This window comes from Arthrobacter sp. P1_B4 (assembly GCF_056406555.1).
In genome coordinates this window covers 1-56,761 of the sequence record NZ_JBFTZW010000009.1, presented here as the reverse complement: position 1 = coordinate 56,761, position 56,761 = coordinate 1, and the positions used below count along the sequence as shown (strand labels likewise).

The 56,761-nt window shown below is 67.9% G+C and carries 51 protein-coding genes and 1 pseudogene (1 of these 52 cut by a window edge); 17 read left to right on the top strand and 35 right to left on the bottom strand.

Annotation, left to right across the window (positions count from 1 at the left end; all coding sequences use genetic code 11):
* The 4 genes from AC1D1W_RS06125 to AC1D1W_RS06110 form a co-directional block, all read right to left on the bottom strand.
* Positions 1-712, bottom strand: partial view of a glycosyltransferase gene (locus AC1D1W_RS06125; RefSeq protein ID WP_243180634.1) — the 5' portion only. 1,382 nt of this gene lie to the left of the window's left edge; 712 of the gene's 2,094 nt are visible here — the first part of the coding sequence; it begins with the start codon at positions 710-712; its stop codon lies off the left edge, out of view.
* A gap of 11 nt (positions 713-723) precedes the next feature.
* On the bottom strand, positions 724-1,824 hold the full coding sequence (locus tag AC1D1W_RS06120; RefSeq protein WP_243180635.1) for a hypothetical protein: 1,101 nt from the start codon (positions 1,822-1,824) through the stop codon (positions 724-726).
* Positions 1,825-1,914: 90 nt separating this feature from the next.
* Positions 1,915-2,913 carry a glycosyltransferase family 2 protein gene (locus AC1D1W_RS06115; protein ID WP_476943220.1) on the bottom strand — a complete coding sequence of 333 codons (999 nt, stop codon included), beginning with the start codon at positions 2,911-2,913 and terminating at the stop codon, positions 1,915-1,917.
* Between the two features lies 1 nt (position 2,914).
* Complete coding sequence (locus tag AC1D1W_RS06110; RefSeq protein ID WP_243180637.1) at positions 2,915-3,766, bottom strand: glycosyltransferase family 2 protein; 852 nt, start codon at positions 3,764-3,766, stop codon at positions 2,915-2,917.
* 616 nt (positions 3,767-4,382) lie between these two features.
* Here AC1D1W_RS06110 and AC1D1W_RS06105 point away from each other — a divergent pair.
* Positions 4,383-5,075: a glycoside hydrolase family 16 protein gene (locus AC1D1W_RS06105; protein ID WP_243180638.1), complete on the top strand. Its 693-nt coding sequence runs from the start codon at positions 4,383-4,385 to the stop codon at positions 5,073-5,075.
* A 73-nt stretch (positions 5,076-5,148) separates the two neighbouring features.
* Here AC1D1W_RS06105 and AC1D1W_RS06100 read toward each other — a convergent pair whose 3' ends face one another.
* The gene (locus AC1D1W_RS06100) at positions 5,149-6,057 is read right to left on the bottom strand and encodes a metallophosphoesterase (RefSeq protein ID WP_476943219.1); all 909 of its coding nucleotides are present in this window, start codon (positions 6,055-6,057) and stop codon (positions 5,149-5,151) included.
* 534 nt (positions 6,058-6,591) lie between these two features.
* Here AC1D1W_RS06100 and AC1D1W_RS06095 point away from each other — a divergent pair.
* The 3 genes from AC1D1W_RS06095 to AC1D1W_RS06085 all read left to right on the top strand — a co-directional run bounded on the left by AC1D1W_RS06095 (position 6,592) and on the right by AC1D1W_RS06085 (position 8,242).
* Positions 6,592-7,143, top strand: coding sequence for a YceI family protein (locus tag AC1D1W_RS06095; protein ID WP_028275465.1), 552 nt, complete (start codon positions 6,592-6,594; stop codon positions 7,141-7,143).
* A gap of 142 nt (positions 7,144-7,285) precedes the next feature.
* On the top strand, positions 7,286-7,699 hold the full coding sequence (locus tag AC1D1W_RS06090; protein ID WP_028275466.1) for a YccF domain-containing protein: 414 nt from the start codon (positions 7,286-7,288) through the stop codon (positions 7,697-7,699).
* A 69-nt stretch (positions 7,700-7,768) separates the two neighbouring features.
* Positions 7,769-8,242 carry an SRPBCC family protein gene (locus AC1D1W_RS06085; RefSeq protein WP_243180640.1) on the top strand — a complete coding sequence of 158 codons (474 nt, stop codon included), beginning with the start codon at positions 7,769-7,771 and terminating at the stop codon, positions 8,240-8,242.
* A gap of 34 nt (positions 8,243-8,276) precedes the next feature.
* On the opposite strand, the gene AC1D1W_RS06080 is transcribed toward AC1D1W_RS06085, so the two are convergent.
* From AC1D1W_RS06080 to AC1D1W_RS06045, 8 genes are all read right to left on the bottom strand, one after another.
* Positions 8,277-9,146 (bottom strand): DUF4031 domain-containing protein, encoded by an 870-nt coding sequence (locus AC1D1W_RS06080; RefSeq protein WP_476943218.1) that lies wholly within the window; start codon positions 9,144-9,146, stop codon positions 8,277-8,279.
* A gap of 118 nt (positions 9,147-9,264) precedes the next feature.
* Positions 9,265-10,602, bottom strand: coding sequence for an FAD-binding oxidoreductase (locus AC1D1W_RS06075; protein ID WP_476943217.1), 1,338 nt, complete (start codon positions 10,600-10,602; stop codon positions 9,265-9,267).
* Positions 10,603-10,778: 176 nt separating this feature from the next.
* Complete coding sequence (locus AC1D1W_RS06070; RefSeq protein ID WP_243180643.1) at positions 10,779-11,270, bottom strand: carboxymuconolactone decarboxylase family protein; 492 nt, start codon at positions 11,268-11,270, stop codon at positions 10,779-10,781.
* Positions 11,271-11,868: 598 nt separating this feature from the next.
* Positions 11,869-12,894 (bottom strand): glycerate kinase, encoded by a 1,026-nt coding sequence (locus tag AC1D1W_RS06065; protein WP_476943216.1) that lies wholly within the window; start codon positions 12,892-12,894, stop codon positions 11,869-11,871.
* Between the two features lie 4 nt (positions 12,895-12,898).
* A complete protein-coding gene (gene kce / locus AC1D1W_RS06060) occupies positions 12,899-13,831 on the bottom strand; it encodes a 3,5-dioxohexanoate:acetyl-CoA acetone transferase (protein WP_028275471.1) in 933 nt (310 codons plus the stop codon).
* A 94-nt stretch (positions 13,832-13,925) separates the two neighbouring features.
* Positions 13,926-14,690 (bottom strand): SDR family oxidoreductase, encoded by a 765-nt coding sequence (locus AC1D1W_RS06055; protein WP_476943215.1) that lies wholly within the window; start codon positions 14,688-14,690, stop codon positions 13,926-13,928.
* A gap of 85 nt (positions 14,691-14,775) precedes the next feature.
* Complete coding sequence (locus AC1D1W_RS06050) at positions 14,776-16,095, bottom strand: MFS transporter (protein ID WP_476943214.1); 1,320 nt, start codon at positions 16,093-16,095, stop codon at positions 14,776-14,778.
* A gap of 167 nt (positions 16,096-16,262) precedes the next feature.
* Positions 16,263-17,321, bottom strand: a complete 1,059-nt coding sequence (locus AC1D1W_RS06045) for a LacI family DNA-binding transcriptional regulator (RefSeq protein ID WP_476943213.1) — start codon at positions 17,319-17,321, stop codon at positions 16,263-16,265.
* A gap of 438 nt (positions 17,322-17,759) precedes the next feature.
* Here AC1D1W_RS06045 and clpB point away from each other — a divergent pair, with 438 nt between their 5' ends.
* A complete protein-coding gene (gene clpB / locus AC1D1W_RS06040; protein WP_476943212.1) occupies positions 17,760-20,429 on the top strand; it encodes an ATP-dependent chaperone ClpB in 2,670 nt (889 codons plus the stop codon).
* Positions 20,430-20,445: 16 nt separating this feature from the next.
* Here clpB and AC1D1W_RS06035 read toward each other — a convergent pair whose 3' ends face one another.
* Positions 20,446-21,216 carry a septum formation family protein gene (locus AC1D1W_RS06035; protein ID WP_243180650.1) on the bottom strand — a complete coding sequence of 257 codons (771 nt, stop codon included), beginning with the start codon at positions 21,214-21,216 and terminating at the stop codon, positions 20,446-20,448.
* Between the two features lie 293 nt (positions 21,217-21,509).
* Here AC1D1W_RS06035 and AC1D1W_RS06030 point away from each other — a divergent pair, with 293 nt between their 5' ends.
* Together AC1D1W_RS06030 and AC1D1W_RS06025 are read left to right on the top strand one after the other, a co-directional pair.
* A complete protein-coding gene (locus AC1D1W_RS06030; RefSeq protein ID WP_018774150.1) occupies positions 21,510-21,743 on the top strand; it encodes a DUF3073 domain-containing protein in 234 nt (77 codons plus the stop codon).
* 273 nt (positions 21,744-22,016) lie between these two features.
* Positions 22,017-22,799 (top strand): VOC family protein, encoded by a 783-nt coding sequence (locus AC1D1W_RS06025; RefSeq protein WP_243180651.1) that lies wholly within the window; start codon positions 22,017-22,019, stop codon positions 22,797-22,799.
* A gap of 92 nt (positions 22,800-22,891) precedes the next feature.
* Here the strand turns inward: AC1D1W_RS06025 and purM are convergent, their stop codons facing one another.
* From purM to AC1D1W_RS06010, 3 genes are all read right to left on the bottom strand, one after another.
* Positions 22,892-24,061, bottom strand: coding sequence for a phosphoribosylformylglycinamidine cyclo-ligase (gene purM / locus AC1D1W_RS06020; protein WP_476943211.1), 1,170 nt, complete (start codon positions 24,059-24,061; stop codon positions 22,892-22,894).
* Entirely contained in the window at positions 24,058-25,731 is a 1,674-nt protein-coding gene (purF, locus tag AC1D1W_RS06015; RefSeq protein WP_028275477.1) for an amidophosphoribosyltransferase, read from the bottom strand. The genes purM and purF overlap by 4 nt, the downstream gene beginning before the upstream one ends.
* Positions 25,732-25,795: 64 nt before the next feature.
* Positions 25,796-26,176 (bottom strand): hypothetical protein, encoded by a 381-nt coding sequence (locus AC1D1W_RS06010; protein ID WP_243180653.1) that lies wholly within the window; start codon positions 26,174-26,176, stop codon positions 25,796-25,798.
* An 89-nt stretch (positions 26,177-26,265) separates the two neighbouring features.
* Here AC1D1W_RS06010 and AC1D1W_RS06005 point away from each other — a divergent pair, with 89 nt between their 5' ends.
* A complete protein-coding gene (locus AC1D1W_RS06005; RefSeq protein ID WP_476943210.1) occupies positions 26,266-27,114 on the top strand; it encodes a class I SAM-dependent methyltransferase in 849 nt (282 codons plus the stop codon).
* A gap of 49 nt (positions 27,115-27,163) precedes the next feature.
* Here the strand turns inward: AC1D1W_RS06005 and bcp are convergent, their stop codons facing one another.
* On the bottom strand, positions 27,164-27,643 hold the full coding sequence (gene bcp / locus AC1D1W_RS06000) for a thioredoxin-dependent thiol peroxidase (RefSeq protein ID WP_243180655.1): 480 nt from the start codon (positions 27,641-27,643) through the stop codon (positions 27,164-27,166).
* A 240-nt stretch (positions 27,644-27,883) separates the two neighbouring features.
* Between bcp and AC1D1W_RS05995 the strand changes: the two genes are divergently transcribed.
* Positions 27,884-28,834 (top strand): serine hydrolase, encoded by a 951-nt coding sequence (locus tag AC1D1W_RS05995; RefSeq protein WP_476943209.1) that lies wholly within the window; start codon positions 27,884-27,886, stop codon positions 28,832-28,834.
* A gap of 51 nt (positions 28,835-28,885) precedes the next feature.
* Here AC1D1W_RS05995 and AC1D1W_RS05990 read toward each other — a convergent pair whose 3' ends face one another.
* The 12 genes and pseudogenes from AC1D1W_RS05990 to AC1D1W_RS05935 form a co-directional block, all read right to left on the bottom strand.
* Entirely contained in the window at positions 28,886-29,383 is a 498-nt protein-coding gene (locus tag AC1D1W_RS05990) for a peroxiredoxin (RefSeq protein WP_243180658.1), read from the bottom strand.
* Positions 29,384-29,427: 44 nt separating this feature from the next.
* On the bottom strand, positions 29,428-30,093 hold the full coding sequence (locus tag AC1D1W_RS05985) for a winged helix-turn-helix domain-containing protein (RefSeq protein WP_476943208.1): 666 nt from the start codon (positions 30,091-30,093) through the stop codon (positions 29,428-29,430).
* On the bottom strand, positions 30,090-31,433 hold the full coding sequence (gene allB, locus AC1D1W_RS05980) for an allantoinase AllB (protein ID WP_243180660.1): 1,344 nt from the start codon (positions 31,431-31,433) through the stop codon (positions 30,090-30,092). The genes AC1D1W_RS05985 and allB overlap by 4 nt, the downstream gene beginning before the upstream one ends.
* Positions 31,426-32,640 carry a glycerate kinase gene (locus AC1D1W_RS05975; protein WP_476943207.1) on the bottom strand — a complete coding sequence of 405 codons (1,215 nt, stop codon included), beginning with the start codon at positions 32,638-32,640 and terminating at the stop codon, positions 31,426-31,428. Before AC1D1W_RS05975 ends, allB begins: the two co-directional genes overlap by 8 nt.
* Position 32,641: 1 nt before the next feature.
* On the bottom strand, positions 32,642-34,432 hold the full coding sequence (gcl, locus tag AC1D1W_RS05970; protein ID WP_476943206.1) for a glyoxylate carboligase: 1,791 nt from the start codon (positions 34,430-34,432) through the stop codon (positions 32,642-32,644).
* Positions 34,433-34,592: 160 nt separating this feature from the next.
* Positions 34,593-35,483, bottom strand: a pseudogene (locus tag AC1D1W_RS05965) (2-hydroxy-3-oxopropionate reductase); the annotation flags it as partial.
* A 73-nt stretch (positions 35,484-35,556) separates the two neighbouring features.
* Entirely contained in the window at positions 35,557-36,357 is an 801-nt protein-coding gene (locus AC1D1W_RS05960; RefSeq protein WP_476943205.1) for a hydroxypyruvate isomerase family protein, read from the bottom strand.
* Between the two features lie 282 nt (positions 36,358-36,639).
* Positions 36,640-36,801, bottom strand: a complete 162-nt coding sequence (locus AC1D1W_RS05955) for a glycine zipper domain-containing protein (RefSeq protein WP_162159054.1) — start codon at positions 36,799-36,801, stop codon at positions 36,640-36,642.
* 166 nt (positions 36,802-36,967) lie between these two features.
* Entirely contained in the window at positions 36,968-37,780 is an 813-nt protein-coding gene (locus AC1D1W_RS05950) for a bifunctional allantoicase/(S)-ureidoglycine aminohydrolase (protein WP_028275486.1), read from the bottom strand.
* Entirely contained in the window at positions 37,777-39,063 is a 1,287-nt protein-coding gene (locus AC1D1W_RS05945; RefSeq protein ID WP_243180907.1) for a DUF6986 family protein, read from the bottom strand. Before AC1D1W_RS05945 ends, AC1D1W_RS05950 begins: the two co-directional genes overlap by 4 nt.
* A gap of 66 nt (positions 39,064-39,129) precedes the next feature.
* Positions 39,130-40,728: a malate synthase A gene (gene aceB, locus AC1D1W_RS05940; protein ID WP_476943204.1), complete on the bottom strand. Its 1,599-nt coding sequence runs from the start codon at positions 40,726-40,728 to the stop codon at positions 39,130-39,132.
* A gap of 35 nt (positions 40,729-40,763) precedes the next feature.
* Complete coding sequence (locus AC1D1W_RS05935) at positions 40,764-42,176, bottom strand: NAD-dependent malic enzyme (RefSeq protein ID WP_476943203.1); 1,413 nt, start codon at positions 42,174-42,176, stop codon at positions 40,764-40,766.
* A gap of 206 nt (positions 42,177-42,382) precedes the next feature.
* On the opposite strand from AC1D1W_RS05935, the gene AC1D1W_RS05930 reads away from it, so the two are divergent.
* Positions 42,383-43,138, top strand: coding sequence for an IclR family transcriptional regulator (locus AC1D1W_RS05930; protein ID WP_028275490.1), 756 nt, complete (start codon positions 42,383-42,385; stop codon positions 43,136-43,138).
* 96 nt (positions 43,139-43,234) lie between these two features.
* Here AC1D1W_RS05930 and AC1D1W_RS05925 read toward each other — a convergent pair whose 3' ends face one another.
* Together AC1D1W_RS05925 and pucL are read right to left on the bottom strand one after the other, a co-directional pair.
* Complete coding sequence (locus AC1D1W_RS05925) at positions 43,235-44,752, bottom strand: nucleobase:cation symporter-2 family protein (protein ID WP_476943202.1); 1,518 nt, start codon at positions 44,750-44,752, stop codon at positions 43,235-43,237.
* Positions 44,753-44,860: 108 nt separating this feature from the next.
* Positions 44,861-45,769: a factor-independent urate hydroxylase gene (pucL, locus tag AC1D1W_RS05920; RefSeq protein ID WP_243180668.1), complete on the bottom strand. Its 909-nt coding sequence runs from the start codon at positions 45,767-45,769 to the stop codon at positions 44,861-44,863.
* Positions 45,770-46,151: 382 nt separating this feature from the next.
* On the opposite strand from pucL, the gene AC1D1W_RS05915 reads away from it, so the two are divergent.
* The 6 genes from AC1D1W_RS05915 to AC1D1W_RS05890 all read left to right on the top strand — a co-directional run bounded on the left by AC1D1W_RS05915 (position 46,152) and on the right by AC1D1W_RS05890 (position 53,187).
* Entirely contained in the window at positions 46,152-46,334 is a 183-nt protein-coding gene (locus tag AC1D1W_RS05915) for a hypothetical protein (protein WP_243180669.1), read from the top strand.
* Between the two features lie 284 nt (positions 46,335-46,618).
* Positions 46,619-47,113 (top strand): nucleoside deaminase, encoded by a 495-nt coding sequence (locus tag AC1D1W_RS05910; protein WP_459385715.1) that lies wholly within the window; start codon positions 46,619-46,621, stop codon positions 47,111-47,113.
* Positions 47,114-47,130: 17 nt separating this feature from the next.
* Positions 47,131-48,396: an XdhC family protein gene (locus AC1D1W_RS05905; protein ID WP_476943201.1), complete on the top strand. Its 1,266-nt coding sequence runs from the start codon at positions 47,131-47,133 to the stop codon at positions 48,394-48,396.
* Positions 48,387-49,337, top strand: coding sequence for an FAD binding domain-containing protein (locus AC1D1W_RS05900; protein WP_476943200.1), 951 nt, complete (start codon positions 48,387-48,389; stop codon positions 49,335-49,337). Before AC1D1W_RS05905 ends, AC1D1W_RS05900 begins: the two co-directional genes overlap by 10 nt.
* A 2-nt stretch (positions 49,338-49,339) precedes the next feature.
* Positions 49,340-52,177: a molybdopterin-dependent oxidoreductase gene (locus AC1D1W_RS05895; RefSeq protein WP_476943199.1), complete on the top strand. Its 2,838-nt coding sequence runs from the start codon at positions 49,340-49,342 to the stop codon at positions 52,175-52,177.
* Between the two features lie 26 nt (positions 52,178-52,203).
* Entirely contained in the window at positions 52,204-53,187 is a 984-nt protein-coding gene (locus AC1D1W_RS05890; RefSeq protein WP_476943198.1) for an aldo/keto reductase, read from the top strand.
* Positions 53,188-53,280: 93 nt separating this feature from the next.
* Here AC1D1W_RS05890 and AC1D1W_RS05885 read toward each other — a convergent pair whose 3' ends face one another.
* The gene (locus AC1D1W_RS05885) at positions 53,281-53,805 is read right to left on the bottom strand and encodes a DUF488 domain-containing protein (protein ID WP_476943197.1); all 525 of its coding nucleotides are present in this window, start codon (positions 53,803-53,805) and stop codon (positions 53,281-53,283) included.
* Between the two features lie 91 nt (positions 53,806-53,896).
* Between AC1D1W_RS05885 and AC1D1W_RS05880 the strand changes: the two genes are divergently transcribed.
* A complete protein-coding gene (locus AC1D1W_RS05880; protein ID WP_476943196.1) occupies positions 53,897-54,541 on the top strand; it encodes a uracil-DNA glycosylase in 645 nt (214 codons plus the stop codon).
* A gap of 8 nt (positions 54,542-54,549) precedes the next feature.
* On the opposite strand, the gene nboR is transcribed toward AC1D1W_RS05880, so the two are convergent.
* Both nboR and AC1D1W_RS05870 read right to left on the bottom strand, forming a co-directional pair.
* On the bottom strand, positions 54,550-55,173 hold the full coding sequence (nboR, locus tag AC1D1W_RS05875; protein WP_476943195.1) for a nicotine blue oxidoreductase: 624 nt from the start codon (positions 55,171-55,173) through the stop codon (positions 54,550-54,552).
* A 21-nt stretch (positions 55,174-55,194) separates the two neighbouring features.
* Positions 55,195-56,761: transketolase-like TK C-terminal-containing protein (locus AC1D1W_RS05870; RefSeq protein ID WP_476943194.1), on the bottom strand; the 1,567-nt coding region annotated here is incomplete at its 5' end.

The window sequence follows — 56,761 nt, the reverse complement described above, 5'->3', positions numbered from 1 at the left end:
TGCCGACCCCCCGAACGGTGGCCAGCAGGGGCAGCATCACGAGCCAGCCGGCGCGGCCCGTGTGCTTGCGGACAGTCCGGGCCATCCCGGCCCCGTCCTGGAGCCATTGGTCGCGGGCGTAGTCGAACGTGTCGTCGAACCGGTGCCTGACCACCACGGAGTCGGAGACGCCGAGCTTGAACCCGGCCTGCTCCAGCCGGATTCTCAGCTCCACATCCTCCCCGGAGCGGAAGTCGTCGTCGAACCCGACGTCGAGCAGCACGTCACGGCGCATCAGCGTGGCGCTGACGCCAAACCACTTGCGCACCCGGCTGTGGTTGTGGTGCCAGGCCAGCGCAGCCCCCCAATAGCCGGGGCCGTCGGCTTCGCTGGCCAGCCCGAATTGCAGGCCGTCGTAGCCGCCGGCCTCGAATTCGGTGAGCAGCCGGGACAGGCTCTTCGGCGGCAGGACGACGTCGGCGTCGATCAGGGCGACAACGTCGCCGGTGGCACTGCGGGCGCCGAGCATCCGTGCGGCAGGCAGGCCACGTCCTTCGTCGGAGATGACAGTCGCCCCGCAGTCGCGGGCGATTTCGACAGTGTCATCCGTCGAGCAGCCATCGACCACGATCATCTCGTACGGGTGTTGGCTGCGGATCGACTCCAGGCACTCGCCCAGCCAGGCTGCGGCATTGCGCGCCGGAACAACAACCGACACCTTCAGATCGCTCACGTGGCCTCGCCTCACTCATCCAGTTTTGAACGAACCAGATTCGCGATGAAGTCAGAGGCCTGGTCCGCTGACCAAGCGGCCGGCAGCCGGAGCAGCCAGCAGGGAACGTCCTCCAGGGCACGGCGCACCACGGCCGCCTTCTGGCCAAAATGCTCCTCCAGGGGGACGAGGCTGGTGGCGCCGAGGGCCTCGACGAGGCGCCGCGAGACCATGGGCAGTTCCGAATGGAAGTTGCCGACGACCCGGGACGTCATCCACTCGGCGCTGCGTGCTTCCAGCCGCGCGTCCGCGCCGTCGAATCGCTCGAGGAAGATGGCCAGCTGTGCCGGCGCCGCGGACGAGATCCGCTGCGCCCCAAAAACATGCTCCGGCTGCACCATGCGGTGTTCGGGGGACCAGCGCCGGGTGAACGCGGCTGTTTTCGGATAGCGGACAATGACCGGATGGACCGCCGTGGCCAGATGGGCGACAGGGGTCGTCATCCATCCGGGGGCCAGGGGCTTGCGGGTTCCCCGGAACATGTCCGGGTAGATGGCGCGGTGGTGGGGTTTGATGAACATCGGTTTGGCGTAGCCCATGAGCATTCCGCCGGCGCCCATGAAGGCCCAGTCGTCGGCCATGAACCGCACATCTGGCATGGCCACCAGCTTCGCCACCGTACTGGTCTTTCCAACACCTCCCCAGGCCGGGAGGAGAACCCCGGAGCCGCGGAAGTCCACCACGGCGGCATGGATCATGGCGGTCTCCTCCTGGACACACAGCCGGTCCAGCAGCGGAATCACAGAGGTCAGGAGCTCACCGGCGCCTTCGATCCGGTACCCGTCCTTGGTTTCGATGATCTGGACGCGGTCCGCCGGAATATACAGGGACTCCCCGGTGAACCGGTAGGCATCCTCCGCGTGCGACTGGCTGGAAACCGGCGATATCTTGGCGCCGATGGTGATCCGCCGCGGCGCGGTGGAATTCCCCAGGAACGGGGCGAGCATGTCCCGCAGTTGCGGTTCCCCTGGCGTGCCCGCCTCCACGTCGATGCCCACGATCCCGTGGACATCGAAGGAGGCTCCGGCAGAGGCGCCTATGGGCTGTTTCACGTCGCGCTCAGGTTGGCTCATGATCCAAGCTTTCTGGGGTCGGGTTCCTGCGGTCAGGTGGTTCCGGGTGCGTCTGCACCGGGCGGTCTAAGGGGAAGGGCGCAGCGCGGTTCATTTGACTTCCCGCCACGGCTCTTCCGGCGTCACAACAGCCGCTTTGGCCGGCGACGGCGCCGCAGGCAGCCGGCGGCCGCGCACATAGCCGGTCGCGGTGGCCGCGAGCACGGCGATGATGGCCGCGGCCCGGCCGAGCCCGGCGCKGTCCCCGCCGCCGAGCCAGCCGCGGACTCCGGCGAACACTGCACGAGGCAGGACCTGCCGGACATAGCGCCGCTCGGGACCAAGTGCCCGTTTGTGGCCGACCACCCTGCTGACCTGTGCCTTGGAAATCCCCTCGCCCCAGGACCGGGCCAGCATGTAGCGCACGGTGCCGCGCTCGGCCGGAACGTGGTGGTGCACCAGGGCCGCGGGCTCATAGACCACCCGGGATCCGGGAGCTCCGATCACCGCGCGGATGCACAGTTCGGTCTCTTCGCAGCCCAGCGGGACGGCGTCCTGGCGGCCCAAGGTTGTGTTGAAACCGCCGACCCGTTCCAGGACGCCGGCGCGGAAGGACATGTTCGCGCCAATGACGTTGCGGACCTCGGCGGCGACTTTGGGCATTCCCCGGTACGTGCAGCCGACAATCCAGTCGAGCTCGTTGGCGAAGTAGCCCGGCCGTCCGGCTTCCCAGAGCGGTTCCACCCGGCCGCCGACCGCCAGAACGTCGGGATCGTCGTACATCGCCGCGAGCCGTTCGAGCCAGTCCGGCTCGGCTTCGGCATCGTCATCGAGGAAGGCCACGATCTCGGCCTTGGCGATTCCTGCTCCGGTGTTGCGGGCGCCGGAGAGACCCTTGGGTCCGGCGTTCTCGACAATTACGGCATCCGGGACGGTAAAGATCAGGCGCTTGTACAAGTCCACGTTGTAGTCCACGACGACGATCGTCTGCTTGGGTGGGAAGGTCTGGGTGCGGACAGAGTCCAGGGCGCCGATCAGCCGGTCCCACCGGTCCTCCGAGTAGGAGCAAATGACCACGGATACTTCCGGAAGGCTGGAGTTCTCGGACATCCTATTCGCCTGCCCGTACGCCCAGGACGCTGCTGGGATCGGTGGGAACGTGCGGGAAGACCTCGTTGGGGTACTTGTACTTGACCCGGCGCAGGGCTTCGGGGCGGGCGCCGGCGGTCGGGGCTTCCCAGCTCACGCGCTCACGGGCCAGGGTGCGGAGGACCCGCCAGCCGTCCCGGAAGGTATGCAGGTTTGACTGCCCCGAGATGCGGGACAGTTCGTGGCTGGGCACCTCGGCGATGCGCAGGCCCGCCCTTGAGGCCCGCACAATCAGTTCAGTTTCGATCTCGAACCCGTCCGACTCCAGCTCCAGAATGTCAACGCATTCGCGGCGCAGGGCGATGTAGCCGTAGCAAAGGTCCGAGTAGTCGCTGTGGAGGACAGTGTTGGCGAGCCGGGTGAGCATCTTGTTTCCGCCGCTGCGCAGCCATGTGAGATCGTCTGAGCCGCCGCCCGTCACATAGCGGGAGCCTTTGACGAAGTCGTATTCGTGCTGGAGCGGAGTCACCAGCCAGCCGATCTCCTGGGGATCCATACTGCCGTCGCCGTCGAGCATGACGATGATGTCGCCGGAGGCTGCGGCGAATCCGGCCCGCACGGCGTTGCCTTTGCCAGGGCGGGGCTCTGCCACCACCACGACGTCCAGGCGCAAGGCCCGGGCCACCTCCACTGTGCCGTCCAGGGAACGGCCGTCAACAATTACCACCTCATCCACATAGGAAGGCATACGCCGCAGCACCCACGGCAGGTTCATTGCCTCGTTCAAAGTGGGGATCACCACGCTGACCGAGGGATTTGCCGGCGGGGGCGTCGTTTGGGGGCGCACGTTCGGCTTGAGATTCGGGATGGACACTGGCCTCACCACTCAATGACGTATTCTGCTCGTCGCAACTACAGCGCTTTCCGACTCCTCCGACCGGAAAATAGACCCAATGCTTACGCTGTTCGGTCGTCGACAACTTAGTGATATACCCCAGGGTTAAAGTTTGGTTTCGCCACCTTGCATTAACCTTGGATTAACTGGAACCTTCAACCAAATTTGAGGCAAAACTGTTGATGGGCGGTTGCCTCCATGCGACACTGGCCGGATGCGGACACCCGTTCATTGGGGGCGCGTGCCGGCAGGTCGCCGGCGTCTCCTGACCTTCATGACCATGGCGGTTCCCGCCATGGTCATGGTTCTGGCCCTGGCGGCGTGCGGCACGGATGCAGCTCCACAGGGCGAGCGGCCGCTGTTCACGTCCATTTCGGCGTCGCCGGCGGCTCCGCCGACCGACGCCGGAACAGGAGCCCAGCCCGGGCTCCAATCAGTGGCGCCGACTGAGCCGCCGGCAGGTGGCACCGCCACTGCCGCCCCTGCGACTGGGAGCGCGCCGGCGTCACGGCCTGCCCGGACATCGGCACCGCCTCCGGACCGGACCACTGACACGGCCATGTCGGGGGATCTGCCCGGATGGAGGAACGTCTTTGTGGAGGACTTCTCCGGCGGTGACGTCCCCCTTGGCTCCTTTCCCGGGCCGCTGTACCGGGACCGGTGGAGTGCGGGATACAAAGACGGAACACCGGATACGGACGGACAGGTCAGCGGCGGAAAATCGGGCTACTACCCCTCGAAAGTCCTGAGCGTCAAAAACGGCGTTCTGGACTGGTTCATGCATTCGGAAAACGGTGTCTTCATGGGCGCCGCGCCCACGCCCAAATTTCCGAATGCCAGCAAAAATCCCCCGAGGGCCAACAGCATGCTGTACGGCCGCTACTCAGTCCGGTACAGGGGGGATGCCATGCCTGGCTTCAAGACGGCGTGGCTCCTGTGGCCGGATAGTGGCATCTGGCCGCGGGACGGGGAGATAGATTTTCCCGAAGGCGACCTCGGAGCAATCCTGACGGCAGCTGCCCATTTCATGTCCTTGGATCCAAAGCGTTTTGAACAGTTCTTTTCCAATAAAGTTTCCACGGACTGGCATGTGGCCACGACAGAGTGGACCCCCGGACGCGTTGAGTTCTTCATTGACGGACGATCCATCGGCGCGAGCACGACGGACGTGCCCTCGACGCCCATGCATTTCATCCTGCAGACCGAATCCTGCCTGCCTCTGTGTCCGGCTCCGGAAACCCAGGGCCACGTCTACCTGGACTGGGTCAGCATCTGGGTGCCGGCCTGAGCCGTCTTGGGCGCGTCCGGCGGCCTACCGTCGGATGCGCCGCCGCACTCCTGAGCCGGAATGCCGCAGCAGATTACCGGTGGAGGGTAAAGGAATCCGAGAAGCTGTAGCCGTCGGCGGGAATGAACCGGGCGGCAAGTTCATCCGCCGTCGCCATGACGTCCAAGGTCCCAAAGGCCGGGTCCTGGTTCTTTCCGGATGTGCTGGCGAAGTAGCGCATCTCCGGGTCCTCGGACCGGACGTTGTAGAGTCCGACGCCGCCAACGCCGACGGTGGCGAACACGGTCCCCGAGCCCTGGGCCATGGCGTCATCGGTATCGGCCAGGCATGCGGAGGCGAAGGTCGCGGGAACGAGTTCCGCGCAGCCTCCGCCCGTGGCCAGTTGATGCGTCCGCTGATAGACGTGGTCGTGGCCGGACAGGACCAGGTCCACCTGCTTTTCGATCAGCATATTCGTGAAGTCCTGCCCCGCCTGGCAGTCGTAGTTGCCGACGCTCAGGCACGGGGTATGCATGCCCACCACCGTCCAGGGGATGTTCTGCGATTTGGCCTCGTCGATGGCGTCCGCAGTCCAGCGCCAGCGTTCGCTGTCCCTTGAGTAGTCCAGCGGCTCCCCGCCACGGAAATCGATGCCGGGGGAAACCATGATGAAGCGGACAACCGGATTCTGCTCGGGGACATCGAGGCGCCATTGGACGCCGTATTCGCCCTGGAGGCCGGGCATCCTGTTGGGCAGGCACTGGACATACTTCTCGATGTCGCCATCCCGGCCGTCACTCTCGTGGTTTCCGGTCACCAACTGGTACGGGAAGTTCTCGCCGAGACGGGCGGTGACCATGTCGCAGAACTCCTGTTCGAGCCCGGCCTTGTATGCGAAGTCGCCCAGCGCCAGGTTCAGGTGGGGCTTGAGGCCGGCAACGGCGTCGAGCACTTTCTTGGCGCCCGAGCCTACGCCGATGTCACCTTGGGCGGTGAAGTGCACGGGCTCCCCGGCTGACGGCGCGGCAGACGACGACGGCGGTGCGGTGGATGGCGGTGGGGACGACGGCGCGGGGGACGACGGCGTGCCGGGGCTGGGGCGCGGTGCGGGTTCCGGCGGCCCGGGCTGGCAGGCGAAAAGCAACAGACCCAGGCTCAGCAAGCCAGCGCAGATACCCGCCTTGCCACGTTTCCCCAGGGACCTGGCCACGATTCCTCACATCATTTGGTTGATCAGGACTGTGTGAATAGTTCTGCGAAATTCGGTGATTGCCCGGCATTTATAGGCCAGAGTAACCCGGCCGTGGAGCGAAGGCCAGAGAACGCCTCGGCCCGGACAGCTGGATCCGCCGCCGGAAATCCCGCCGCCGCCGCGCGACGCCGCCGCCCGGCGTGGCCGCTGGCGTGTTGCGTGCCGCGTGTCCCGCGTCAGGGCCGGTGGGACCTAGCCCGGGACGGGCTTCCTCGTTAGCATGCAGAGTGGGGAATACCCCGACCGCCCGCGGGACAGGCCCGCCACCGCTTGAAGGAGACCGTTGTGACTCTGCCCGAAGGTTTGACCCCCGGAGTGTGGACATTGGACATGTCCCACAGCGAAATCGGTTTCAGCGTCCGCCACGCGGGCATCAGCAAGGTCCGCGGCCGGTTCAACGAGGCCTCCGCCGAGGCAAGGGTGCGCGAGTCGCTGGCGGACGCAAGCCTGCACGCCACGGTCAAGACCGCCAGCTTCGATTCGGGCGACGCCAACCGCGACGGCCACGTCCGCGGCCCGGACTTCTTCGACGTTGAGCAGTTCCCCGACATGACTTTTCGGGCCACCGGGATCCGGGGTGAGGGGGAAGACTATGTGCTGACCGGCGAGCTCACAATCCGTGGCGTCACCAAGCCGGTGGAGCTCGAAGTCGAGTACACCGGCGTGGCGGTGGACCCCTTCGGCGCCACCCGGGCCGGATTCAGTGCCGAGGCGGACATCAGCCGGAAGGAATTCGGCCTGACGTGGAACGCCGCCCTTGAAGCGGGCGGCCTGCTGGTCAGCGACAAGGTCAAGATCAACGTTGAGGCCGCCATGGTCAAACAGGCCGATACCTAAGCACCGACGAGGCGGGCCCAACCCGGCCGGGCACCCGTGGACCGGGCTCGTGGAAACCTGTCCGGGGTTGGGCGCGAAAATCAGGGATCTTTCCGGGTAAACCACTGATCCGAATGTCACTCCTACGGGCGAGAATTAATCCATGAAGACACTCCTGAACATCATCTGGCTGCTCTTCGGCGGCCTGTGGCTTGCCTTGGGATATTTCCTGGCCGGCGTCGTCTGCTGCCTGCTGGTCGTCACCATTCCGTGGGGCCTGGCCTCGTTCCGCATCGCGTCCTATGCCTTGTGGCCGTTCGGCCGCATGGTGGTGGACAAGCCCGGCGGCAACGGCATATTCACCCTGGTGGGAAATGTCATCTGGCTGCTTGTGGCCGGGATCTGGATCGCGATCGCACACGTCGTTACGGCCTTCGCCATGGCCATCACGATTATCGGCATTCCGCTGGCGATCGCCAATCTCAAGCTCATACCCATCTCGCTGATGCCGCTCGGGAAACAAATCATCCCGAGCAACACCCCGTATGTGACCGCCTACAGCCCCGGCCGGCGCTAGGCGGCGGCAGCGCAGCCAGCAGGCCGGGGGACTTCACCTGTCAGTTCAAGCAATCCGAGGGAGAGGACCATGAGCCAACCGGCAAACGGCGAAACGGACCTCATGCTGGTCATTGTCCGCGAGTTCAGGGCGCCGATCCACGGCGTGTGGTCGGCTTTGACGGACCCGGACCAGGCTCCGCAGTGGTGGGGTCCGCGCGGCTTCCACGTCCCGCGTGAGAGCGTCGACGCGGACCTCGAAGTCGGCGGCCTGTACCGCGCCTGCATGATCCAGGACAGTACCGGGCAGCAATTCTGGTGGAGTGGGGTGCATACCGATGTCGAGCCGCCGCACCTGTTCATGTTCACCCATGCCTGGGACAAGCCGGACGGCACCCGCGGCTTCGAGACCGAGGTGACGATCCGGTTGGAGGAGATCGACGGCGGCACGCAGATGACCTTCACCCAGGGGCCGTTCGACTCTGCGGAAAGCCGCGACCGCCATGGCGAAGGGTGGCGCGAGTCGTTCGACCGGCTGGCGAATCACCTCAGCGTGGCTGCCTGAGCCGCCGGTCTCCGGTGGGAGGCCGGGGCACCGCTCACGCGAGTTCGCCCTGTAGGTTCCGGCGGGCCGCGTCCAGCCACAGTGTCCGGCCACGGTCGGTGTGGAAGAGCGGATCGAGCTGCAGCAGCTGGCGGACGACGGCGGCGCGGCCGGCGGCGAAGTCGGCGTCGCCGATGTGCGCGAAATCTTCCCTGACGGCGGCGAGGTAGCGGGCGTAGGCCTCCGGTTCCCCGCCGAGGACGGAGAGGTCGGCGTCGCTGAGCAGGGCGCCGTCGTCGTCTCCGGGCTCCGGACAGTGGTCGGCCGTCAGCAGCACCAGGCGCACCACTTCGTCCACCTCGGCGGCCGGGAGACCGGCATGCCGGAGCCGGTCGTCGGCCAGCCGCGCCGACTCTTCCTCGTCCTGGCCTGCCACGCCGCGGTAGACGGCGTCGTGGAACCAGGCGGCCAGCAGCACGGTGCGGGGCGGATCGGCCGGATCGCACAGCACGTCCAGGGCTTCCAGCACCGCCAGCAGATGGGTGCGGCCGTGGTACTTCCGGTGTTCCTCGCCCCAGCGGTCCAGCAGGTCCAGGAAGAGGGCGTCGTGGCCCGCCAACGCCTGGTTCCAGCGGTTCAGGAGCGGAACCCGGAGGGCCTTGCCGCGCCGTCGGGCCGGGATCCGCAACCCGCTGGCGATCAACTTTCGGACGAGGACCCGGCCCTCCACAGGAATGGCGCCGGCCGCCACCAGGGCCTCGTATCGGGACTCGGCGACGTCGTAGTGGTCGCCGTCGAACGCTCGCCTCGGGATGCCGGCGGCTGCGGCGAAGGCGTGCAGTTCCGCCAGCGACGTGTCCGAGACCAGGTGGGAAAAGTGGGTTCCGTGGGCAGGCCAGAGCGGCGGATCGACGTAGACGGCCATGGTGGCAGTCTAGCCCCGACCGCGGACACGCGCGGCCCGGACTGCGGGCACCGGTGCGGCACCGGGCGGCCACCGCCGTCGGGGTCATGCCGCGACGGCGGGGCCACCGCCGTTGTGGTCATGCCGCGACGGCGGGTCGGATGTTCTGGTTGCCGCGGAACACGTTCCCGGGATCAAACTCAAGTTTCACTTCTGCCAGCCGGTTGTAGTTTTCGTCGCCATAGGCCGCGCGGATCCGGGCCTGGCCTTCGTCGCCGATGAAGTTCAGCCAGACGCCCCCGGTCGCGTAGGGGGAGATGTCCTGGCGGAAGCGTTTGACCCATGCCTTCGCGTCCTGCCCGCCCTGCGGGGTGTCGCCCAGGCCGAACGGGTGGCTCACCCAGCTGGCGGTCCGGTTCAGCAGCGGGGTGGCCGCGGCGGCCGGCCCGCTCACCGCCCCGCCCCAATGGGCGATCAGTTGCTGGGAGCTTGGTCCCGGGAGGTTCCGGGCCGAGTCGATGATGACGTCCAGGGCGTCGTCGGAGAGATCGTCGTGATAGTCGGCGCTCCAGTAGTTGTACTTGCCCGGCGGGTCGTCCAGGGAGCACTGGAAGTCTGCGTAGCCGGTATCTTCCACCAGGTCCACAACAGGGCCCAGTTCCCGGTATGCCTTGGCATGTTCTTTGCCTTCCTCGGCATCCCCGGCGAAGACATACACGACGTATACCGCCATCTTGCCCACCATGGCCGCGGGCACGAAGGGTTCCGCCGGTGCAATCCCGTAGATGAGGGTGGCGGACTCTTCGTTGGGAGCCGCGGAGGCCAGGTCCCGGTATCCGCGGCTGAGTTCCGGGGCTGCGTCCCCGGGCCACATCAGCACCCCGGCATGCACGCTTGGCCCCAGCTGATGCAGGCCGAACGTAAAGGAGGTGGCGACGCCGAAGTTCCCGCCGCCGCCGTGAAGGGCCCAGAAGAGTTCGGGATTCTCCTGGGCGCTGGCCGTCACCTGCTCGCCGGTGGCGGTGACCAGATCGACGGAGACGAGGTCGTCGCAGGCGAAGCCGAAGGCGCGCTCAAGCCAGCCGGACCCGCCCCCGAGCGTGAAACCCGCGAGCCCGGTCGTGGAGACCCGCCCGCCCGTGATGGCGAGGCCGTATTCCTGGGTGGCGCGGTCAAACTCGCCGCAGGTGAGGCCCGCGCCCACCGTGGCAGTGCGGGCCTCCGGGTCCACCCGCACGGATTTCATCGGACGAACGTCAATCACGAGGCCGCCGTCGTTCATGGACATGCCGGCTACGGAATGGCCGCCGGCCCGGACGGCGACTTCGAAGCCGTGTGTACGCGCGTACGCCAACGCCTCGGCCACCCCTTCAGGGCCGGCGCACGGGGCAATCACGGCCGGATGGCGGTCGATCATCGCGTTGAAGAGTCTTCGTGTTTCGTCGTATTCCGGGTGACCCGGCCTGACCCACCTCATGGCAGTGCTCCCTCGGTGACCGCAGCTCCGCCCCACTTTTCGAGCTTACGACTGCACGCCAGTTGTGGCTATGGCTCATTGCTTGGCCAGCCGCACACCGCCGGCGCCTTAGCCGCGGACACCTGTCCGCCGACCGGGTGTTCTGGCGTGGGCGGCTGGCGGGAGTGGACGGTGGGTTAGCCGCGGGCGTCGCGGACCGGGTGCTGGCTGACGATGGAAACCCGGTTGAACGCGTTCATCGTAATCGCCAGCCAGCTGACGGCGGAAAATTCTTCGGCAGTCAGGTGCCGCCTGGCCTGTGCGCCTTCGTGGTCGCGGGCATGGGCGTCAGAGATAGTGGTGATTGCCTCGGCCAGCGTCAGGGCTGCGCGTTCCTTTTCGGAGAACAGAGTGGTGTCGCGCCATGCGGGGAGGACGGCCAGGCGCTGGGCCGACTCGCCGTTCTTGACGGCATCGCCCACGTGCATGTCCAGGCAAAAGGCGCAGCCGTTGATCTGCGAAATGCGGACATTGAGCAACTCGATGAGTGTGTCGTCCAGCCCGGCCTCGACGGCGGCTTCCTTGGCTTTCAGGCCCAGCCCGTTGAGTGCGCGCCAGGCAGCGGGGTGAGCCTTGTCAAGGAATATGCTCCGGTGCCCGGGATCCTGCGGTGCCGTCGTGTCATTCATGGATTCCACAATACCGACGGGCCTCGGCACGGCCCGGAGCGGCGTGTGACAATTTTGTCAAACCTGTGACAAGCTTTGGGGGTGGGAGTGTTTGGTCCGGCGGCCGGCTCCTTGGGGGACCCAGCCGCCGGACCGCTCCTTCTGAGCCCGGACTTTCGGGCAGCTACTTCCGAGCCGGGCTACTCCTTCCGAGCCGGTCCAGGTTTCGCGCCACCGAGCTCCGCTAGGCCGGGCTTCACGGAGTTGGTTTGCGCAAGTTGTCGCTGGGGGACATGTCCAGTTTTCAGCCAATCGTGCGGCCGCGGGAGGACATGTCCAGTGGTCACGTCCGGCTGCGGGGGACATGTCCAGTCTTCAGGTCCGGGGATGAGCACAAAGGGCGTATGTCCACTGGCACGGGGCAGCAGAGGGCATGCCCGGTGGTCACACGTGGCGGGGATGGACATGTCCAGTTTTTGGGCAGTTTTGCGGAGCACGGGAGGACATGTCCAGTGGTCACGTCCGGCTGCGGGGGACATGTCCAGTCTCCAGGTCCGGGGATGGGCACAACGGGAGTATGTCCACTGGCGCGGGCCAAGGGAGGACATGTCCCGCGGACTCACAGGTGAGCAGGCGCGGCAGGAGCAGCACCAGCAGCATGGGAAGCCGCCGAAGCCGCACGGGCCAGTTCCGCCCCCGCGGCCTGCATGGCTGCCGGATCTCCGGCCACGATGATGCGGGCAAAGCTGTCGGCGTAGTCGCCGAGGTCCGGATCCACCGATCCCACCACCGCGTACACCGGCGTGGTGCCGGCACGGGCCAGGATGGCACCGATGATCTTCCCCTGGCCGGTCTGGGAATCCAGCCGGCCCTCGCCGACCACCACGGCGCTGCTGGCAGCCAGTTGCGCGTCGAAGCCCAGCAAATCCAGCACATAGTCCGCCCCTGACACCAGGCGGGCGCCGTAACGGGCCCACATTCCGCCGGAGAAGCCACCCGCCGCCCCGGTCCGGTCCACCAGCCGGGGATCGCGGCCGTAGTCCCGGGCGAACTCCGCCGCGAGCAGCTCGAGTTTGTGTGTCAGCAGCTCAACAGCGGCGGGCCCGGCTCCCTTCTGCGGCCCGAACACGCGTGCGGCGTCGGAAAAACGCGTCGTGACATCGCTCAGGATCACCAGCTCGGCGCTGCGGAGCCCGCCGCGTTCCTCGATCGCGGCGATGGCGCCGGCCCCGCCGTCGGTGGTGGCCGAGCCCCCTGCCGCCACCACGATGCGGCGTGCGCCGTGCCGGGCGGCCTCCGCGATCATGACGCCGGTGCCGTACGTGCTCGCCGTCAGCGGGTCCCGGCCGCCGGCGGACGGCAGGTTGAGGCCGCTCGCGACGGCCAGTTCGACGACGGCGGTCCCGGTGGGGGTGAGCCCGACCGCCGCCTCGACGGGTTCGCCCCACGGCCCGACCGTGGTGACAAGGACGGGTCGGGCGTCCAGACCGCGGGCGAGGGCCTCGGTGGTGCCCTCGCCGCCGTCGGCCACGGGCAGCTCGCGGGCCGCCGCGCCGGCCGAGCGGATGCCGGCCGCGATGTGCCCGGCCACCTCGGCCGCCGTGAAGGTACCCTTGAAACTGTCCGGGGCCACCAGGATGCTCATCGGCTCAGAACCCTACGTTTTCCCGGCCCTTGAGCTGCAGCATCTGCCGCGCCTCGTCGGGGGTGGCGACCTCAAAGTTGAGGGCTTCCAGGATGGTGCGGATCCGGGTGACCTGTTCGGCGTTGGACGCGGCGAGCTGGCCAGGACCGATCCACAGGGAATCCTCCAGGCCCACCCGGACGTGGGAGCCCATGGCGGCGCCGATCGTGGCGAGCGGCATCTGGTTCCTGCCGGCGCCCAGGATGGACCACTCGTAGTCCTCGCCGAGCAGGCGGTCCGCCGTGCGGCGCATGTGCATGAGGTCCTCGGGGTGCGCGCCGATGCCGCCGAGCAGGCCGAAGACCGACTGGACGAACAGCGGGCCCCTGGCCAGCCCGCGGCCGTGGAAGTGCGCGAGATTGTTCAGGTGCGAGATGTCGTAGCACTCGAACTCGAAGCGGGTGCCGTTCTGGTTGCCGATGCCCAGGATGGTCTCGATGTCCTGGAAGGTGTTCTTGAAGACGAGGTCGCGGCTCTTTTCGAGCCCTTCGCGCTCCCAGTCGTGGCCGAACTCGGTGAAGCGGTCCAGCATCGGGTAAAGCCCGAAATTCATCGAGCCCATGTTGAGGGAGGCAAGCTCCGGCTTGAACAGCGCCGCCGGCTGCATCCGCTCCTCGACGCTCATGTGCGGCGAGCCGCCCGTGGTGATGTTGATGACGGCGTCGGTGTTGCGCTTGAGCTTGTCCAGGATCGGGGCGAAGTGCTCGGGGTCCTGGGAGGGGCGGCCGTCCCTGGGGTCGCGGGCGTGCATGTGCACAATCGCGGCGCCTGCCTCGGCGGCGCCGATCGCGGCGTCGGCGATCTCGTCGGGGGAGACGGGCAGGTGCGGGGACATGGACGGGGTGTGGATGGCGCCGGTGACGGCGCTGGTGATGATGACCTTGCGGGCAGCAGCCATGGGAATGTCTCCTTGGTGGGCAGGGCGGGGCAGTGTGGGTGCGGGGCGGGCGGCGGCCTCGGGCGGACCGGCTCCCCAGGCAGTTCAGGTCAGGTCAGTAGAGCTTTTCGGTGTTGCCGTCCACCGCCAGAGCCTGGCCGTGGACGTTGCGGGCCATGTCGCTGGCCACGAAGGCGGCCATGTTGGCGATGTCCTCGGCCTCGATCAGCCGGCCCAGCGAGGACTGGTTGTGGTACAGCGCGGACACCTCGTCCGCCGGCAGCTCGAGCATCCGGGCTTTGGCGGCGATGACGGAGTCGATGCGTGGGCCGTTGACGGCGCCGGGGCAGATGGCGTTGACGCGGATGCCGTCCGGGCCAAGTTCGATCGCGAGGGTTTTGGTCAGCCCGACGACGGCCCACTTCGACGCCGAATAGGCGCTGCGGCCGGCCATGCCCAGCCGCCCGGCGGCCGAGGACAGGTTCACGATAGAGGCGCCGCGGCCCTCGCGCAGCAGGGGCAGGGCATGCTTGATGCAGAAGAACTGACCATGGATGTTGACGTCGAAGGTTGCCTTCCACGCCGCGGCGTCGAGGGATTCCAGGGGCCCAGTGGGCCCGGCGATGCCGGCGTTGTTGACGAGGACGTCGAGGCCGCCCATTTCGACCCGGACGGTGTCCATGAGTTCGCGGACCTGGCCCTCGTCCGAGACGTCGCTGACCGCGGCAAGGAGCCCGTTGACGCGGGCCTTGTCGACGGCGTCGGGGTCGATGTCGGTGACGAAGACGGTGGCGCCGAGTTCCCGGAACTTGCTGGCGATGGCCAGGCCGATGCCGTTGGCTCCGGCCGTGACGAGAATGCGCTTGGCGGTGAAATCCATGAGTAGTCCTTGCAGTGAGATGGCTTGCGGACCCGTCCCGAACGCGCGGCGCGGCGCGTCCGGAACGGGCGGTGGGAGCAGTGCGTCAGTGGGCGGCCGGAACAATCGCGGGCTTCTCCGTGCCGCGCTTGAGCAGCAGGGACAGCAGCGCGCCGATGACGCACATGCCCACGATGAACCACAGGCCGGAGAGCTTGGAGCCGGTGGCGTCCTGCATGAAGCCCATGACATAGGGGCCCAGGAAGCCGCCGCAGAGGCCGATGGTGTTGACGAAGGCGATGCCGCCGGCGAGGGCGGCGCCGCTGAGGCGGGTGGCCGGGTAGGTGAAGAGGATCGGCTGCAGGGCGAAGAAATTGAAGGCGGCGAGGCAGAAGCCGATCATGCCCAGCAGCGGCCCGCCGACGGCGCCGAGGGCGAAGCCTGCGACGATGCCGGTCATGGTGCCGGTGACCAGCATCCGGGAGCGGCGGCCGTCGGTGGCGAAGCGGGGGACCAGCAGGGCGCCCGCCGCGGAGAAGATCCACGGGATGGCCGTCAGCAGGCCGATCTGCAGCGGGCTGAGCTTGCCGTACGTGCCGATGATGGAGGGCAGGAAGTAGGACAGGGCGTAGACGGCGATCTGGTGGGTGAAGTAGACGCCGACGACGAGGAGGATCTGCTTGTCCTTCAGGACATCGCGCAGCAGGTGGTTGCCGGAGGCCGCGGCGCCGGCGGTCTCCTCGGCGGCGATGCGGGCCTCGAGATCGGCGGATTCCTCGGCGGTGAGGAACGTCGCCATGCTGGGGCGGTCCGGGAGCTTCTTCCAGACGACGTAGGCGAGGACGCAGGCCGGGAGTCCTTCGACGAGGAACATCCACTGCCAGCCGTGCAGGCCGCCGAGCCCGTCAAAGGTCAGCAGCAGCCCGCCCAGCGGGGCCCCGACAATGTTGGCGATGGAGACGCCGAGCAGGAACATTCCGTTGGCCTTGGCGCGGTCCTTGACCACGAACCACTGCGTCAGGAAGTACATAACGCCCGGGAAGAGTCCGGCCTCGGCCACGCCGAGCAGCATCCGCATGATGTAGAAGGACCATTCGCCCTGGACGAAGGCCATGCCGGCGGAGATGATGCCCCAGGTGATCATGATCCGCATGATCCAGAACCGGGCGCCGACCTTGTGCATGATCAGGTTGGACGGGATTTCGGACAGGGCATAGGTCAGGAAGAACAGCCCGGCGCCGATGCCGTACGCGGTGGCCGAGATGCCGAGGTCGATCTCCAGCCGGTCCTTGGCCATACCGATGTTGGTGCGGTCCAGGAAGGCCATGATGTAGGCGCCGATCAGCAGCGGCATGACGCGGCGTAAGATCACGCCGTTGATTTCCTGTGGTGTGCGCATCTTCTTTGTTGCGGTTACAACTGACATGGGTCGGGGTCCTTGGCTCGTTGGCGGGATAGGTGGTCAGGGAGGGCATGCGGAAAGGGCAAACGGGAGGTAGGCGGCCGCGGCAGTGCGCGCGGCGCGTGGTGCGTCAGGGTCGCGGGAACGGGTGGGGCTGGCCGCGGACGGGCCGGCCCGCGCGTGGCGCGGCCTCAGCTGTCAGGAGGCGTGCAGCCGCACGTCCGCCCGACGTGCAGGCGGTGCCGGCACTCTTTCGAGGTGTAGGTGGCGGACGGGGAATCGATGCGTTTGAGCAGCATGGCGAACGCMTCGTTGGCCATTTCCTGCTGCGGTTGGACAATGCTGGTCAGGTTGATCAGCCCGGAGCGGCTGTGCGGCAGCCCGTCACAGCCGGCGACGGCGACGTCGTCCGGGATGCGAAGGCCGCGCGACAAGGCGTATTCCATGACGCCGATGGCAAGCTCGTCGCTGCCGCACACCACGGCCTGCGGCGGCGTTTCGGCAGAGAAGAGCCGCTCTGCCGCCAGCCGGCCGCCCTCGTTGTTGACCCTGGTGCTGATCTTCCGGTCGCCGCTGATCGTGATGCCCGCCGCGGCGGCTGTGCGGACAAACGCCTGTTCGCGGGCCAGGGAGGCCGTTGAGAACCGGGGGCCGATCACTGTGGCGATTTCGGTGAAGCCGTGGCTGAGCATGTGCTGCATCAGCGTGGTGGCTGCCGCGTCGTCGTCGATCCCGACGAAATCCGAGTCGAGGAAGTCCGCCCTGCGGGACAGGCACACGTAGGGGATGCGGGCCGCCCTCAGCGTGCGGAGCGCGGTGGCGTCGTCCCGGAGCGAGGCGGCCAGGATGATGCCATCGACGTTGCGGTGCGCGAGTGTCGAGGTGACCTGGGCGAGCACCTCCGGATCGTCCTGGGTAGTGGCGACGAACACTTCGTAGCCGGACTCCGCCGCGGCCGTAATGACGCCCTGCGCCCAGCGCGGAAACATCGGATTGATGATGTTCGGCAGGATCAGCCCGATGACCCGGGTCCGCTGCGGGTCGGTTGACTGCGACGGCTTACGGGGCCTGAAGCCGAGCTCGTTCGCCACGTGGATGATGTGGCGCCGGGTCTCGGGCGAGACGCCGCCTTTGCCGTTGAGGACGTAGGAAACCGCAGCCGAGGAAACCCCTGCAGCGCGGGCCACGGCAGCGGCCGAAACCGGCGGTACGGGGCCGTCGACGGTGGCGCTTATGGCGTGTTCGTGCATGTCCGGCCCTCCTTCGCGTCGGTTCGTTTTGCTGTGACCCCAGTTACAGTAAGGAGCCCGCCGATCGTTAAGCAACGTTAAGTCATTCACGCGGGCCGCGCAGGCTAAGGGCCGCCGGGCATGCTCATTGTTCACGCCCGGCTCGAGGGGACATGCCCAATGTTCGTGCCCGAGCCGGGGGGACATGTCCAGCCGTGGGCCCGGGCGCTGGGCATAGTGGCACTATGCCCACTCTTCGGGCGCGGGGGAGGGCATGTCCCGCGGCGGGGTGCGCGGGTGAGGGCATGTCCCGCGGCGGGGGGCGTCCGGGTGGCCGCGGGCGGCCGGCCCTAGACAGGCGTTTCGCTGTCGGCAAACATGGAGCCAGCCTCCCTCATTTCAAAGTTGAGCGATGTAGACTCAACTTTGATATCAGGACCATTCCGGAAGGAGCCCTCGTTGGACGCCAAATTCACCACCAAGAGCCAGGAGGCCCTCGCTGCGGCCGCCATGAACGCCTCGACCGCGGGCAACCCGCAGCTCGAGCCCGCTCACTTGCTCAAGGCCCTCATGGACCAGCGGGAGGGCGTCGCCGTCGCGCTGCTCCGCGCCACCGGCGCCGACCCGGACGCCGTCAGCGTCCAGGCGAGCACCGCCATCAAGGCCCTTCCGTCGACCTCCGGGAGCAGCGTGCAGCAGGCGCAGTTGTCCCGGGCAGGGCTGCAGGCGATCAAGAATGCCCAGAACGAGGCCGAGCGGCTCGGGGACGCCTTTGTTTCCACCGAACACCTGCTGCTGGGCCTTGCCGCCGGGACCGACGGCGTCGGGAAGCTCCTGCGCCAGGCCGGCGCCTCCCACGAGGCGCTGCTGGCCGCCCTCCCGGGCGTCCGCGGCGACCGCAAAGTGGACAACGCGGACCCGGAAAACTCGTTCCAGGCGCTGGAGAAGTACGGCACGGACCTCACGGCGGTCGCCCGCTCGGGCAAGCTGGACCCTGTGATTGGCCGCGATGCCGAGATCCGGCGGATCATCCAGGTCCTGAGCCGCCGCACCAAGAACAACCCCGTCATCATCGGCGAGCCCGGCGTCGGCAAGACCGCCGTCGTCGAGGGTCTCGCCCAGCGGATCGTGGAAGGCGACGTGCCCGAAAGCCTGCGCGGCAAGACGCTGATCGCCCTGGACCTCGCCTCGATGGTGGCCGGGGCGAAGTACCGCGGCGAATTCGAGGAGCGGCTCAAGGCTGTCCTGGAGGAAATCAAGAACTCTGAGGGGCAGATCGTCACGTTCATTGACGAGCTCCACACGGTGGTGGGTGCCGGCGCCACCGGGGACAGCTCCATGGATGCCGGCAACATGCTCAAGCCCATGCTGGCCCGCGGCGAGTTGCGCCTCATCGGTGCGACCACGCTGGACGAGTACCGGGAGAACATCGAGAAGGACCCCGCCCTGGAACGCCGCTTCCAGCAGGTCTTTGTCGGGGAGCCCAGCGTGGAGGACACCATCGGCATTTTGCGCGGCCTCAAGGAGCGCTACGAGGCGCACCACAAAGTTGCCATCGCCGACTCCGCCCTGGTTGCCGCCGCCACGCTCTCCAACCGGTACATCTCCGGCCGGCAGCTGCCGGACAAGGCGATCGACCTCGTGGACGAGGCCGCGTCCCGGCTGCGCATGGAGATCGATTCCTACCCGGAGGAGATTGACCAGCTGCGCCGCTCCGTGGACCGCCTGACCATGGAGGAGTTAGCCCTCGCAAAAGAGAAGGACCCTGCCTCCGTGGAGCGGCTGGCTACACTCCGCGCGGACAAGGCGGACAAGAATGAAGAACTGGCCGCGCTGAACGCCCGCTGGGAAGCCGAGAAGGCCGGCCTCAACAGAGTGGGAGACCTGAAGGCCAAGCTGGACGAACTCCGCTCGGCAGCGCAAAAGGCCCAGCGCGAAAGCGATTGGGAGACCGCGTCGAGGATCGAGTATGGCGATATTCCTGCCCTTGAGCGGGAACTCAATGTGGCCGCCGAAGCGGAGTCGGCCCGGGTGGCCGGCGGCGGGGCCAAGCAGGATCTCATGGTGGCCGAAGAGGTCACCGCCGACGACATCGCCGAGGTGATTTCGGCCTGGACCGGCATCCCCGCGGGGCGCATGCTCCAGGGCGAAAGCCAGAAGCTGCTGAACATGGAGCACGTGCTGGGCGAGCGGCTGATCGGCCAGACGAAAGCCGTCGCCGTGGTCTCCGACGCCGTGCGCCGCGCCCGCGCCGGGATCAGCGACCCCAACCGGCCCACCGGCTCCTTCCTGTTCCTCGGCCCCACCGGCGTCGGCAAGACCGAACTCGCCAAGTCCCTCGCGGACTTCCTGTTCGACGACGAGCGCGCGATGGTGCGGATCGACATGTCCGAATATTCGGAGAAGCACTCCGTCGCCCGGCTCGTCGGGGCGCCTCCCGGGTACGTCGGCTACGAGGAGGGCGGCCAGCTTACCGAGGCCGTGCGGCGGCGCCCGTACTCCGTGCTGCTGCTCGACGAAGTGGAAAAGGCCCACCCGGAGGTCTTCGACATCCTCCTGCAGGTGCTCGACGACGGCCGGCTCACCGACGGGCAGGGCCGCACCGTGGACTTCCGCAACGTGATCCTGGTGCTCACCTCGAACCTGGGAAGCCAGTTCCTCGTGGACCCCAACCTCGACGCCGCGGCCAAGAAGAACGCCGTCATGGCCACGGTCAACGCTTCTTTCAAGCCGGAGTTCCTCAATCGGCTCGACGAAGTGGTGCTGTTCGATCCGCTGAGCGTGGAGGAGCTCTCCCGGATCGTGGAACTGCAGGTCAAGGAGCTGGGCGAGCGGCTCAAGGGCCGCCGGCTGAACCTCGAAGTTACCGAGGGTGCCCGCGCCTGGCTGGCCGTATCCGGCTTCGATCCCGCGTACGGCGCGCGGCCGCTGCGCCGCCTGGTGCAGCGCGAGATCGGCGACCGGCTCGCAAAGGCCATCCTGGCCGGCGAAATCGCCGACGGCGACACCGTCCTGGTGGACACCGCGCCGGACCTGATGGAACTCACCATGGGCGGCCTGGGGGACAGGGAGCTGACCAGCGGCGGGGCGGCCACGGGCACCGGGCTCTCGGTCCGGCGCAAGGAGTAGGCGCCGCCGGGCAAGCCTAGGGCAGCAGGGACTCCTTGATGACGTTTCCACCGTTCGCCGCGGCGTAGCAGTCGACCCGCCGGTCGCCCATCTCCCAGCTGCGCGGGCTCGGGTAGGCCAGCTTGTAGCTCAGGTCGTAGTCGCCGGCCTTTGCCGTGAGCGGAGCCGCCTTGCAGGCATCGCGGGCCTTCTGCTTGAGCTGGTCCCGGCCGGGGTACGAGTCATCTGGCCCGTATTTTTCCACCGCGACCAGCTGCGCCGAGTGGCCGGTGGCGCAATCCACGACGGTGGACTGTTGCGCATCCGGGTCGAAGTCCTTGAAGCAGTCCCGCAGCTGGAAGTCCAGGGGGCTGACGCCTTCCAGCGGCAACGCCCCGCGGCTGGCGGGGGCGGACGCCGACGAAGCGGCGGGGGCCGGGCTGTCGTTGTCCGCGGAGGCCTGGCCGCTGCCGGCAATTGCGGCCACAGCCCACCAGACCAGAAGCGCAAGCACCACGAGGACCGCCGCGGCCACGCCGAGCCGCTTTGGCCCCTGCCGGCGGATCCGGCGGACCAGGGGACGTGCCCGCCGTGAGAGAGCCTTCTTGGTGCGTGAGAGCGCTTTCCTGGCGCCGGCGAACGCGGTGCCGGCAAGGGCCGGGCGCGCGGGCTTCGCCGCTGCGGGTGCCGCCGCAGGATTCGTGGGCCGCGCACGGTCGGCTGTAATGACGGGCAGGGCGGACGTCGGCGGCCTCGAGGGCGGCGGCGGGATAGTCCCGGCGTCGTTCCTTGGATTCTCTTCGGTCACTGAGAAATTCACCACTTCCGTGCGTCTTTGCCGGGGCTGGAGGCCCGGCGTAGCGGCCCTTTTCTGGGCGCACATCACGAAACTCTATCGAAGATGCGCGGCACCGCGCATGCGCCAGCGGCTGCGGCCACCGTTGCGGGAGGCGCCACACTGTCCACAGGGGGCGGGCCGGCGAGCAGTTGGCGCCGAAAGCATGTAATCTAGGTGTACGACAAATTGACCAAACATTCCGGGGCCTCACCGATCGCCAAAAGGTGACCACCTCCGGTCCAAGTACAAAAGGGGGTCACGCCATGGGGCGCGGCCGTCAAAAGGCAAAAGCTACCAAGCAGGCTCGGGACATCAAGTACTACTCCCCGAACACTGACTATTCGGCCCTTCAGCGCGAGCTCACGGGCCCGGGAAGTCGTGCCACGAGCCACTTCGCGGATGACCCGGTTGAACCGGATTATTCAGCGTATGTGGATAAGTACGCGGACGATGTGGAAGACGACGACGACGAGGTTGATTCCCGTCGCATAGGTTAGTCGACGCTTCCTTCCGGCAGTTTTCTCCGGGGGATCCATCCGGCACCGCGATGCCAGCCAAAGATTTTCGGGCCGCCGGCCACACCTGTAACAGGCGTGGCCGGCGGCCTTTCTTGTGCCCGCAGCCGTCCGTATCCGGGCCGGCCGGCTGGCCCGCGCTGCGCCGCGGATGAGCGCGGATGAGCCGGCGCAGTTGTCACCGGCGGGGCGCCGGGCTAGGTTGTTCGTGCCGGATTTTCCCGGACGCCACACCGATGCCCCGGAAGGACTGCCATGACCATGCGCAAAGGATTCGCCGAGGGCGAGCTCTGCTGGACGGACCTCCAGACCCCCGACGTGGAGACGGCGAAGGTCTTTTACTCGGAGGTTTTCGGCTGGCGGTTTGAAGACCTGCCCACTCCGGACGGACGCAGCTACGCGAAAGCCTTCCTGGGCGACGACCTGGTTACCGTGCTCGCTCCGCAGAACCCACGGCAGGAAGCCGCGGCCGAACCGGGCCGGTGGAACGTGTACTTCGCGGTCGACGACGCGCGGGACCTGGCCACCGAGCTGGCCCATTCCCCCGGGCACCTTGAATTCGGCCCCGAGGAGATCGGTGACACCGGCGTCATGGTCTTCTTCGCCCCGCCCGGCGGCGGAACCACCGGGGCCTGGCAGGCCGGCAGCCACATCGGAGCCGGCCGGAGCCAGGAGGCGGGCACCTTGGCCTGGGCCGAACTGCTCACGCCGGAACCGCAGGCCGCCGTCGGCTTCTTCCAACAGCTCTTCGGGCACGACGTCACCGAATACCCCCAGGACGACGGCGGCACCTACTCCACGCTCATGGTGGGCGGCGCCGAGGTGGCCGGCATCGCCCGGGTCCCCGGCGACGCGCAGGACACGCTCGAGCCGGGGTGGCAGGTCTACTTCGGCGTCTCCGACGTCGCAGCGGCGGTGCAGGCTGCGGTGGCCGCGGGCGGAGTCGTGCTGATCGAACCGGACGAGATCGAGGAAGCCGGCACCATCGCCACCCTCAAGGATCCGCAGGGCGGCGTCTTCAGCCTGCTGGAGGTTTAGGGCCGCGGCTTAAACGGATCGAGTGCTCCCCACGGGCCGTTCTGAGCGTTCAAAACGGCAGCTGGGGAGCACTCGACATGGGTCGGGCCCGTTTAGGCGTAGGCGTTGACCAGCCTGACGGCGCCGCCGTCGACGCCCTTGGCGCCCTGGACGTAATCCGGGCCGGTTTTGAGGACCGCATCCGAGTTCTGCTCGACGGTGCCCATGATCCAGGACGGCAGGCCGCGGTCGTTGAGCCGGTTCACGGCGGCGTCGGCCGCTTCCGGCGAAACAATGGCGACCATGCCCACGCCCAGGTTCAGGGTGCGCTCGAGGTCGGCCAGCGGGACGTTGCCGAGCTCGGAAACCAGCTTGAAGATGGCCGGGAGCTCCCAGGTGGAGCGGTCGACGGTGGCCAGCAGGCCCTGCGGGAGGACGCGGGCGAGGTTGGCTGCGAGGCCGCCGCCGGTCACGTGGCTGAAGCCGTGGACGGCCTTGCCGGCCGCGGAGCCGTTCACCGGGAAGGTGCGGGCGAGGTCCAGGCAGTCCGCGGCGTAGACGCGGGTGGGCTCGAGGAGCTCCTCGCCCAGGGTGCGGCCGAGCTCGGAGACCTGGCGGTCCAGGGCCCAGCCGGCGTGGTTGATGACGCGGCGGACCAAGGAGTAGCCGTTGGAGTGCAGGCCGGAGGAGGCCATGCCGATCACCACGTCGCCGGCGCGGACGCGGTCCGGGCCGAGCAACTGGTCGGCCTCGACGACGCCGGTGGCGGCACCGGCGACGTCGTACTCGTGTTCACCGAGCAGGCCGGGGTGTTCGGCGGTTTCGCCGCCCACCAGGGCGGTGCCGGCGACGGAGCAGGCGGCCGCGATGCCGCGGACGATGTCGGCGATGCGCTCCGGGACCACCTTGCCGCAGGCGATGTAGTCAGTCATGTACAGCGGTTCTGCGCCCACGACGACGATGTCGTCCACCACCATGCCGACGAGGTCGTAGCCGATGGTGTCGTGGATGTCCATGGCCTGGGCGATTGCCACCTTGGTGCCGACGCCGTCGGTGGAGGTGGCCAGCAGCGGGCGCTTGTAGGTCAGCAGCCGGGAGACGTCGTAGAGGCCCGCGAACCCGCCGACGCCGCCGATCACCGAGGCGTTGTGGGTTGCCTTGACGGCGTCCTTCATGAGTTCGACGGCGCGGTCTCCCGCTTCGACGTCGACGCCGGCGGAGGCGTAGGTGATGCCGGCGTTCTGGGCGGCGTTCATGTCAGCGGCCGGGGAGGCGGAAGTCATACTGGCTCTTTCTTGTCGGCTGTGGTGACGCGGTCGGCATCGGTGAGCAGTTCTTCGAATTCTGAGTCCGGCCCCGGATCGCAGCCGGTGGCGCCGGCCTTCTCGGCCGGATCGTCGGAGATCGACGTGCCGGGTTCGGCGTCGGACGCTGCGGAGGCCGCGGGCGCCGCGCCGGAAGCAGCCGTGGCGGGCGGGAGGCCGCCGAGGTCGGTGCGCTCGAGCAGGTTCTTGCCGAGCTTGTCCGCGCCGGGCAGCTCGATCGGGTACTTGCCGGTGAAGCAGGCGGTGCAGAGACGCTCGCGCGGCTGGCGGGTGGCGTCGATCATGCCGTCTTCGGAAATGTAGGCGAGCGAGTCGGCGCCGATGGCCTGGGTGATCTCGTCGATGGTGGCGCCGTTGGCGATCAGTTCCGCCCGGGAGGCGAAGTCGATGCCGTAGAAGCAGGGCCACTTGACCGGCGGGGAGGAAATCTTGATGTGGACGCTTGCGGCGCCCGCCTCCCGGAGCATCCGCACGATGGCGCGCTGGGTGTTGCCGCGGACGATCGAGTCGTCCACCACCACGACACGCTTGCCGCGGATCACGGATTCGAGGGCGTTGAGCTTGAGCCGGATGCCGAGCTGGCGCAGCGTCTGCGAGGGCTGGATGAACGTGCGGCCCACGTAGGAGTTCTTGACGAAGCCGTGCGCGAAGGGGATGCCCGATTCCTCGGCGTAGCCGACCGCAGCGGGGGTGCCGGATTCCGGCACGGGGATGACGATGTCCGCTTCCTGGGTGTTTTCGCGGGCCAGCTGGCGGCCCATTTCGACGCGGGATTCGTACACCGAGCGGCCCGCAATGGAGGCGTCCGGGCGGGCGAGGTAGACGTATTCGAAAACGCAGCCGGCCGGCGTCGCCTCGGCGAAGCGCTGCGAGCGGACGCCGTCCTCGTCGATCGCGATGAATTCGCCGGGTTCGATTTCGCGGATGAAGCTGGCGCCGACGGTGGCGAGGGCGGACTGCTCGGAGGCAACCACCCAGCCGCGTTCAAGCCGGCCCAGGCACAGCGGGCGGATCCCGTAGGTGTCGCGGGCCGCGTAGAGGGTGCCCTCATCCATGAAGACGAAGCAGAAGCCGCCCTTGATCTTGGGCAGCAGCTCCATGGCCGTCTGCTCCAGGGACTTGCCCTCTTCGCCCTCCAGGAGCGCGGTCACCAGGGCGGTGTCCGAGGTGTTGCCCTGCTTCATCTCGCCGCTGAGGTTCCCGCCGTTGCGGTCCTCGATCATCGCCTTGAGCTCGGCCGTGTTGGTCAGGTTGCCGTTGTGGGCCAGGGCCACGGTGCCCGTGGACGTCGCGCCCAGGGTGGGCTGGGCGTTGGCCCAGTGGCTCGCACCGGTAGTGGAATAGCGGCAGTGGCCGACGGCCAGGTGCCCGGTCAGGGTGTTCAGCGTGGTCTCGTCGAAGACCTGGGAAACGAGGCCCATGTCCTTGTAGACGTTGATCCGCTTGCCGTCGCTGGTTGCTATGCCAGCCGACTCCTGACCGCGGTGCTGCAGTGCATACAGCCCGTAGTAGGTGAGTTTTGCTACTTCTTCACCGGGTGCCCAGACCCCAAAGACGCCGCATGCGTCCTGAGGGCCTTTTTCGCCTGGGAGAAGATCATGAGAAAGTTTTCCATCGCCGCGTGCCACTGGTCGATTATCTCACGATGTGCGCTAAGACTTTTCCGGCGGCCGGTTTATGACCTGACGCCCTTCAGCGGAGGTTCCCGCTGCGGCCCTCGTCGTCGGCGTCCGGTGCGGATTCGACGACGGCGTGCTCGGCGCGGCGGACGCTCCGGCGGTCCAGGACCAGGGCGGTCGCGGCACCCACGATGACGCCGCCGGCCGCGCAGAGGACCATGAAGAAGCCGAAGACCGAGGAGCGGTCGAAGCTCGGGTCACCGGGCAGGGCGTAGGCGATGATGGCCGCGACGGCCACGCCCAGGAGCCCGCCCAGGATCAGGAAGGGAACATATTTCGGGGCCCGGCGGACGGTGACCTCACGGCGCTCCGGAACGCCGCCCTGAACGTTGCCCTGTGCCGGTTCCCGCTGGGGGTCGTTGCCTGCTGTGCCGGGGGTTTCGTGGGGAGACATGCCGTTAAGCCTACTGCCCTTCGACTCATTGCCGCGGACCGCATCCCAGAGCAGACTAGGGCTAGGTACAGACGAGCTAAGGATCCGCCATGTTAGCCTCAGCCGACCGTGTTCGTGAGGAGCAGCGCTTGCTCTGGGATGAATTCTCGGCGGGCTGGAAGAAATGGGACGCGGAACTGCTCGGCTGGCAGGCCCCGTTCGGCGACGCCCTCCGCCAGGAGCTCCGGCTCCGCCCCAACTCAGCGGTGCTGGACGTCGCGGCAGGCACGGGGGAGCCCGGCCTCAACGTGGCCGCGCAGGTGCCGGAGGGCCGCGTGGTCCTGACTGACATTTCGGCCGGAATGCTCCGGGTGGCAGAAGAGAAGGCATCGGCCCGGCGCCTGAACAACCTGGACTTTCAAGTGTGCGATTCGGCCGCCCTGCCGTTCCGCAACAACACGTTCGACGCCGTGTACAGCCACTTCGGTTTGATGTTCTTCCCGGTGATGTCCGCGGCCATGGCAGAGATGGCGCGCACCGCGAGGCCGGGCGCCCGGGTGGGCGCCGTCGTCTGGGGGCGCGCGGCGGCAAACCCCTGGGCCAGCCTGATCCTGGGCACGATTGCCCGGCACCGGGAACTGCCCATTCCGCCCGCCGAGACTCCCGGGCTGTTCCGCTGCGCACCAGCGGGTTTCATGACCCGCATGTTCAAGGAGGCCGGGCTGGCCGAGGTGGCCGAGCACCAGGTCAGCACCGACCTGGTGCACGAATCCCCGGAGAGCTACTGGGAGTTCATGACCGACATCGCGACTACCGTGGCGATGGGCCTGGCCAAGGCGGACGCGGAGTCGCGGGCCCTGATCCGCTCGGATGTGTTCGCTCTGCTGGGCCGCTACGAGCACGACGGCGCGATCCGGCTCCGGTCCACCGCCACCGTGGTGGCGGGGACCAAGGTCTAGCCAGGCGGGCGGCCCCGGACTGTTGGCGACGCTGCGGGGCGGTGCGGCGTCAGACGCCCAGCGCTTCCTTTAACGATGCCACGTGGCCCTGGGCCTTGACCTGGTACTGCGCCAGTTTCACGTTGCCCTCGGGGTCCAGCACTACGGTGGAGCGGACGATGCCCTCCGTGACCTCGCCGTGGACCAGCTTCTCGCCCCACGCGCCGTAGGCGAGGGCGACAGCGTGGTCCTCGTCGGCCAGGAGCGGGAAGGTCAGGGCGAAGTCGCCGGTGAAGTGGGCCAGGGCTTCGGGGGCGTCGGGGGAGATGCCCAGGACTTCGTAGCCTGAGCCCTGCAGGGACGCGAGGTTGTCTCGGAAATCGCACGCCTCGGTCGTGCAGCCCGGGGTCGCGGCCTGCGGGTAGAAGTACACAATGACGTTCTTGCCGCGGTAATCGGCCAGGGCCACCGGCTTGCCTTCGGCGTCCGGCAGGGTGAAATCCGGGGCCGGCGTGCCGGGCTGAAGCTTGACGGTCATGTTTGCGCTCATGATGATCCTTCGGGGAGGGGACAATGGGTCTGTGATGCACAACATCGTGGACCCAGGCTGTATTCCGCCGGCTGAGCCTGGCAAGGACCCGTCCGGGGCGGCTTTGGCAGGCTTGGGGCCGACAGCTTTTTCATAGCTCCGGCATAGCTGCCGTAGCTAGATTGAAGTCATTATGGAACAGCAAAATCCACAGCAGCGACGATTTGGATTCGGGCGCACTTCCGGCCGCGGGCGCGTCGAGTGACCGTCCGGCCACGGGCCCTGATGGGTGCGGTCTGTGCAGCAGTGCTCGCGGTCGTCCTGGCCGCAGGTATCTATTCCTTTGCGCAAGCCCGCTTGACGGCGGCGAATCCCACGGCGGCGAATCCCACGACGGCGAATCCCACGACGACGTCGGCCGCGCAGTCTGCCGCGACGACAGCTGAGGCCGGTGCTTCGCCGTCAGCCAGTCTCAATGCTGCGGTCCAGGCATCCGGCCCGGCGTCGGGCGCGGTGGACGCGGCCCTGGACGCGCGCATCCAGGCCATTCTCGCTGCCAACAGCCAGTACCAGATCGGCGTGGCGCTGGTCGGCCTCTCCCAGGGCGCCGGTTCCGCGGACGTCCACGAATACGGTGTCCGGGAGAAATTCGTGGCCGCGAGCACAGCCAAAGTCCTGGCCGCGGCGGCCTACTACCACTTGGTCGAAACCGGGGCGGCCAGCCTCGATGACCCTTTGGGGAGCTACACCGCCGGCTTCCAGCTCCGGGAGATGATCCAGCAGAGCGACAATGACTCGTGGTCGCTGATCATGGACGCAGTGGGCCACGAGGAACTGACAGAGTACGCGGCGTCGCTGGGTGTGAGCTATGACCCGGAAACCAACACGCTGACACCGGCGGAAATGGCGACCATCGTCTCCCGCCTCTACTCTGGGACGCTCCTGAACGCCGACCACACCGCCGAGCTGTTGTCCTATATGCAGGACACCAACTACGAAACACTCATTCCCGCCGCAGTGCCGGACGGGATCACGGTCTTCCACAAGTACGGGCTCCTGGGCGGTGAACTGCACGACGCCGGCATCCTCGCCCGGGACGGCACCGCATACGCCCTGGTGATCTACACCAAGGGCAAGGACCTGAGCGACGTCCCGGAACGCACTGAAGTGATCCATCAGCTGACGCAGGCGGTGGCGGGCGCCGTCTTCTAGGCTGTTTCCAGCCCGCGCATGTCCGGGTCCGCCCGCATGGCGTCCGAGCCCCTAGATGCCAAGCTCCTCCCGCAGCGCCCGCACGTGGCCCTGCGGACTGACGTGGTATTGCGCCAGGACCACGTTGCCATCGGGACCGACAACCACGGTGGACCGGACCGTGCCTTCGCGGACCTCGCCGTCCATCAGCTTCTCGCCCCAGGCGCCGTACGCGAGGGCCACAGCGTGGTCTTCGTCCGCGAGCAGGGGGAACGTGAGCGCATGTTCCGCGGCAAAGGCGGACAGGGCCTCCCGGGCGTCGGGTGAGATGCCAAGGACCTCGAAGCCTGCGCCGTGGAGGGCAGCGAGGCTGTCGCGGAAGTCGCAAGCCTCGGTGGTGCACCCGGGAGTGGCTGCGCGGGGGTAGAAGTAGATGATGACGTTTTTGCCGCGATAATCGGCCAGGGAGATCCGGCGGCCCGCAGCATCTGGCAGCGTGAACCCGGGTGCTGGATCTTCGCTGTGCAGCTTAGTGATGGCGTGCAGCTTGGTGGTCACGGTGGATTGCATGCAGTTCCTTCGATCGAGGGTCGGGATGGTTGTGGCAGCGGAGCTCAGATGCTGTATTCCGCTGGTCCGCGGACCGTCGCCCGCGGACTGGGGACGAAGCGGTAGCCGCCGCTGCGGACGGTGACGACGGCGTGCCGGCAGCCCTTGAGTTTCCGGCGCAACCGGCCGACGTACACGTCGATGGACCGGGTTGCCGCGCCCGGGGTGTCGAACGCGTCGAGGCAAAGCTGCAGCTCCTGCCGGCTTACCGTGCGGGAGCAGTTCTGCACGAGACATCTCAGAAGCGTGAACTCCAGATCCGTCAGGGGCACCCGCTCTCCATCCAGCCTGGCGTCTCCGGCCGCGAGGTCGACGGCGAGCCGGCTGATGCTGCCGGGGACGGGCTCCAGGCCCGCCCCGCCGGTGTCCCCGGCGGGATCTGCTGTTCCCGCCGGGGTGCCGTCGTCTCCGGGGGACCGGACGACGGCGGATGTTGCGGCTCCGGCGGCGGGCCTAAAGTGGACTTCCGCCTCCGGGGCACATCTGAGGGCGCGGCCGAGCACGAGTTCGGCCGCGCGGGCCAGGCACACCGGGTCAACCTCGGAGTCGTCCGGCACCGTGACCCAGACCGCCAGTCCCTTCGCGGTGAGGCCGGCCTGCCGTGCCTGCCCGTTATGCCGGGCCCGTCCGTGAACGGCGGGCGGGGTGCCGGCCACGGCCGCCTGGCTCACACGCCGCCGCGGCGGATCAGCTTGCCGGCCGGGGTCCGGCCGTCGATCAGGGTGCCGCGGAGGTAGGTCTGCCGGACGACGCCGGAAAGCGCCTTACCGTCATACGGGGTGATGGGGTTCTTGTGTTTGAGCTTGGAGACATCCACAACGAAAGCCTCGTCCGGGGCAAATACGGCGAGGTCGGCGTCGTATCCCAGCGCCAGTTGGCCTTTATTGCCAAGGCCGGCGAGTTGGGCCGGCTTTGCCGCCATCCACGAGAGAACCTGCTCGAGCGGGATGCCGCGGTGTCGGGCCTCGGTCCAGATCAGTGACAGGCCCAACTGCAGCGAGGAGACGCCGCCCCAGGCCACGGCGAAGTCACCGTTTTCCAAGTCCTTCAGGTCCAGGGTGGACGGGGAGTGGTCCGAGACGATGCAGTCGATGGTGCCGTCCTGCAGGCCGGCCCACAGCAGTTCGCGGTTGGAGGCTTCGCGGATCGGCGGGCAGCACTTGTAGGCGGTGGCGCCGTTCGGGATTTCCTCGGCCGTCAGCGTCAGGTAGTGCGGGCACGTTTCCACGGTGAGGCGAACGCCGTCGCGCTTGGCGGTGGCGATCATGGGGAGCGCGTCGGAGGAGGAAAGGTGCAGGATGTGGGCGCGGGCTCCGGTCCAGCGGGCCCGTTCGATGACCTCGGCGACGGCCTTGTTCTCGGCCCCGCGCGGGCGGGAAGCCAGGAACGTGGAGTAGTGGTCGCCGCCGGGGTGGGGCGCGTGGTCGATCGCGTGGGAGTCCTCGGCGTGGACGATCATGAGCGAGTCGAAGGACTTGAGCTCGGCCATGTCCTGTTCCATTTCGTCCGCTTCCAAGTGCGGGAACTCGTCCACGCCGGAGTGCAGCAGGAAGCATTTGAAGCCGAAAACGCCCTCGTCGTGCAGCGGCCGCAGTTCGTTCTTGTTGCCCGGGACGGCTCCGCCCCAGAAGCCGACGTCCACGAACACCTGGTCCCCGGCCACCTCCCGCTTCAGTTTCAGGGCCTCCACGGTAGTGGTGGGCGGGATGCTGTTCAACGGCATGTCAATGATGGTGGTGACGCCGCCGGCCGCTGCCGCCCGGGTGGCGGACGCGAATCCCTCCCACTCGGTCCGGCCGGGCTCATTGACGTGCACGTGGGTGTCCACGAGGCCCGGCAGGAGGGTCTCGTCGTCGGCAAGCTCAATGACTTCACGGCCGGAGAGGCCGTTGCCCAACGGCTCGATCGCGACAATCACGCCGCCGCGGATGCCGACTTCCCGGGCGGCGATGCCGGCGGTGGTCAGCACCCGCTGCCCGCGGAAGACGACGTCGTAGGTTTCTTCAGACACTGAGGGTCTCCTTTCCCGGAGCACTGTCCAGGGCGCGGGCGCCCTGCGCGGAGGGCGCCACGTTGGCCAATTGCTCGCCGAGTTGCCGGCCGAGGCGCTCCAGCAGCGCCGCGGCGTCGGTTATACATGTGTCTACATTGCTTTCCAGCTCCGTCAAAGCGTGGACTGCGAGGAACCCGGAACTGCTGATCTGCTCCGGGGTCAGGACGGACCGGCCGCACACCGCGACCACCGGAACCTTGGCGCGGCGCGCCGCCCGGGCAACGCCCACCGGAGTCTTGCCCAGGAGGGTCTGTTCGTCGAGGCTGCCTTCGCCGGTGATCACCAGATCCGCGCCGGCCAGCCGCTCGGCCAGCCCTGTGAATTCGAGGACGACGTCGATGCCGGGCCGGCGGGTCGCGGCCAGCACTGCGATGGCTGCGTAGCCCACGCCGCCGGCAGCCCCGGCACCCGGAGCGTCCGCAGCCTTCCGCGCGCGGGGCCCGATTTCGGCGCAGAGCACGTCCACAAAGCGGCCCAGGGCGGCGTCGAGGGCTGCTACGTCCTCGGGGGTGGCGCCCTTCTGCGGGCCGAAGATCGCAGCGGCGCCTTGGGCACCAAGCAAAGGGTTGTCGACGTCGCTGGCGAGTACGAAGCGTGCCTCGTCCAGGCGGGCATCGAAGCCGGAGAAGTCGATCCAGGCCAGCCGGGCCAGGGCCGCACCGCCGGGCGGAAGTTCGTTGCCGTCGGCGTCGAGGAGCTTGGCACCGAGTCCCTGGAGGACCCCGGCGCCGCCGTCGGTGTTGGCGCTGCCGCCGACGCCCAGGATGATCTGCCGGCACCCGGCGTCGAGCGCGGCCCGGATCAGTTCGCCGGTTCCCTTGCTGCTGGCGCCATTGGCGGAGTCGGAATCAGGGCGGCCGCCCCCGCCGCCGGGCAGGACGGCGAGGCCGGACGCGGCGGCCATCTCAATGACCGCCTCGCGTCCGCGGACCGCGAACTCCGCCCGGATCGGCGCTCCGGTGGGGCCGCTGACGACGGCGCTGCGGCGGGTGAAGCCGGAGCCGACGGCGGCATCGAGGGTGCCCTCGCCGCCGTCGGCCACGGGAATCCGCAGTACCTCCAGATTGCCCCCGCAAGCCCGCTGCAGCCCTGCTTCGAGGTGCCGGGCGACGTCCGGGGCCGAGAGCGATCCCTTGAACTTGTCCGGCGCTATGACGACGCGCATCTCAGGCCTGCAGGGCCAGAATGGCGGTGGGGGCGTCCGCGGAGGTCTCGGCCAGGGCCTCGAACTCGTTGACGGCGCTGATTTCGGTGCCCATGGAGATGTTCGTGATCTTCTCCAGGATGACTTCCACCACCACCGGAACCCTGAACTCGCCCAGGAGCGCCTTGGCCTTGTCGAACGCGGCAGGCAGGTCTTCCGGGTTTTCCACCCGGATCGCCTTGCAGCCCAGGCCCTCGGCCACCTTAATGTGGTCCACGCCGTAGCCGCTTGCGGTTGCAGAGAGATCCGTGGAGTTGATGTTCTCGAACGCCAGGGACACGTTCTGTTCCATGTTGAAGCCGCGCTGGGACTGGCGGATCAGGCCGAGGTAGGAGTTGTTGACCACAACGTGGATGTACGGCAGGTTGAATTGCGCGCCCACGGCCAGTTCCTCGATCATGAACTGGAAGTCGTAGTCACCGGAGAGGGCAACCACGGTCTGGTCCGGCTTGCCCCGGACCACGCCCAGCGCGGCGGGGGCGGTCCAGCCCAGCGGGCCTGCCTGTCCGGCGTTGATCCACTTGCGCGGGCCGAACACGTGCAGCATCTGGGCGCCGGCGATCTGCGACAGTCCGATGGTGGACACGTACGTGGTGTCCTTGCCGAATGCTTTGTTCATTTCCTCGTACACGCGCTGAGGCTTGATCGGCACGTTGTCGAAGTGGGTCTTGCGGTGCAGTGTGGCTTTGCGCCCGGAACATTCGTCAACCCAGGCGGTGTAGTCCGGCAGGGACCCGGCGTCCCGGCGTTCCCGGGCCAGCTCCAGCAGCCCATCCAGGGCGGCGCCGGCGTCGGAGGCGATGCCGAAGTCCGGGGAGAACACGCGGCCGATCTGGGTCGGCTCGATGTCGATGTGCACGAACGTGCGGCCGGCGGTGTAGGTGTCCAGGCCGCCGGTGTGGCGGTTGGCCCAGCGGTTGCCGATGCCGATCACGAAGTCGCTGCGCAGGAAGTTCTCGTTGCCGTACCGGTGGCTGGTCTGCAGGCCCACCATGCCGGCCATGAGTTCGTGGTCATCCGGGATCGCGCCCCAGCCCATGAGGGTGGGGATCACGGGGACGCCCAGCAGCTCGGCCAGTTCCACGAGCTGGGCCGAGGCTCCGGCATTGATGATGCCGCCGCCGGCCACGATCAGCGGGCGCTCGCCTGCGGTGAGCATGTCCAGTGCCTTTTCCAGCTGCTTCCGGCTGGCCCGGGGCTTCTCCACGGGCAGGGGCTCATAGGTGTCGATATCGAATTCGATCTCGGCCATCTGCACGTCGATCGGCAGGTCCAGTAAGACCGGGCCCGGGCGGCCGGAGCGCATCAGCTGGAAAGCTTTCTGGAAGGCTCCGGGGACCTGGCCGGGTTCAAGGATGGTCATGGCCAACTTGGTGACCGGCTTGGCGATGGACTCGATGTCCACGGCCTGGAAGTCCTCCTTGTGCAGCTTGGCCACGGGTGCCTGGCCGGTGATGCAGAGCATCGGGATGGAATCGGCCCACGCCGCGTACAGGCCGGTGATCATGTCCGTGCCCGCGGGGCCCGACGTGCCGATGCAGATGCCGATGTTGCCGTCCTTGGCCCGGCTGTAGCCGTCGGCCATGTGGCTGGCGCCTTCAACGTGGCGGGCCAGGGTGTGGCGGATGCCGCCGTGGGCCCTCATGGCCGAATAGAACGGGTTGATCGCCGCGCCTGGCAGGCCGAACGCCTCGGTGGCGCCTTCCTTTTCCAGGATGGCGACGGCTGCGTCTACAGTGCGCATCTTCGTCATGGTGTGCTCCTTGAAAGTCTGTTTTTGGGTGTGGTGAAGGGAGGCCCGGCGAACCGTCGCGGGCACCTCTTGTTGGGGGGAGGGGGGGCCGCCGTCGTAAATCTCGACGCCGGCCGGTGCGTTCGTGTCGAAGTGCCCCTTGCCGGGGCGGCAGCGCCGCTTAGTTGCGGCCGCTGAGCTTCAGGACCTGTTTGAAGAGGCCCGAGTGGTCCAGGCCGCCGTCGCCCTGGTTGACGGTGGCGGCGACGAGCTGCGCGACGATGGCGCCGAGGGGGACGGCGACATTGGCCTCGCGGGCCGCGGAGGTGACGATGCCGAGGTCCTTGTGGTGCAAGGCCAGGCGGAAGCCGGGGTCGAAGTTGCGGTCCAGCATCTTCTGACCCTTCTGCTCCAGGACCTTGGAGCCGGCCAGGCCGCCGCCGAGGACCTTGAGGGCGGCGTCCGTGTCCACGCCGTAGGCCTCGAGGAAGGCGATCGCCTCGCCAAGGACTTCAATGTTGACGGCCACGATCAGCTGGTTGGCTGCCTTGACGGTCTGGCCGGAACCGGAGGGCCCCACGTGGACGATGGTCTTGCCGACGGCGGCCAGGACATCCCGTGCCGCCTCGAAGTCGGCGGCGTCACCGCCCACCATGATGGACAGCGCGGCGTCGATGGCGCCTTGTTCGCCGCCGGAGACCGGGGCGTCGAGGGGCCGGATCCCGGCGGCCCGGGCGTCGTCGGCGAGGCGTTTGGCGACGTCGGGGCGGATGCTGCTGGCATCAACCCACAGGGCGCCCGGCTTGGCGTTGGCGAACACCCCGTCGGGGCCGCTGACCACGCCTTCGACGTCGGGGGAGTCCGGCACCATGGTGATGACCACGTCGGCGTCCCTGACGGCCTCCGCGATGCTCGTGGCACCCTTGCCGCCTTCGGAGACGAGCTTGTCGGTCTTGTCCTGGCTGCGGTTGAAGCCCGTGACCGTGTGGCCGGCCTTGACGAGGTTGACGGCCATGGGCAGGCCCATGATACCGAGGCCGATGACTGCGATGTTGCTCATTGTGGTTCTCTTTCTGAAGTCTTTGTGTGCGTTTTAGCGCGCGTGTGCTTCTTTGCGCTCGTGCGGACTGAGGGTGCGGGTGGGACTACTGCGGGACGCGCTGGCGGATGGCCCAGCTGAACGCGGTCTGCGCCGGTTCCTTGTATTCGAGGCCGATGTAGCCTTCGTAGCCGAGTGCGCGGCTGCGGGCGATCCATTCGCCGAGGGGAAGCTGCCCGGTTCCGGGAGCCCCGCGGCCGGGGTTGTCGGCGATCTGGATGTGGCCGAAGTCCTTGGCGTGCTTTTCGATGACGGCGGCGACGTCGTCACCGTTCACGGCCAGGTGGTAGAAGTCCGCGAGGAGTTTGACGTTCCCGGCGCCGGATTCCTGCTTCACCCGGGCGATGACGTCGAGGGCGTCCTGTGCCTTGAGCAGGGGGTACCGGGGGGCGCCGCTGACGGGTTCCAGGAGGACCGTACCGCCGATGCGGGCCACGCCGGCAGCCGCCGCCGCAAGATTTTCGGCGCCAATGGCGTCCTGCTGCTCAGCAGATTCGCCGTCAATACGATTGCCGTAGAGGGCGTTGAAGGCCTTGCAGCCGAGGCGCTCACCGATGCCGGCGACGACGTCGATGTTGTCCTGGAACTCGGTGGAACGTGCCGGCCAGGAGACCAGGCCGCGGTCACCGCCCGGCATATCGCCCGCGTTGAAGTTCAGGCCTGTGAGCTGCACGCCGGCGTCAGTGATGGCGTTCTCAAACCGGGCAACCTCGACGTCGGTGGGGACGGATGTCTCGAAGGGCCACCAGAATTCGACGGCGTCAAAACCAGCGGCCTTCGCGGCGGCCGGGCGTTCCCAGAGGGGGAGCTCCGTCAGGAGGATGGAGCAGTTCACGGTGTACGTCATTGTGGGTTCCTTCCGGGGTGGGCGGGAGCTGGATCCCGGGCACCTTTGCCTTGCAGATCCTCTTGCCTGTTTTCCGCTTTGTGGAATTAAGATTCTGCTTTATGAAAAGTGTAGGGAAGGTTGGGCCGGGGAGTCAAGGGGTGAGCGAATGCGGGGTGTGGCTGCGGGGTGAGGCGCGCGGGACCCCAATATTCTTGGCCCGGCACCTCAGGGCGCGGGAGCCTACGGTAGTTCAGGCTCCGGCAGTTCAGGGCGCGCGGGCAGCAGATGCCGCGAAATTCCCTAGCGCTTCGTAGGGTCCTTCCGGATGCCCAGGCCCACGAGTGCGCCGACCCCGAGGCCGATCAGCAGGCCCGTGAATGGCTTGTCGACGGTGGTGACCCCGATGGCGAAGCCGAGGGCCGCGCCGAGGAGCATTCCGATCCACAGGGATTCGTACTTCACAGCCTCAGGCTAGCAAGCATCGCCCGGGCCGCAAGGGCTCCGGGCTGGGTGACCAGATTTGGTGCGGAGGCGCGACCGGCGGAACCACGGAGGAGTCCGCCCCGTCAGACGGGGCGGACTCCACTACGTGGATCGGTATTGGTGGATTGGTAGTGCTGGATCGGTCTTAGGTCAGGCGGATCTGGCGGTTGACGTCCTTGTACAGCAGGTACCGGAAGTTGCCCGGACCGCCGGCGTAGCACGCCTGGGGGCAGAAGGCACGCAGCCACATGAAGTCGCCGGCCTCCACCTCCACCCAGTCGTCATTGAGCCGGTAGACGGCTTTGCCTTCCAGCACGAAGAGGCCGTGCTCCATGACGTGGGTTTCCGCGAAGGGGATGGAGGCGCCGGGCTTGAGGGTGACGATGTTGACGTGCATGTCGTGGGCGAGGTCCTCCGGGTCCACGAAACGCGTGGTGGCCCAGGCCCCGTCGGTGTCCGGCATCGCCCGCGGTGCGACGTCCTGGTCGCGGGTTACAAAGGATTTCGCCGTGTAGCCGTCCAGCGGCTCGTAGGCCTTCCGGATCCACTGGAAACTGGCGATCTCCCCGGACTCGTTCGCCACGGACCATTGGGCCCCCGCGGCGAGGTAGGCGTAGCCGCCCTCGCCCAGCCTGTGGATTTCCCCTTCGAGGGTCAGTGCCAGGGCGCCCTTGGTCAGGAAGATGACGCCTTCGACGCCGGCCTCCGGCTCGGGCTTCTCCGAGCCTCCGCCCGGTCCCACCTCGACGATCAGCTGCGAGAACGTCGTGGCAAAACCGGCGATGGGCCGGGCCAGGATCCAGGAGCGGGTGTTGGTCCAGCCGGGCAGTTTGCTCGTGACGATGTCCCGGAGCACGCCCTTCGGAATGACGGTGTAGGCCTCCTTGACCACGGCCCGGTCGGAGAGGATCTGGGTCTGCGGCGGAAGCCCGCCTTCGGGGTAGAAATAGTTGCTCATGGGTGCGTTCCTTTTGCTGAGGGAGTTGAGGTGTTGGCCAGCCGGGGGTGGGCCAGCGCGGTGAGTTCAGGGAGCCCGACGCCGGCCAGCGCCATGACTTCTTCGGTGCCGACGGCGCCGCACTGGACGCCGCGCAGCACGAAGGCTGCCAGAGCCCGTGCGGTGGCGGGTTCGTCCAGAACGCCGCCGGCGGTTTGGTCCACGTAATTGCGGAGCCGGGCAGCGGCGGCCGGGAGCCCTTGCCGGTAGAAGGCGTAGGTTGCGGCGAACCGGCTGGGCAGCTGGGCGGGGTGGAGGTCCCAGCCCTGGTAGTAGCCGCGTTCCAGCGAGCGGCGGACCAGCCGGCCGTGGAGCTGCCAGGCCTGCTCCACGTTCCCGCCCACCGGGATGATGTTGGTGGAGCCGTCGGAGAGCCGGATCCCGGTGCCGGCCGCGGCAAGCTGCATGACTTCCTTGGCAAAGTCCGCCACGGGATGTTCCATGGACTGGTATTCGGCGGAGATCTGCAGCGATGCCGAGTAGTCGTAGGTGCCGTAGTGCAGCCCGCTGATCCGGCCGGGCACCGCGTGCGGCAGGCGCGCCACCGGCGAGGTTCCGTCCGGGCCCAGGATGAGCTGCGGCGTTTCCACCTGCACCTCAAAGCGGAGCCGGCCCGCGGGGAGCGAGTGGACTTCCTCGAGCCGGGACACGGCGAAGGCCATGGCCTCCACCTGCGCCACCGTGGTGACCTTTGGCAGGGTGAGGACGAGCCCGTCCGGCAGTTCGCCGGCCGTGGCCAGCTGCGAGACGAAGAGATCCAGGGTCCGCAGACCCCGGGCGCGGGTGGCAGCCTCGAAGCACTTGAAGCGGATCCCGATGAACGGCGGCGCGGTACCGGCGGCGACGGCGGCGGCCACGGCGGATGCCGCGGCGGCAGCGGCGGCGTCCTCGGCGTCGTCGCCCCGGTCCCCGAACCCGTCCTCAAAGTCCAGACGGAGGTCCTCGATCGGCTCGCGTGAGAGCTTGGCCCGGACCCGCGGCGCGACGGCGGCGGCCAGTTCGGTTTCCTGGCCCTGCAGCGCGCACAGGCTTTCGACGCCGCCGCGGGCGTCCACCGCGGCGAGGGCCTGGGCGCCCCAGTCCGCGGCGAACTCCGGGCCGAAGCGGTCGGCCGGAACGTAGACGGTGTGCACCGGCTGGCGGGAGCCGTCGTCGCCCGGGTAGCTGCGCTCCAGCAGCCGGTCGGTGTCGGCGAGCTGCGCATCGATCCGGGCGAGGTCGGCCCCGGAGAGGGCCGGCGTCACCGGACCCTGGCTCTGCAGATGGCTGCGTGGTTGCGGCCTGGCACTGGCGGAGGTGGCTGCCATGCCTCAGCCCACCAGCTCGTAAGCCGGCGTGGTGAGGAAGTCCGTGTAGTCCTCGGACAGGCAGATGTCGCCGATGAGCTTGCTGGCGGGCAGGTAGTGCTTCACGAAAGCTTCCTCGCCCACCTCGCCCCGGAGCTTCTCGGTTTCCTCGGCCAGGATCCCGGATACCAGCTCGCGGGTGACGGTCCGGCCAGTGTCGGCGAGCACAGAGTTGTTGCGGATCTGCTGCCAGACCTGGGACCGCGAGATTTCCGCCGTCGCCGCGTCCTCCATCAGGTTGTGGATGGCGACCGCGCCGTTGCCCGAAATCCACACCGCTGTGTAGGCGACGGCAACGTAGAGGTTCAGGCGCATGCCTGCCTCGGTGACCGTGCCACGGGCGGAGGCGACGTCCAGGAGCTGGTCCGCGGTGACCGAGACTTCCGGGCGCTGCCTGTCCAGCTGGTTCGGCCGCTCGCCCAGGACGGCGTCGAAGACGTCCCGGCAGACCGGCACCAGGTCCGGGTGGGCCACCCAGGAACCGTCAAAGCCGTCGTTCGCCTCACGGGTCTTGTCCGCGCGCACTTTCTCGAACGCCTGGGCTGTCACCTCGGGTTCGCGGCGGTTGGGAATGACGGCCGCCATGCCGCCCATGGCGAAGGCGCCGCGGTGGTGGCAGGTCTTGACCAGCAGTTCGGTGTAGGCACGCATGAACGGCGCGGTCATGGCCACGGTGGCGCGGTCCGGCAGCACAAAGCGCGAGCCGGCGTCACGGAAGTACTTGATGATGCTGAACAGGTAGTCCCAGCGGCCGGCGTTCAGGCCGGAGGCGTGGTCGCGGAGTTCGTAGAGGATCTCGTCCATCTCGAATGCTGCGGGGATGGTCTCGATCAGGACGGTCGCGCGGATGGTGCCTTGCGGAATGCCGAGGTAGTCCTGGGCGAAGACGAAGACCTCGTTCCACAGCCGGGCCTCGAGGTGGCTCTCCATCTTGGGCAGGTAATAGTACGGGCCATGGCCATTCTTCAGCAGCTGCCTGGCGGTGTGGAAGAAGTGCAGGCCGAAGTCCACCAGGGCGCCTACGGTGTGTTCGCCGTCGATCAGCAGGTGGCGCTCTGCCATGTGCCAGCCGCGCGGGCGGGCGACAACGACGGCCAGCGGGGCATCGGTCCGGAGCGTATATTCCTTGCCCTCGGGGGACGTGTAGGCCAGGGTTCCCGCCGCGGCGTCGCGGAGGTTCAGGATTGATTCGATCACGTTGGACCAGGTGGGAGTGCTGGCGTCCTCGAGGTCCGCGAGCCAGACCTTGGCCCCGGAGTTCAGGGCATTAATGGCCATCTTGGCCGGTGCGGCCGGACCCGTCATTTCCACCCGGCGGTCCTGCAGGGCTGTCGGGGCCGGGGCCACCGTCCAGTCGCCTTCACGGATATCACGGGTTTCCGGCAGGAAATCGAGCCGGCCGGTGCGGGCCACCTCGTCGCGTTTGACCGCGCGGGCCTTGAGCAAATCCCCGCGGGTGGCGGCGAAACGCTGGTGCAATTGCTCAATGAAGGCCAGCGCCTCGGGTGTGAGGATCTCCTCCGCGCGGTCAACGGGGCGGCGGGCTGAAATGGTGAGGGCCATTGTGGTCCTTCCTGGTCGGTGAAGCAGGCGGCGAATCAGGCGTGGGTCAGCGCGGCGGCCGGGACCGTCGCATGGGCAGCCGCGACAACCGCCGCGGCGACGTCGGCGGCAACGTGGGGGTCGAAGACGCTGGGAATGATGTAGCTGGCATTGAGCTCGTCGTCGGCGACCCGGTTGGCGATCGCCGCGGCGGCGGCCACCAGCATCTCGGGGGTGATGTCCGCCGCCCCCGCGTCCAGCAGCCCGCGGAAGAACCCTGGGAAGGCCAGGACGTTGTTGATCTGGTTGGGGAAGTCGCTGCGGCCGGTCGCCACCACAGCGGCGTGCCGTGATGCGACCACCGGGTCGATTTCCGGCGTGGGGTTGGCCATGGCGAACACAATAGCGTCGTTGGCCATGGATGCCACCTGTTCTTCGCCGATCACGTGCGGTGCGCTGACGCCGATGAAGACGTCGGCTCCCTTGAGCGCCTCGTGAAGGGTGCCGGAGAAGCCCCGTTCGTTGGTGTTCTCGGCAATCCAGGTGCGGTGCTCGTCGCTGTACTGTTCGCCGAAGTGGATCGCTCCCGATCGGCCGGCGGCGATGATGTTGCGGGCCCCCTGTGCCTTTAGCAGCGCGATAATGGCGGAGCCGGCGGCGCCGACGCCCGAAACGACAATCCGGACCTCGGAGAGTTTTTTGTCCACCACGCGCAGGGCGTTGGTCAGGGCTGCCAGCGTGACGATTGCGGTTCCGTGCTGGTCGTCGTGGAAGACCGGGATGTCGAGCTCCTCGCGGAGCCGGGTTTCGATCTCGAAGCAGCGCGGAGCGGCGATGTCCTCAAGGTTGACCCCGCCATAGACCGGGGCGAGCGCCTTGACGATCCGGATGATTTCCTCCGTGTCCTGGGTGTCCAGGCAGACCGGCCAGGCGTCGACGTTGGCGAACTGCTTGAAGAGCGCGGCCTTGCCTTCCATGACCGGCAGTGCGGCGGCCGGGCCGATGTTGCCGAGGCCCAGGACGGCGGAGCCGTCGGTGACGACGGCGATGGTGTTGCGTTTGATGGTCAGGTTCCGGGCGGCCTCAGGGTTTTCCGCGATCGCCAGGCAGACGCGGGCGACGCCGGGGGTGTAGGCGCGGGAGAGGTCGTCGCGGTTGCGCAGCGCGACCTTCGGCACAACTTCCAGCTTGCCGCCGAGGTGCATCAGGAAGGTTCGGTCCGAGACGTTCCGGACCGTGACGCCGTCGAGCGCGTTGAGCGCGTCCTTGACACGTGCGGCGTGCTCGTCGTCCGTGGTGTTGCAGGTGACGTCGACTACCAGGGTCTCGTGGTGGGATTCGGTGACGTCCAGGGCCGTGATCGCGGCGCCGACCGCACCGACGGCGGCGGCCAGTTCGCTGGTGGCGGTGAAGCTCGAGGGCGCCTCCACGCGCAGGGTGATCGAATTTCCGGGGCTGGGATTCGCCATTGAATTTTCCTCCTAGTCGGCCCGCGGACGGGCTCTTACTGCACTAACTTATTTCGTATGATGGATATTATTATCTACTTTGTGGAAATACAACCCCCCCGGGGTCCGTCGGCGGCGGGGGCGGTACTGTATCTTGTGTCCACTAGGCACTTTTTTCACGATGTGGATAAAATTTGTCGTAAGCAACCCCTCAGGAGAGCAAAGTTATGGCGGAAAAAGCCCCCGGAGGCGTGCAGTCCGTTGAACGCGTCTTCGAACTTCTGGAACTGATCACCGATGCCGGCGGCGACGTCACCCTCAGCGAACTCTCGTCCTCCACCGATCTGCCGCTTCCCACCATCCACCGGCTGCTGCGCACCCTCGTCACCCTGGGCTACATCAGGCAGCTGCCGAACCGCCGCTATGCCCTGGGCCCGCGCCTGATCCGTCTGGGCGAGGCGGCGAACAAGCAGCTCGGGGCGCTCGCCCGGCCGCAGCTCCAGTCCCTCGTGGAACGGCTCGGGGAAACCGCCAACATGGCTGTGCTGGACTCTGACATGGTGATGTACGTGGCCCAGGTCCCGTCCCTGCACTCCATGCGGATGATCACCGAAGTGGGCCGCCGCGGTTACATGCACGCCACCGGCATGGGCAAGGCGATCCTGGCCCAGCTGGACGATGAGACGGTGCGTGGCATCGTGACCCGGAAGGGCATGCCCACACCCACACCGAAGAGCATCGGCGACGTCGAATCCCTGCTCGCCGACTTGAAGCTGATCCGCAGCCGCGGCTATTCGATCGATGAGGAAGAGCAGGAGATCGGCGTCCGCTGCTTCGCGATTGCCATCCCCAACGCGCCGACCCCCGCGGCGATTTCCGTCTCCGGGCCCGTTTCCCGGGTGGACGAGACTTTCGCGGACCGGGCTGTGCCGTTGCTGCGCGAGGCAGCCCTGGCGATCTCCCAGGACCTCAACAAGAGCTGACATCCAGCGGCCGTGCCGCAGTCCGCCAGGCCAGGTTGCGGCCCCTTTTCCTTCACGGGGAGGGGCCGCAACGCTCATGCCGGTGGGGCGCAGGGACTAGTGCTCGGATGTCGCGGCGGACTCCACCGGGACTTCCTTGCCGTCGCAGTCGATCAGTTTGCCGTTCTCGTAGCGGTCGCCCTCGGCCAGGCACTGGAGGTCTTCCTCGCGGATGACCCGGCCCGTTCCGGCCACGAAGACCGACTGGTTCTCCGAGTTGCCCTTCTTTAGGTGGTTGAAGAGCAGGTTCAGCGCGATGGCCATGACCGCTGCGGAGCTGATGCCGGAATGGAAAATCGTTGCGAACCAGCTGGGGAACTTGTCGTAGAACGTGGGGGCGGCGATCGGGATCATCCCGAAGCCGATGGAGGCGGCGACGATGATCAGGTTCATGTTGTTCCGGTACTCCACCTTGGCCAGGGTCCGGATGCCGCTCGCGGCCACCGTGCCGAAGAGCACGATCCCCGCACCGCCCAGGACGGCTGTGGGGACCGCCGCGACCACGCGGCCGAGCACCGGCAGCAGGCCCAGCAGCACCAGGATGACGCCGCCGGCCGCCACCACATAGCGGCTCTTGATCTTGGTGACGGCGACCAAGCCAACGTTCTGGGCGAACGCGCTCTGCGTGAAGGAACCGAAGACCGGCGCCACGAGGCTGGAAACCATATCTGCCCGCAGGCCCGCGGCGATCCGCTTCGAATCGACCCGGGTGCCCACGATTTCGCCGACGGCCAGGATGTCGGCCATGGTCTCGGTCAGGATGACCAGGACCACGATCAGCATGGAGATGATGGCGGCAGCCTCGAAGGTGGGTGCGCCGAGGTGGAACGGTGCGGGGAAGGCGACGATCGGGCCGTCACCAACCTTTGAGAAGTCCGCCATGCCGGTCACGACGGCCACCCCGGTTCCGGCGACCATGGCCAGCAGGATGGACAGGCGGGAAATGGTGGCGCTGCCGACCTTGCTCAGCAGGAGCACGAGGGCCAGGGTGATGGCCGCCAGCCCGATGTTGGCCACGCTCCCATAGTCCGCCGCCTTCTTGTTCCCGCCCATCGCCCAGTTGGCCGCCACGGGCATCAGCGTGAGGCCGATGGTGGTGATGACTGTGCCGGTGACCACCGGCGGGAAGAACCGGACAATCTTGGAGAACACCGGGGCGATCAGCAGCCCGATGGCTGCAGAGGCAATGACAGCGCCGAAGACGGCCGGGAGGCCGCCTCCGCCGGTGACGATGGCGACCATGGTCGCCACGCTGGCGAAGGAGACGCCTTGGACCAGGGGCAGCTGGGAGCCGAAGAACGGCACGCCCAGGGTCTGGAGCAGCGTTGCCAGGCCGCCCATGAAGAGGGCCGCGGCGATCAGGACCCCGACGTCGGCCGGGGCCAGGCCGGCGGCCTGGCCGACGATCAGGGGGACGGCGATGATGCCGCCGTACATGGTCAGGACGTGCTGGAAGCCGTAGGCGAAGCTACTTCCGACGGAGAGCCGTTGGTCCTCGGGGCGGAGAGTGCCGCCGGTGCCGCCGGTGCCGCGGGTGCGTGGCAGCCGGGCGGTCAATTTTTTGCGTGCGTTCATGGCAGACCTTCTTGGTTCATGGCGGACGTCGTTGTCCGGCTAACAATGTCTGGCTAACGGGTGCCGGAGTGCCGGCGCCGGAGGCCCGGGCCGGCCGGCCCGGGAGTCCTAGCAGAAGCCGGCGATCCCGGACCAGGCGATTTCTGCGGGGCTGGCGTCTTCACGCTGGACAGTGGCCTCGATCAGGCCGTAGGGGCGGTCGGCGGCGAAGAAGACCTCGTTGGGGTTGTCGAGGCCAAAGGGCGAGAGGTCGACGAGGAAGTGGTGCTTGTTGGGCATGGAGAACTTGATCTCGTCGATCTCGGTGTGCGCTTCCAGGACCTTGGCGCCCATGTCGAAGAGGGTCTGCTGCAGGGCGTGGGAGTAGTTTTCGCTGAAGCCCTCCAGCAGCAGGCTCTTGACGTCCTCGTAGCTCTTGTTGAAGTCGAACGTGCCGAAATCGGTGCCGGTCCTGAAGCGCCAGCGGGCCGATACGTCCGTGGCGAGGATGCGGTCGGACGTTTCCGGGAGGGTGGTGTACTTGTCCCGCGGGAAGCCGCTGAACCCGGACTGGGTCGACTTCAACACGGTGAGGTCCTTGAGCCCGGCGATGAGGTGCTCGGTACCGCTGTCGCGGACAAGGACCGCGGTGCGGACTTCCTGGCCGCTGCGGACGAAGGAGTGGTCGTGCCCGGTCCCGTGGGCCTGGATCCGGTCCCATTTGTAGGATTCGGCTGCCCAGCGGCCGCCGGTGACCCAGTCGAAGTTCGAGGTGAAGTGCTTGCCTAGCCGCAGCAGGAAGGCTTCCGGGGAGCCGATGCCGTCCCGGGCGAAGGCATAGATGGTGTTCTTTTGGGTGTCCGTGGCCACCACATGGCTGTTGTCGCCTTCGAGGTGGGCAGCCGCGAAGTCCCCGCGCAACTGCGAGGTGACATTCAGGTCTTCGATTTCATGGCGGTCGGTGTCCCTGGTGATCTTGACGACCCGGACTTCGGCTTTTCCGTACTGGTTGTGGCCGAGGACGATCTTGTTGCTCATGGTCTGATTCCCAACTTCAGGTATGTGGCACCAAAGTCCCACATAGAAATTAAGCGCGTGTTTCCCGCGCGTTTCTCATTCCGTCGGCCCACAAAAAAGAGCCGACATCAGTTGATGCCAGCTCATTACGACCCTGCCTGCTGCTCCCAGGTTACGTGACCTGCGCCACGAATTGGGATTAAGCGTAGCCCGGTCCGGGCGTGGTGTACATCACTTTTCGAAAAAACGGTTTGTGACCGCGGCGGCCAACGCACTTGACCACCGGCTCCGCCCGCCCCTACTCTTTTCCACATAACAATAAATTATTTCCAAAATGTGGAACTCTTCCGCGTGCTTCGACTCGGTGCGGAGAAGCGCCCACGCAATGCATGAGGAGGAATCCATGAACTCGCAGGAGACGGACAGTGCCGTTGAATTTCCGGCGCCCGGGGTGGAGCTGTACCTGCCGTTCGCCGCCACGGACTTCGGCGCCACGGACCCAGACTTCTACATTCCGGCCGACTGCGAGCGGAGGGACCGCGGCTTTTCCCGGTGGCTCCGCGCGCTGCCGCTCTTTGGCCGGTAGGCGTTTCGTTTGGGCGGTAGGGCGGTTGGGCGGTGGCAGGGCCTTGGCGTGAAGACCCGGAAATAGAGATTTCACATAACGAAAACAGGCTTCCATCAAATTGGGCGCGCCGCGCGGACATCCCGGTGCTACTGTCGATCTTGCCAACGGCGGGCAGCCCGGGACGCGGGAAGCTATCTACCAGGCGCAACCTTCAATGCACATGCTGAAGACTGGTCACCGTCGCATACGGCCCTTGCGTACCCGTCACGGTGTACAGGCTTCCGCAGGTAGGGAGTGGCGGCATGACTACAACCGATACGGCCCAGAAGTTCCTGGCGAGATCCATCGAGTTGGCCACGGCCAACGTCCTGAACGGCGGCGGCCCGTTCGGCGCAGTGGTGGTCACTGCGGACGGGCTAGCGTTCGAAGGCGTCAACCGCGTCACCGCCACCAACGATCCCACGGCGCACGCCGAGGTCACGGCCATCCGGCAGGCCTGCAGCGAACTTGGCACTTTCGATCTCAGCGGAGCCACGCTCTACTGCAGCTGCGAGCCGTGCCCCATGTGCCTGGCGTCCGCACTGTGGGCGCGGGTGTCACGCGTGATGTTCGCCGCGGACCGGCACGATGCCGCGGCTGCGGGGTTCGATGACGCCGTCTTCTACGAATACTTCGAAAACGACCGGCGCGACACGCTCATGCCGGTGGGCAGGCTGCAACTGACAGACCCGCAAGCGCCCGCGGCACTGGATCCCTTCAAGGCCTGGAACTCGCTTGAGTCCCGGACCGACTACTAGCGCCGGGGACTGCGGCCATGTTGGATCTGCTCCCGCACCTGGGCACATGGCGGCCGGCCGCGTCCGGGCAGCTCTGCGCGGTGGCCACCGTCGTGGGCACTGCCGGATCAGTGCCGAGGCCCGTGGGCACCTCCATGCTGGTCTCGGAGACCGGCGAGGTGCTGGGCAGCCTGTCCGGTGGATGCGTTGAAGGGGCCGTTGTGGAAGCGGCCCTGGAGGCAATGCGCGACGGCGGGACGCGCCGGGAGTTCTTCGGCTACAGCGCCGAGGACGCGTTTGCCGCCGGGCTGACCTGCGGCGGCGGGCTGGAAATCCACATCGAACCCCTGGGCGCAGGGCCCGGCCGGCTGCGGCTGGACAGCCTGCAGGCCCTGGCCGGGAGGCATCCGGCCGGGGCCGCGCTGATCCGCAGGATGGACGCCGGCGGACGCGGCGCCGTCGTGGTTCCAGACCCGGCGGCCTTCCAGGTACTGCAGTCGGCCGAACTCGCCGCGATGCTCGGTGCGGGCGGTTCCGCCGGTGCCGGGCTCGCGATGCGGGCGGCAGCAGCCCAGTTGGAACCGCTGCTGAGGGGAGGCCGTACAGGGCTGGTCCGGATCGCGCCCGCGGGGGAGCGCCAGCAGGAACCCGTGAGCCTGCTGGTGGAGAGCCGGCTACCGGCACCGCGCCTGCTGATCTTCGGCGCCAATGACTTCGGTGCGGCACTCGTGCCGGCCGCGAAACTCCTGGGCTTCCATGTCACGGTGTGCGATGCGCGCCCGGCGTTCGCACAGCAGGACAGGTTCGGCGCCGCGGACGAGGTGGCCACGGCCTGGCCGCACCGGTACCTGGCGGACCAGGCACGGGCCGGCCGCACCGACGCACGGACGGCCATCTGCGTCCTCACGCACGATCCGAAATTCGATGTCCCGCTCCTGCAGGCCGCGCTCGGCCTGGACGTGGGCTATGTCGGCGCCATGGGGTCCAGGCGAAGCCACCGCGGGCGGATGGACGCTCTGCGGCAGGCCGGCGTGGCCGACGGCGACCTGGCCCGGCTGCACTCACCCATCGGCCTGGACCTCGGCGCCGTCACGCCGGAAGAGGTCGCGGTGTCCATCACGGCAGAACTCGTGGCCAACCGGAGCAAGGCCGCCGGGCTGGTCCAGGGCAGCGCGTCCCTGAAGGATTCCAGCGGCCCCATTCACCACTACGCCCGAAATCACCAAGACAGCAGTCCTCAAGACAGCAGCCATCGCGACAGCAGCGCCGGCATGCCGGCATCCCAGGAGGCCCAGTGGACATGAACACCATCGAGGCCGTGCTCCGCACCGCGGATCCGGCGCAGTGGCGCGAAGGGGACGCCTGGCTCGCAGGGGGCACCGTGCTTTTCTCCGCGGGGAGCCCCGCCCCCGGACAGGAACCGCTCCGGCGCCTTCTGGACCTCGGCTCCACGGACTGGACACCCCTGGCGTTGTCGGCGGACGGCATCGAGCTGGCGGCAACCTGCACCATCGCGCAACTGTACGCGTTCCCCGGCTCGGCCGCCGGCCGGGGGCTGGCCGGGAACTGGCCCGGCGTGGAACTCGTCCGCCCCTGCTGCGAGTCCTTTGTGGCCTCCTTCAAGGTCTGGAACATGTCCACGGTGGGCGGCAACCTGTGCACTTCCCTGCCGGCCGGGCCCATGATCTCGCTTTGCGCGGCGCTCGACGCCACGGCCACCATTCTGGGCCCCGGCGGCGCCCGCCGCACGCTCCCGGTGCTGGACTTCGTTACGGGCGACGGGACGAACTGCCTCGCTCCCGGCGAGCTCCTGCGCAGCGTGGGCCTGCCGGCGGTGGCACTGTCCTCCCGGGTGGCCTTCCGCCGGCTGTCGCTGAGCAACCTGGGCAGGTCAGCGGTGCTGCTGATTGGAAGGCTCGACGCCGGCGGCACCCTGGTCCTGACCGTCACCGCAGCCACCAAGCGCCCCGTGCAGCTGCGTCTGGAGTCCTCCGCGGCGGCGCTCGCCGGCGCCCTCACTGATGCTCTCCCCGAGGCCTTGGATACCGCCGTCCCCGATGACCTGTACCACGACGACGTCCACGGCCTGCCCGCCTGGCGCAAGGACATGACGTACCGGCTGGCCCATGAAATCCAGGCCGAACTCACCGCCCCGGCAGACCGCGACCCGTTACGCATATCCGGTGACTTCTGGCCGCCGCGGGGCGGGACCCTTAACGGTGGACCCCGGACGGAAGGTGCCTGAGCATGAGAATCGAGATCAACGGCATCCCGGCGCAGGCCGAACCCCGCCCCGGCCAGTGCCTGCGGACGTACCTTCGCGAGCAGGGGAACCTGGGTGTCAAGAAGGGCTGCGACGCCGGCGATTGCGGCGCCTGCACGGTGCATGTGGACGGGGTGCCGGTGCACAGCTGCATTTATCCCGCCGTCCGCGCGGAAGGCCGCGCGGTCACCACGGTGGAAGGATTGGCTGCCGCCCGCGCCTCCGGCGCCTCCGGTGACCCCAACAGCGCCGCACTTCATCCGATGCAGCAGCAGTTCCTGGACCGGCAGGGTTTCCAGTGCGGTTTTTGCACGGCCGGCATGGTGATGACGGCCGCGACGTTCGATGAGGAGCAGAAGGCGGACCTGCCGCGGAACCTGAAGGGCAACCTGTGCCGGTGCACCGGGTACACGGCCATCGAGGACGCCGTCTGCGGGAGGGGGAGCCGCCCGGACACCTCAGCCCCGGACACCTCTTCTGAGCGGCCCGGCCGGCCGGAGCCGCGCCCCGGACAACTGGGCGACGACGCTCCTGCCCCCGCCGGCCTCGCCATCGTCACGGGGCAGGCCCGCTACACCCTGGACGTCCCGGCCGAAGAGCTGCCCGGGCTGCTGCACGCGAAACTGCTGCGCTCCCCGCATGCCCACGCCCGGATCCGATCCATCGACGCAGCAGCCGCGCTGGCGATTCCCGGCGTCGCGGCGGTCTTCACCCATGAGGACTCCCCGGCGCAGCTGTTTTCGACCGCGCAGCACGAGCTCTACACGGACGACCCGGACGACACCCGCGTCTTTGACGACGTCGTGCGGTTCACCGGCCAGCGCGTCGCCGCCGTCGTCGCCGGGACGGTGGCGGCGGCGGAGGCAGGCGTGCGGGCCCTGAAGGTCGACTACGAGGTGCTGGATGCGGTCTTTACCCCGGAGAACGCCATGCTCCCCGGCGCCCCCGCCCTCCACGGGGACAAGGACGCAACCACGGCCCGCATCAGCCGGCCGGAGCGGAACGTCGTCGCGGAACTGCATTCCGAGCTCGGCGATATGGCGGCCGGGTTCGCCGCGGCGGACTTCATCCACGAACACACCTACCGGACTCAACGGGTGCAGCACATGGCGCTCGAAACCCATGCCTCCATCGCCTCCATCGGCGGTGACGGGCGGCTGCTGATCCGCACCTCCAGCCAGGTCCCGTTCCTGGTGCGGCGCACCCTGGGGCGGGTGTTCGGCCTGCCGGAAGAGCAGATCCGGGTGGTTGCCGGACGGGTGGGCGGCGGTTTTGGCGGCAAACAAGAGGTGCTCACCGAGGACGTTGTCGCTCTGGCGGCCCTGAAGCTCAACCGCCCCGTGCAGCTTGAATTCACCCGGACCGAACAGTTCACCGCCGCCACCACCAAGCATCCCTTCACCATCCATCTCACGGCCGGCGCCAGCCGCGACGGGAGGCTGACCGCACTGAAGCTGGAGGTGCTCACCAACACCGGCGCCTATGGCAACCACGCCACCGGGGTCATGTTCCACGGCTGCGGCGAGTCGTTGGCGGTGTACAAGTGCGCCAACAAGAAAGTGGACGCCCACGCCGTGTACACCAACACCGTGCCGTCCGGTGCCTTCCGCGGCTACGGGCTCAGCCAGATGATCTTCGCGATCGAATCCGGCATCGACGAGCTCGCGGCAGCGATCGGCATGAACCCCCTGGAGTTCCGCCGCCGGAACATGGTCCGGGAAGGCGACGACATGCTGTCCATCCGCGACGAGCCCCAGGAAGATGTCCGCTACGGAAGCTACGGCCTGGACCAGTGCACGAAGCTGGTAGAGGACGCCCTGGCCCGTGGACGGGAACGCTGCCGCGCGGCCGGCCTCGACAGCCCGGGACCGGACTGGGTGGTCGGGGAGGGGACTGCCCTGTCCATGATCGACACCGTCCCGCCACGCGGCCACTATGCCCACTCCAGGCTCCGGCTCCTGCCCGACGGGACCTACGCCGCCGACGTCGGGACGGCAGAATTCGGCAACGGCACCACCACCGTCCACGCGCAGCTCGCGGCCACCGCGCTGTCCACCTCCGCCGCCCGCGTCACCCTCCGGCAGTCCGACACCGACCTCGTGGACCACGATTCGGGCGCGTTCGGATCTGCCGGCACCGTGGTGGCCGGCAAAGCGACGCTGGCCGCCGCAGAGGACCTCGCCCTCCGCATCCGCGCCTTCGCCGCCGGCCTCCGCCGCGTGCCGCCCTCCGGCTGCGTCCTGGACGGGGACGCCGTGGTCTGCGAGGGAACCCGGGTGCCCCTGACGGATATTTACGACGCCGCTGAGCAGGCCGGCGTCGAGCTCGCCGCCGAGGGGCGTTGCGGCGGGACGCCGCGCTCGGTGGCGTTCAATGTCCAGGGCTTCCGGGTGGCGGTGAACACCGGGACGGGGGAGCTGCGGATCCTGCAGAGCGTGCAGGCGGCCGATGCCGGCGTGGTGGTCAACCCGCGCCAGTGCCGCGGCCAGATCGAAGGCGGGATCGCGCAGGCCCTCGGCTCTGCGCTCTACGAGGAGGTCACAGTGGACGACGCCGGCCGCGTCACCACCGACGTCCTGCGGCAGTACCACGTCCCCTCCTTCGCCGACGTGCCGCGCAGCGAGGTGTACTTCGCCGACACCAGCGACAAGCTGGGCCCGCTGGGCGCGAAGTCGATGAGCGAGAGCCCGTTCAACCCGGTGGCGCCGGCGCTCGCGAACGCCATCCGGAACGCCACCGGCGTGAGGTTTTCCGAGCTGCCCATCTCCCGGGACAAGATTTACCTGGCCCTGAAGGAGGCGGGGCTGGTTCCCCCGCTTTGAGGCCGTTAACGGCCTATAGTCGGACGATGGAACAACGAATCTTGGGCAAAACCGGACGAAACGTCTCCACCGTCGGGCTGGGGACCTGGCAGCTCGGCGCGGACTGGGGCAACGTGGACCCCGCGCAGGCGCAGGCCATCCTGGCGGCCTCCGTCGAAGCGGGCGTCACGTTCTTCGACACCGCGGACGTCTATGGCGACGGCCGCAGCGAGCAGGCCATCGGCGCATTCCTCGCGGACAACCCCGGCCTGGACATCACGGTGGCCACCAAGATGGGCCGGCGGGTGGAGCAGCGGCCGGAGAACTACAACCTCGCCAACTTCCGCGAATGGACGGACCGGTCGCGGCGCAACCTGGGCGTCGAGCAGCTGGATCTGGTCCAGCTGCACTGCCCGCCCACCGCCGTGTACAGCAACGACGAGGTCTACGACGCGCTGGACACGCTCGTGGCCGAGGGCGCCATCCGGAACTACGGCGTCAGTGTGGAGCGGACCGAGGAAGCCCTCGAGGCCATGCGCCACGAAGGCACCGCCACCGTGCAGATCATCCTCAACGCCTTCCGGCTCAAGCCGCTGGACAAGGTGCTGCCCGCGGCTGAGGCCGCCGGCGTGGGCATCATCGCCCGCGTCCCGCTCGCCTCCGGGCTGCTCTCCGGAAGATACACTGCGGACACGACCTTCGCCGAGGACGACCACCGGAACTATAACCGCACCGGCTCAGCGTTCGACGTCGGGGAGACCTTCTCCGGCGTGGACTTCGGCCAGGGCCTCAAAGCGGTGGCCGAGTTCGAGGAACTGGTGCCCGACGGCGTCAGCACCGCCCAGGCGGCCATCGCCTGGATCGCGGCGCAGGACGGCGTCAGCACGGTGATCCCGGGCGCGCGGAACGTGGACCAGGCGCGCGCCAACGCCGCCGCGGCGGATGTCAGCGGCATTGACGCCACCTTCGACGTCGGCGTCCGCGAAATCTATGACCGCTACTTCCGCGAATCGATCCACCCCCGCTGGTAGACCCTCCTCAAACCAATGCAGGGTCAGAAACGGCCCATGGCGGCGTGGTTCAGGGCCGTAGCTGACCTCGCGTTGTGGTTGGCGTAGCCGACGTTAGGCCGGCGGGTACCACACCCGCTTCCCCTCAACGCGGGCGAAGGAAGTCAGGGTGTGGGGTTTCGCGGACTTTTCCGTCATGATGTCCAGCACCCCGACATTCCGGACCAGGAGCGCGTCACCGATCAGCGAGCGGTGGCAGCGCCACGGGACGGCTTCCGCGCACATGATTGCCGAATCGTTGGCCCGCCCGCGGTCCAGCAGCTGGTCGATGGCCGCGGAGAATTCTTCGGTCTGCATGTAGTCCGCATATCCCCGAAACGACGCGTTGCGCCAGGCGCCGTTGGGGCTGTCCTTCCGGGCGTGCCGCAGACCACCGAGGGATTCCATTCGCCGGTAGGTGATTCCGCTGGCCCRCACGCTCGCGGCCAGCGCGTCCCCGTTGAACTGTGGATTGTGGCGCGACTTCGGGACGGTGCGCACGTCGATCAGCTTCTTGACGCCGTGGGCCTGCAGGATGCCGATGAATTCGCCAATGGGATGAGTGGAGTGCCCCACCGTGAAGATGGTCATGTCCGTCATCCCCCCATGCTAAAGCGGCTCGCCTGCGCCGACGGTGTAGCGGCCCGGATATTCTGGAGGACCTACCGGCTGTCAACGAAACGGGTACGGAATGACTTCATCCTCCATCGATGGCTTTGTTGACCGTCTTGCGGCCGTGGCAACAGGACCCGGGTGCAACAACTTCTTCGATCACACCGCGCCGGGAAATGCGCAGCGCCGGCGGAACCTGACCATCTACCTGCGGGAGATGCAGGACCGCGACCCCAAGGTCCTGCTCGTGGGGGAAGCCCCCGGTTACAGGGGCATGGGGATCACCGGGGTTCCCTTCACGAACCGCACCATGTTCGAGGGCCCCGCCAACGAGTTTGGGCTTTTCGGGCCGGGGAAGGGCTACGTGCTCCCGGCGGAAGCTGCGGGAATCGCTGCGGAGCCGACGGCCACGGTGATGTGGCAGGTGCTGGCCGAGCTGGAATTCCTGCCCCTGCTGTGGAGCGCCTGCCCGTGGCACACCCACGTGCCCGGGCGGCCGCTGTCCAACCGCACGCCAAAGGCTTCCGAGGCTGCGCTGGGAACTCCGTTTTGGCAGGCGCTCGCTGAGGCGTTCCGCATCGACACCGTGGTGGCCGTGGGCAACGTGGCCTACCGCAGCCTGCAGCGCAGCGGCATGGACGTGCCGAAAATCAGGCACCCGGCGCACGGCGGCCGGTCCGGGTTCAAGCGTGGACTGCAGGAGTTTTTGGCTCACTCGCGCTAAAACCGGCGCTAGTCCAGGAGGTGCAGCTGGTCGGCAGAGTCGAGGTCCTCGCCGTTGGAGAGGTCGCTGCAATCCACCAGATCAACCAGGTCCGGGTGGGCCCGCAGGAAATGCCGGGCGCCGGCGTCGCCCGTAGCGGTTTCCGCGGCTTCGGTTCGAAGACCGGCATCGAGCAGCAGCGGGTGTCCCCGCTGCAGTTTCCCGTCCGCGTCGCGGTAGGCGGCCGCCGTCACCCGGCCTGGCCGGTGGGACCCCAGCAGCCGGGTGACGGTCTTTTTGGTCAGGCCGGGCTCGTCCACCAGCGCAATGAGCACATGGTCCTCCGGGGCCGCAGCGGTGATACCGGCCCGGAACGAGCTGCCCATCCCGCTGGCCCAGTGCGGGTTGTCGATGACCCGGTGCCGGCCGAGTTCGGTGGCGGCGCGGACCCTTGCCGCATCCGCGCCAAGCACCACCACCACCTCCCGGCAGCCGCCCGATAGCAGCACGTCAGCGAGCACTTCGACCAGCGTGCGGCCGCGGAGGGGGAGCAATGCCTTCGGCCCGAGCCCCAGCCGCGTCCCGGCTCCGGCGGCCAGCAGCACCGCCGTCGTGCCGCCGGATCCGGTGCCGTGCGCTCTGCTGTCGCTCATCTGCCCACCATAACGCGCTTCTCAGGCGTCGCCGCCCGCTCCGCCGGTGGTCCCGGCGGTGACGTCCAGGAGCTTGTAGCGGTCTATCGCGTAGGCGGGCACCCCGCCGTCGACCTCTCCGCGCGAGGCCAGCAGCTGGAGGGTCTTCACTACAATCGAGTGCGTGTCGTTCTTGAAGAAACGGCGGGCCGCGGCGCGGGTGTCGGAGAAGCCGAAGCCGTCCGCGCCGAGCGAGGCGAACTGGTGCGGCAGGAACTGCCGGATCTGGTCCGGCACGGCCTTCATGTAGTCGGTGACCGCCACGACCGGCCCGGTGGCACCGGCGAGCTGCTGGGCCACGAACGGGACGCGGGCGGGCTGGCCGGGGTTGAGGAAGGCCTCTTCCTCGGCGGCCATGGCGTCGCGGCGGAGTTCGGTCCAGGAGGTCACGGACCAGACGTCCGCCGAGACGCCCCAGTCCTCGGCGAGGATCCGCTGGGCTTCGAGGGCCCACGGAACGGACACGCCGGAGGCCAGGATCTGGCTTTTAGGCCCGTCAAAGTCCGACGCCGACACCCGGTAGATGCCTTTCAGGACACCGTTGACGTCGAGGTTTTCGGGTTCGGCCGGCTGCACGATCGGCTCGTTGTACACCGTGAGGTAGTACATCAGGTTCCGCGACGGATCGTTGCCGGCAATTTCTTTCCCGGCTTCGCCGCGCCCATACATCCGCTCCAGGCCGTCCCGGATGATGTGGCCCATTTCGTACCCGAACGCCGGGTCGTAGGTGATGACGGCCGGGTTGGTTGCCGCCAGGATCGGGGAGTGCCCGTCGGCATGCTGCAGGCCTTCGCCGGTCAGCGTGGTGCGTCCTGCCGTGGCGCCGATGATGAACCCGCGGGTCATCTGGTCGGCGGCCGCCCAGAAGGAATCGCCGGTGCGCTGGAAGCCGAACATCGAGTAGAAGACGTAGACCGGCACGAGCGGTTCGCCGTGCGTGGCGTAGGACGTTCCGGCGGCGGTGAAGGCCGCCACCGCCCCGGCTTCATTGATGCCCGGGTGGATCAGCTGGCCCTGGGCCGATTCCCTATAGGCAAGGACGAGCTCCCGGTCCACGGAGAGGTAGCCCTGGCCGTCCGGGTTGTAGATCTTCGCCGTCGGGAAGAACGCGTCCATGCCGAATGTGCGGGATTCGTCCGGCACGATCGGGACAATGCGGTGTCCGAACTTTTTGTCCCGGAGCAGGTCCCTGAGCAGGCGCACAAAGGCCATGGTGGTGGCTGAACGCTGCTTGCCGGAGCCTCGCTTGGCGGCCCCATAGGATGCGGGATCGGGCAGTTCCACGGGCGCATGGTCCGGCCGCCGCTCGGGGACGAAGCCGCCGAGTTGCTTGCGGCGGTCCATCAGGTACTGGATCTCGGGGGAGTCCATGCCGGGGTGGTAGTACGGCGGCCGGTAGAGGTCCGCTTCGAGCTGGTCGTCCGTGATCGGGATGCGCAGGTGGTCGCGGAAGGCCTTGAGGTCCGCGAGGGTGAGCTTCTTCATCTGGTGGGTCGCGTTGCGGCCCTCGAAGTGGGTGCCCAGGCCGTAGCCCTTGACCGTGTGCGCC

What these genes read in the sequence shown, in the direction of transcription:
- AC1D1W_RS06070 (WP_243180643.1), bottom strand. Translation starts at nt 11,270, where the DNA reads ATGAATGACACGACGGCACCGCAGGATCCCGGGCACCGGAGCATATTC.
- AC1D1W_RS05905 (WP_476943201.1), top strand. Translation starts at nt 47,131, where the DNA reads ATGTTGGATCTGCTCCCGCACCTGGGCACATGGCGGCCGGCCGCGTCC.
- AC1D1W_RS05990 (WP_243180658.1), bottom strand. Translation starts at nt 29,383, where the DNA reads ATGCAATCCACCGTGACCACCAAGCTGCACGCCATCACTAAGCTGCAC.
- nboR (WP_476943195.1), bottom strand. Translation starts at nt 55,173, where the DNA reads ATGAGCGACAGCAGAGCGCACGGCACCGGATCCGGCGGCACGACGGCG.
- AC1D1W_RS05975 (WP_476943207.1), bottom strand. Translation starts at nt 32,640, where the DNA reads ATGCGCGTCGTCATAGCGCCGGACAAGTTCAAGGGATCGCTCTCGGCC.
- gcl (WP_476943206.1), bottom strand. Translation starts at nt 34,432, where the DNA reads ATGACGAAGATGCGCACTGTAGACGCAGCCGTCGCCATCCTGGAAAAG.
- bcp (WP_243180655.1), bottom strand. Translation starts at nt 27,643, where the DNA reads ATGAGCGCAAACATGACCGTCAAGCTTCAGCCCGGCACGCCGGCCCCG.
- AC1D1W_RS05880 (WP_476943196.1), top strand. Translation starts at nt 53,897, where the DNA reads ATGACTTCATCCTCCATCGATGGCTTTGTTGACCGTCTTGCGGCCGTG.
- aceB (WP_476943204.1), bottom strand. Translation starts at nt 40,728, where the DNA reads ATGGCCCTCACCATTTCAGCCCGCCGCCCCGTTGACCGCGCGGAGGAG.
- AC1D1W_RS05950 (WP_028275486.1), bottom strand. Translation starts at nt 37,780, where the DNA reads ATGAGCAACTATTTCTACCCCGAAGGCGGGCTTCCGCCGCAGACCCAG.
- AC1D1W_RS05890 (WP_476943198.1), top strand. Translation starts at nt 52,204, where the DNA reads ATGGAACAACGAATCTTGGGCAAAACCGGACGAAACGTCTCCACCGTC.
- pucL (WP_243180668.1), bottom strand. Translation starts at nt 45,769, where the DNA reads ATGAGCAACAAGATCGTCCTCGGCCACAACCAGTACGGAAAAGCCGAA.
- AC1D1W_RS05960 (WP_476943205.1), bottom strand. Translation starts at nt 36,357, where the DNA reads ATGACGTACACCGTGAACTGCTCCATCCTCCTGACGGAGCTCCCCCTC.
- AC1D1W_RS05935 (WP_476943203.1), bottom strand. Translation starts at nt 42,176, where the DNA reads ATGGCGAATCCCAGCCCCGGAAATTCGATCACCCTGCGCGTGGAGGCG.
- AC1D1W_RS05895 (WP_476943199.1), top strand. Translation starts at nt 49,340, where the DNA reads ATGAGAATCGAGATCAACGGCATCCCGGCGCAGGCCGAACCCCGCCCC.
- kce (WP_028275471.1), bottom strand. Translation starts at nt 13,831, where the DNA reads ATGGCTGCTGCCCGCAAGGTCATCATCACCAGCGCCGTCACCGGCGCC.
- AC1D1W_RS06025 (WP_243180651.1), top strand. Translation starts at nt 22,017, where the DNA reads ATGACCATGCGCAAAGGATTCGCCGAGGGCGAGCTCTGCTGGACGGAC.
- AC1D1W_RS06050 (WP_476943214.1), bottom strand. Translation starts at nt 16,095, where the DNA reads ATGTCAGTTGTAACCGCAACAAAGAAGATGCGCACACCACAGGAAATC.
- purM (WP_476943211.1), bottom strand. Translation starts at nt 24,061, where the DNA reads ATGACTTCCGCCTCCCCGGCCGCTGACATGAACGCCGCCCAGAACGCC.
- AC1D1W_RS06065 (WP_476943216.1), bottom strand. Translation starts at nt 12,894, where the DNA reads ATGAGCATCCTGGTGGCCCCGGACAGTTTCAAGGGTACCTTCACGGCG.
- AC1D1W_RS05910 (WP_459385715.1), top strand. Translation starts at nt 46,619, where the DNA reads ATGACTACAACCGATACGGCCCAGAAGTTCCTGGCGAGATCCATCGAG.
- AC1D1W_RS06075 (WP_476943217.1), bottom strand. Translation starts at nt 10,602, where the DNA reads ATGAGGTGGGTCAGGCCGGGTCACCCGGAATACGACGAAACACGAAGA.
- AC1D1W_RS06090 (WP_028275466.1), top strand. Translation starts at nt 7,286, where the DNA reads ATGAAGACACTCCTGAACATCATCTGGCTGCTCTTCGGCGGCCTGTGG.
- AC1D1W_RS06080 (WP_476943218.1), bottom strand. Translation starts at nt 9,146, where the DNA reads ATGGCCGTCTACGTCGATCCGCCGCTCTGGCCTGCCCACGGAACCCAC.
- AC1D1W_RS06120 (WP_243180635.1), bottom strand. Translation starts at nt 1,824, where the DNA reads ATGAGCCAACCTGAGCGCGACGTGAAACAGCCCATAGGCGCCTCTGCC.
- AC1D1W_RS06010 (WP_243180653.1), bottom strand. Translation starts at nt 26,176, where the DNA reads ATGTCTCCCCACGAAACCCCCGGCACAGCAGGCAACGACCCCCAGCGG.
- AC1D1W_RS06030 (WP_018774150.1), top strand. Translation starts at nt 21,510, where the DNA reads ATGGGGCGCGGCCGTCAAAAGGCAAAAGCTACCAAGCAGGCTCGGGAC.
- AC1D1W_RS05930 (WP_028275490.1), top strand. Translation starts at nt 42,383, where the DNA reads ATGGCGGAAAAAGCCCCCGGAGGCGTGCAGTCCGTTGAACGCGTCTTC.
- AC1D1W_RS05915 (WP_243180669.1), top strand. Translation starts at nt 46,152, where the DNA reads ATGAACTCGCAGGAGACGGACAGTGCCGTTGAATTTCCGGCGCCCGGG.
- AC1D1W_RS05925 (WP_476943202.1), bottom strand. Translation starts at nt 44,752, where the DNA reads ATGAACGCACGCAAAAAATTGACCGCCCGGCTGCCACGCACCCGCGGC.
- AC1D1W_RS06055 (WP_476943215.1), bottom strand. Translation starts at nt 14,690, where the DNA reads ATGGATTTCACCGCCAAGCGCATTCTCGTCACGGCCGGAGCCAACGGC.
- AC1D1W_RS06085 (WP_243180640.1), top strand. Translation starts at nt 7,769, where the DNA reads ATGAGCCAACCGGCAAACGGCGAAACGGACCTCATGCTGGTCATTGTC.
- AC1D1W_RS06005 (WP_476943210.1), top strand. Translation starts at nt 26,266, where the DNA reads ATGTTAGCCTCAGCCGACCGTGTTCGTGAGGAGCAGCGCTTGCTCTGG.